Origin of the sequence: Corynebacterium testudinoris (assembly GCF_001021045.1) — a bacterium.
Classification (GTDB): domain Bacteria; phylum Actinomycetota; class Actinomycetes; order Mycobacteriales; family Mycobacteriaceae; genus Corynebacterium; species Corynebacterium testudinoris.
The window spans coordinates 1,603,686-1,661,356 of the sequence record NZ_CP011545.1 but is presented as its reverse complement, the minus strand read 5'-3'; the positions used below and the strand labels follow the sequence as shown (position 1 = coordinate 1,661,356).

49 protein-coding genes and 1 pseudogene (2 of these 50 cut by a window edge) are annotated in these 57,671 nt (G+C 62.7%); 29 read left to right on the top strand and 21 right to left on the bottom strand.

Annotated elements, in window-relative coordinates; genetic code table 11:
- Together CTEST_RS07965 and CTEST_RS13085 are read left to right on the top strand one after the other, a co-directional pair.
- Positions 1-217: the final stretch of a 4'-phosphopantetheinyl transferase family protein gene (locus tag CTEST_RS07965; RefSeq protein ID WP_047253293.1), read on the top strand. The gene continues 449 nt to the left of window position 1, outside the view; 217 of the gene's 666 nt are visible here — the last part of the coding sequence; its start codon lies beyond the left edge, outside the window; it ends in the stop codon at positions 215-217.
- A gap of 338 nt (positions 218-555) precedes the next feature.
- Positions 556-1,476: a hypothetical protein gene (locus CTEST_RS13085; RefSeq protein ID WP_052844331.1), complete on the top strand. Its 921-nt coding sequence runs from the start codon at positions 556-558 to the stop codon at positions 1,474-1,476.
- Here the strand turns inward: CTEST_RS13085 and truB are convergent.
- On the bottom strand, positions 1,469-2,362 hold the full coding sequence (gene truB / locus CTEST_RS07955) for a tRNA pseudouridine(55) synthase TruB (protein WP_047253292.1): 894 nt from the start codon (positions 2,360-2,362) through the stop codon (positions 1,469-1,471). The genes CTEST_RS13085 and truB overlap by 8 nt on opposite strands.
- A 29-nt stretch (positions 2,363-2,391) precedes the next feature.
- Here truB and CTEST_RS07950 point away from each other — a divergent pair, with 29 nt between their 5' ends.
- The 4 genes from CTEST_RS07950 to CTEST_RS07935 are packed head-to-tail and all read left to right on the top strand — an operon-like array spanning position 2,392 to position 5,383.
- On the top strand, positions 2,392-3,357 hold the full coding sequence (locus CTEST_RS07950) for a bifunctional riboflavin kinase/FAD synthetase (RefSeq protein WP_047253291.1): 966 nt from the start codon (positions 2,392-2,394) through the stop codon (positions 3,355-3,357).
- A gap of 12 nt (positions 3,358-3,369) precedes the next feature.
- Positions 3,370-4,311 carry a nucleoside hydrolase gene (locus tag CTEST_RS07945; protein WP_047253290.1) on the top strand — a complete coding sequence of 314 codons (942 nt, stop codon included), beginning with the start codon at positions 3,370-3,372 and terminating at the stop codon, positions 4,309-4,311.
- Positions 4,311-5,021 carry a hypothetical protein gene (locus CTEST_RS07940; RefSeq protein ID WP_047253289.1) on the top strand — a complete coding sequence of 237 codons (711 nt, stop codon included), beginning with the start codon at positions 4,311-4,313 and terminating at the stop codon, positions 5,019-5,021. Before CTEST_RS07945 ends, CTEST_RS07940 begins: the two co-directional genes overlap by 1 nt.
- Entirely contained in the window at positions 5,003-5,383 is a 381-nt protein-coding gene (locus CTEST_RS07935) for a hypothetical protein (RefSeq protein WP_144413250.1), read from the top strand. The genes CTEST_RS07940 and CTEST_RS07935 overlap by 19 nt, the downstream gene beginning before the upstream one ends.
- A gap of 96 nt (positions 5,384-5,479) precedes the next feature.
- On the opposite strand, the pseudogene CTEST_RS07930 reads toward CTEST_RS07935, so the two are convergent.
- The 3 genes and pseudogenes from CTEST_RS07930 to CTEST_RS07920 all read right to left on the bottom strand — a co-directional run.
- A pseudogene (locus CTEST_RS07930) lies at positions 5,480-5,745 on the bottom strand (ISL3 family transposase); the annotation flags it as partial.
- Positions 5,746-6,027: 282 nt separating this feature from the next.
- Positions 6,028-8,370 (bottom strand): 3'-5' exonuclease, encoded by a 2,343-nt coding sequence (locus CTEST_RS07925; protein WP_047253287.1) that lies wholly within the window; start codon positions 8,368-8,370, stop codon positions 6,028-6,030.
- Positions 8,371-8,376: 6 nt separating this feature from the next.
- Positions 8,377-14,700 carry a DEAD/DEAH box helicase gene (locus CTEST_RS07920; protein ID WP_047253286.1) on the bottom strand — a complete coding sequence of 2,108 codons (6,324 nt, stop codon included), beginning with the start codon at positions 14,698-14,700 and terminating at the stop codon, positions 8,377-8,379.
- A gap of 206 nt (positions 14,701-14,906) precedes the next feature.
- On the opposite strand from CTEST_RS07920, the gene CTEST_RS07915 reads away from it, so the two are divergent.
- Positions 14,907-15,590, top strand: coding sequence for a hypothetical protein (locus tag CTEST_RS07915; protein ID WP_144413249.1), 684 nt, complete (start codon positions 14,907-14,909; stop codon positions 15,588-15,590).
- On the opposite strand, the gene CTEST_RS07910 is transcribed toward CTEST_RS07915, so the two are convergent.
- Entirely contained in the window at positions 15,587-20,191 is a 4,605-nt protein-coding gene (locus tag CTEST_RS07910) for a DNA methyltransferase (RefSeq protein ID WP_047253285.1), read from the bottom strand. The genes CTEST_RS07915 and CTEST_RS07910 overlap by 4 nt on opposite strands.
- Before the next feature lie 6 nt (positions 20,192-20,197).
- Positions 20,198-23,134, bottom strand: coding sequence for a DEAD/DEAH box helicase (locus tag CTEST_RS07905; protein WP_047253284.1), 2,937 nt, complete (start codon positions 23,132-23,134; stop codon positions 20,198-20,200).
- Between the two features lie 211 nt (positions 23,135-23,345).
- Between CTEST_RS07905 and rpsO the strand changes: the two genes are divergently transcribed.
- A complete protein-coding gene (gene rpsO / locus CTEST_RS07900) occupies positions 23,346-23,615 on the top strand; it encodes a 30S ribosomal protein S15 (RefSeq protein WP_047253283.1) in 270 nt (89 codons plus the stop codon).
- 65 nt (positions 23,616-23,680) lie between these two features.
- On the opposite strand, the gene CTEST_RS07895 is transcribed toward rpsO, so the two are convergent.
- Entirely contained in the window at positions 23,681-24,205 is a 525-nt protein-coding gene (locus CTEST_RS07895) for a CPBP family intramembrane glutamic endopeptidase (RefSeq protein WP_047253282.1), read from the bottom strand.
- 91 nt (positions 24,206-24,296) lie between these two features.
- On the opposite strand from CTEST_RS07895, the gene CTEST_RS07890 reads away from it, so the two are divergent.
- The gene (locus tag CTEST_RS07890) at positions 24,297-26,543 is read left to right on the top strand and encodes a polyribonucleotide nucleotidyltransferase (RefSeq protein ID WP_047253281.1); all 2,247 of its coding nucleotides are present in this window, start codon (positions 24,297-24,299) and stop codon (positions 26,541-26,543) included.
- Positions 26,544-26,618: 75 nt separating this feature from the next.
- On the opposite strand, the gene CTEST_RS13080 is transcribed toward CTEST_RS07890, so the two are convergent.
- Together CTEST_RS13080 and CTEST_RS07880 are read right to left on the bottom strand one after the other, a co-directional pair.
- Complete coding sequence (locus tag CTEST_RS13080) at positions 26,619-27,236, bottom strand: AMIN-like domain-containing (lipo)protein (RefSeq protein ID WP_052844327.1); 618 nt, start codon at positions 27,234-27,236, stop codon at positions 26,619-26,621.
- A 23-nt stretch (positions 27,237-27,259) separates the two neighbouring features.
- Positions 27,260-27,652, bottom strand: a complete 393-nt coding sequence (locus tag CTEST_RS07880) for a VOC family protein (RefSeq protein ID WP_047253280.1) — start codon at positions 27,650-27,652, stop codon at positions 27,260-27,262.
- Between the two features lie 70 nt (positions 27,653-27,722).
- On the opposite strand from CTEST_RS07880, the gene dapB reads away from it, so the two are divergent.
- The 7 genes from dapB (at position 27,723) to CTEST_RS07845 (ending at position 37,208) form a co-directional block, all read left to right on the top strand.
- Positions 27,723-28,469: a 4-hydroxy-tetrahydrodipicolinate reductase gene (gene dapB / locus CTEST_RS07875; RefSeq protein ID WP_047253279.1), complete on the top strand. Its 747-nt coding sequence runs from the start codon at positions 27,723-27,725 to the stop codon at positions 28,467-28,469.
- A 3-nt stretch (positions 28,470-28,472) separates the two neighbouring features.
- Complete coding sequence (gene thyX / locus CTEST_RS07870; protein ID WP_047253278.1) at positions 28,473-29,231, top strand: FAD-dependent thymidylate synthase; 759 nt, start codon at positions 28,473-28,475, stop codon at positions 29,229-29,231.
- A gap of 78 nt (positions 29,232-29,309) precedes the next feature.
- Positions 29,310-30,218: a 4-hydroxy-tetrahydrodipicolinate synthase gene (gene dapA / locus CTEST_RS07865; RefSeq protein ID WP_047253277.1), complete on the top strand. Its 909-nt coding sequence runs from the start codon at positions 29,310-29,312 to the stop codon at positions 30,216-30,218.
- Between the two features lie 2 nt (positions 30,219-30,220).
- Positions 30,221-32,347, top strand: coding sequence for a ribonuclease J (locus CTEST_RS07860; protein WP_047253276.1), 2,127 nt, complete (start codon positions 30,221-30,223; stop codon positions 32,345-32,347).
- 45 nt (positions 32,348-32,392) lie between these two features.
- Entirely contained in the window at positions 32,393-33,019 is a 627-nt protein-coding gene (locus CTEST_RS07855) for a TIGR03085 family metal-binding protein (protein ID WP_236686060.1), read from the top strand.
- Between the two features lie 86 nt (positions 33,020-33,105).
- On the top strand, positions 33,106-35,901 hold the full coding sequence (locus CTEST_RS07850; protein ID WP_047253274.1) for an FtsK/SpoIIIE family DNA translocase: 2,796 nt from the start codon (positions 33,106-33,108) through the stop codon (positions 35,899-35,901).
- 203 nt (positions 35,902-36,104) lie between these two features.
- Entirely contained in the window at positions 36,105-37,208 is a 1,104-nt protein-coding gene (locus CTEST_RS07845) for a TerC family protein (RefSeq protein ID WP_047253273.1), read from the top strand.
- Here CTEST_RS07845 and CTEST_RS07840 read toward each other — a convergent pair.
- Positions 37,205-37,495: a YciI family protein gene (locus CTEST_RS07840; RefSeq protein WP_047254311.1), complete on the bottom strand. Its 291-nt coding sequence runs from the start codon at positions 37,493-37,495 to the stop codon at positions 37,205-37,207. The two genes, CTEST_RS07845 and CTEST_RS07840, sit on opposite strands and share 4 nt — an antisense overlap.
- Positions 37,496-37,585: 90 nt before the next feature.
- On the opposite strand from CTEST_RS07840, the gene pgsA reads away from it, so the two are divergent.
- From pgsA to CTEST_RS07820, 4 genes are all read left to right on the top strand, one after another.
- Entirely contained in the window at positions 37,586-38,164 is a 579-nt protein-coding gene (pgsA, locus tag CTEST_RS07835; RefSeq protein WP_083985502.1) for a CDP-diacylglycerol--glycerol-3-phosphate 3-phosphatidyltransferase, read from the top strand.
- Positions 38,161-38,643 (top strand): CinA family protein, encoded by a 483-nt coding sequence (locus CTEST_RS07830; RefSeq protein WP_047253271.1) that lies wholly within the window; start codon positions 38,161-38,163, stop codon positions 38,641-38,643. Before pgsA ends, CTEST_RS07830 begins: the two co-directional genes overlap by 4 nt.
- Before the next feature lie 8 nt (positions 38,644-38,651).
- Positions 38,652-38,972, top strand: a complete 321-nt coding sequence (locus tag CTEST_RS07825) for a helix-turn-helix domain-containing protein (protein WP_047253270.1) — start codon at positions 38,652-38,654, stop codon at positions 38,970-38,972.
- A 120-nt stretch (positions 38,973-39,092) separates the two neighbouring features.
- The gene (locus tag CTEST_RS07820) at positions 39,093-39,923 is read left to right on the top strand and encodes a PspA/IM30 family protein (RefSeq protein WP_047253269.1); all 831 of its coding nucleotides are present in this window, start codon (positions 39,093-39,095) and stop codon (positions 39,921-39,923) included.
- Positions 39,924-40,306: 383 nt separating this feature from the next.
- On the opposite strand, the gene CTEST_RS07815 is transcribed toward CTEST_RS07820, so the two are convergent.
- The 3 genes from CTEST_RS07815 to CTEST_RS07805 are packed head-to-tail and all read right to left on the bottom strand — an operon-like array spanning position 40,307 to position 42,209.
- A complete protein-coding gene (locus CTEST_RS07815; protein ID WP_047253268.1) occupies positions 40,307-40,918 on the bottom strand; it encodes an energy-coupling factor transporter transmembrane component T family protein in 612 nt (203 codons plus the stop codon).
- Entirely contained in the window at positions 40,915-41,613 is a 699-nt protein-coding gene (locus CTEST_RS07810; RefSeq protein WP_047253267.1) for an energy-coupling factor ABC transporter ATP-binding protein, read from the bottom strand. The genes CTEST_RS07815 and CTEST_RS07810 overlap by 4 nt, the downstream gene beginning before the upstream one ends.
- A complete protein-coding gene (locus CTEST_RS07805; RefSeq protein ID WP_236686059.1) occupies positions 41,613-42,209 on the bottom strand; it encodes a biotin transporter BioY in 597 nt (198 codons plus the stop codon). The genes CTEST_RS07810 and CTEST_RS07805 overlap by 1 nt, the downstream gene beginning before the upstream one ends.
- Positions 42,210-42,306: 97 nt before the next feature.
- Between CTEST_RS07805 and CTEST_RS07800 the strand changes: the two genes are divergently transcribed.
- The 3 genes from CTEST_RS07800 to recX all read left to right on the top strand — a co-directional run bounded on the left by CTEST_RS07800 (position 42,307) and on the right by recX (position 44,493).
- On the top strand, positions 42,307-42,522 hold the full coding sequence (locus CTEST_RS07800) for a DUF3046 domain-containing protein (RefSeq protein ID WP_047253265.1): 216 nt from the start codon (positions 42,307-42,309) through the stop codon (positions 42,520-42,522).
- 236 nt (positions 42,523-42,758) lie between these two features.
- Positions 42,759-43,886 (top strand): recombinase RecA, encoded by a 1,128-nt coding sequence (recA, locus tag CTEST_RS07795; protein ID WP_047254310.1) that lies wholly within the window; start codon positions 42,759-42,761, stop codon positions 43,884-43,886.
- A gap of 19 nt (positions 43,887-43,905) precedes the next feature.
- Positions 43,906-44,493 carry a recombination regulator RecX gene (recX, locus tag CTEST_RS07790; RefSeq protein WP_047253264.1) on the top strand — a complete coding sequence of 196 codons (588 nt, stop codon included), beginning with the start codon at positions 43,906-43,908 and terminating at the stop codon, positions 44,491-44,493.
- Positions 44,494-44,568: 75 nt separating this feature from the next.
- Here recX and CTEST_RS07785 read toward each other — a convergent pair whose 3' ends face one another.
- The 4 genes from CTEST_RS07785 to gluA are packed head-to-tail and all read right to left on the bottom strand — an operon-like array spanning position 44,569 to position 47,884.
- Positions 44,569-45,507 carry an amino acid ABC transporter permease gene (locus CTEST_RS07785; protein WP_047253263.1) on the bottom strand — a complete coding sequence of 313 codons (939 nt, stop codon included), beginning with the start codon at positions 45,505-45,507 and terminating at the stop codon, positions 44,569-44,571.
- A complete protein-coding gene (locus CTEST_RS07780) occupies positions 45,507-46,193 on the bottom strand; it encodes an amino acid ABC transporter permease (RefSeq protein WP_047253262.1) in 687 nt (228 codons plus the stop codon). Before CTEST_RS07780 ends, CTEST_RS07785 begins: the two co-directional genes overlap by 1 nt.
- 49 nt (positions 46,194-46,242) lie before the next feature.
- Positions 46,243-47,124, bottom strand: coding sequence for a glutamate ABC transporter substrate-binding protein (locus CTEST_RS07775; RefSeq protein WP_047253261.1), 882 nt, complete (start codon positions 47,122-47,124; stop codon positions 46,243-46,245).
- Positions 47,125-47,155: 31 nt separating this feature from the next.
- Positions 47,156-47,884 carry a glutamate ABC transporter ATP-binding protein GluA gene (gene gluA, locus CTEST_RS07770; protein WP_144413316.1) on the bottom strand — a complete coding sequence of 243 codons (729 nt, stop codon included), beginning with the start codon at positions 47,882-47,884 and terminating at the stop codon, positions 47,156-47,158.
- Positions 47,885-48,185: 301 nt separating this feature from the next.
- Between gluA and miaB the strand changes: the two genes are divergently transcribed.
- A complete protein-coding gene (miaB, locus tag CTEST_RS07765; protein WP_144413248.1) occupies positions 48,186-49,673 on the top strand; it encodes a tRNA (N6-isopentenyl adenosine(37)-C2)-methylthiotransferase MiaB in 1,488 nt (495 codons plus the stop codon).
- Positions 49,674-49,684: 11 nt separating this feature from the next.
- Complete coding sequence (locus CTEST_RS07760; RefSeq protein ID WP_047253258.1) at positions 49,685-50,368, top strand: Rv2732c family membrane protein; 684 nt, start codon at positions 49,685-49,687, stop codon at positions 50,366-50,368.
- On the opposite strand, the gene CTEST_RS07755 is transcribed toward CTEST_RS07760, so the two are convergent.
- Together CTEST_RS07755 and CTEST_RS07750 are read right to left on the bottom strand one after the other, a co-directional pair.
- Entirely contained in the window at positions 50,365-51,423 is a 1,059-nt protein-coding gene (locus CTEST_RS07755) for a GNAT family N-acetyltransferase (protein ID WP_144413247.1), read from the bottom strand. The two genes, CTEST_RS07760 and CTEST_RS07755, sit on opposite strands and share 4 nt — an antisense overlap.
- Entirely contained in the window at positions 51,423-52,781 is a 1,359-nt protein-coding gene (locus CTEST_RS07750) for a DUF349 domain-containing protein (protein ID WP_047253256.1), read from the bottom strand. Before CTEST_RS07750 ends, CTEST_RS07755 begins: the two co-directional genes overlap by 1 nt.
- 126 nt (positions 52,782-52,907) lie before the next feature.
- Between CTEST_RS07750 and CTEST_RS07745 the strand changes: the two genes are divergently transcribed.
- From CTEST_RS07745 to dapF, 3 genes are read left to right on the top strand one after another with little or no spacing between them, the layout of a single operon-like run.
- The gene (locus CTEST_RS07745; protein WP_047254309.1) at positions 52,908-53,510 is read left to right on the top strand and encodes a class III extradiol ring-cleavage dioxygenase family protein; all 603 of its coding nucleotides are present in this window, start codon (positions 52,908-52,910) and stop codon (positions 53,508-53,510) included.
- Positions 53,464-54,408 carry a tRNA (adenosine(37)-N6)-dimethylallyltransferase MiaA gene (gene miaA, locus CTEST_RS07740; RefSeq protein WP_047253255.1) on the top strand — a complete coding sequence of 315 codons (945 nt, stop codon included), beginning with the start codon at positions 53,464-53,466 and terminating at the stop codon, positions 54,406-54,408. The genes CTEST_RS07745 and miaA overlap by 47 nt, the downstream gene beginning before the upstream one ends.
- Before the next feature lie 5 nt (positions 54,409-54,413).
- Positions 54,414-55,199: a diaminopimelate epimerase gene (dapF, locus tag CTEST_RS07735; RefSeq protein ID WP_047254308.1), complete on the top strand. Its 786-nt coding sequence runs from the start codon at positions 54,414-54,416 to the stop codon at positions 55,197-55,199.
- Here the strand turns inward: dapF and CTEST_RS07730 are convergent.
- Both CTEST_RS07730 and CTEST_RS07725 read right to left on the bottom strand, forming a co-directional pair.
- A complete protein-coding gene (locus CTEST_RS07730) occupies positions 55,196-55,657 on the bottom strand; it encodes a hypothetical protein (RefSeq protein ID WP_236686058.1) in 462 nt (153 codons plus the stop codon). The genes dapF and CTEST_RS07730 overlap by 4 nt on opposite strands.
- An 87-nt stretch (positions 55,658-55,744) precedes the next feature.
- On the bottom strand, positions 55,745-56,476 hold the full coding sequence (locus CTEST_RS07725) for a hypothetical protein (RefSeq protein WP_047253253.1): 732 nt from the start codon (positions 56,474-56,476) through the stop codon (positions 55,745-55,747).
- 87 nt (positions 56,477-56,563) lie between these two features.
- Here CTEST_RS07725 and hflX point away from each other — a divergent pair, with 87 nt between their 5' ends.
- Positions 56,564-57,671 carry the 5' portion of a GTPase HflX gene (gene hflX / locus CTEST_RS07720; RefSeq protein ID WP_047253252.1) on the top strand. 437 nt of this gene lie beyond the right edge of the window, so the window shows 1,108 of its 1,545 coding nt (coding positions 1-1,108); the start codon lies at positions 56,564-56,566; the stop codon falls past the right edge of the window.

Below are 57,671 nucleotides of genomic sequence, written 5' to 3'. Positions count from 1 at the left end.
GCTACTCTTCTGCGCCAAAGAAGCGACCTACAAAGCGTGGTTCCCCATGACCCACCGCTGGCTCGGCTTCGAGCAAGCCGAAATCGACCTGCGCGACGACGGCACCTTCATCTCCTACCTGCTCGTTCGTCCCACTCCGGTCCCCTTTATCGAAGGCCGCTGGGTCATCCGCGACGGATACGTAATCGCGACGACTGCGGTGATCGCGGGGCCCTGAGTTGGGAAAGTGCGATTTGAGTACCCTCATTAGTCGAGTGGGGGACGAGGGGTACTCGATTAATGAGGGAAGTGGAATTGCACTTTTGGGTGAGCCTGGTCTGTGCTCGGAGTTGAGGCGTCCGCCTGGCTCCTGAGTTCGGAAAGTGCGATTTGAGTTCCCTCATTAATCGAGTGGAGGACGAGGGCTACTCGGTTAATGATGGAAGTGGAATTGGTCAAGTCGAATTGCACTTTCCGGAACACTTCTGTGGATAGCCTTCACTGACATCATGGTCTCTCCACAGCCCAAGCCCTAGCACTCTGCCACGCCTGCCCTCGGTGACAGATACTTCGGGTATGCGGGATTGGCGCCAAGAGATCGAGTTCATCAAGCTGCGGAGCGCGCGGGCGGGGACACCAAAGTTCACGAGGGAGCTGGCGCAGGGGAAGATGATCGCCTTGTGTCCGGAAATCGCGGTCCACAGGGAGGCATTCGAGGGTTTTACCTGGTGGGATAGGGAAGCGATCAGGGCATTCGCGGTGGGCTTAGGGGCGAGAAAAGCCGTGGTAGTAGGCAAGTCGGCGGCGAGACTTCATGGATTGCCGGTGCTCGGCAGGAATGCTCCAGTGGAGTTGTGTTTGCCGGGCACTCCGAGGGCTCCCCAGCGGGCTCAGTGGCCGAGGGGAGTGGTGTATCGCTATACGCAACTGTGGGATGAGCACATCGTCGAGGAGGCGGGGGTCAGGGTCACACGCCTAATCCGGACGGCTGCTGACCTGGCGCGATTCGAGGGCATCGCGGATGGGATTCTGGCTTTTGACGCGATCTTGCGGATGGATCAGATGACCAAGCCCGCGGCAAGGCAGTACCTGGATGGCTTGGGACGGATGAAGTTTGGCGCGCGGGCGATCCGGGCCCTGGAGTTGGCGGATGCAAAGGCGGAGAGTCCGGCGGAGTCGTGGGCTCGGGCGCAGATCCTGTTGGCCAGTCTTCCGGAGGTCACGAGCGTCGAGGTGCAGCCGCAATTGCTGGGAGGGCGTTACCGGGGCGACTTGTTGGTGAATGGGCGACTCGTGGTGGAAACCGATGGGGAGCAGAAGTACGACGGGGTGACAACGGGGGTCGAGCCGCGGGAGCAGATGAGAAAGGATCGGGAGCGGGATCGCGCGTTGACTAATGCTGGTATCCCGCGCCTCCATGTGACCTGGGCAGACTTGGCCAGCCGGGAGGGGGAGCACAGCCGCTTTATCGGGATGCTGCGCCGGGCTCTCACATAGTGCTGGGTCGGGCGACGAACACGGTGGCCAGGCGTTTGCCCTTCTCCCTGATGAGCGCGACGGAGCGGCCATCGGGGGCGACGGCCGCGTGGGTGCCGTCGAGCCCGCGCGGTTCGAGCCATTTGCCCATGGCGAGGGCGGCGGCTTCCTCGTCGGTGACGTGGAGCACCGGGTAGGAGCGGGCGAGGGCCTCGTCGAGGCTGAGTGATAGGCGGGGAGTGGCTTCCAGCTCGTCGAGCGTTAGCGCGTCTGCCAGCAGGAACGGGCCGACGGCGGTGCGTCGGAGGGCGGTGAGGTGCCCGCCGACACCGAGCGATTCCCCGAGATCGCGGGCGAGCGAACGGATGTAGGTACCCGAGGAACAATCGACGGTGACGTCGATGTCGAGGTAGTGATCGGGGCGTCGATAAGCAAGGGCCTCGAAGCGGCTGACGGTGACGGGGCGGGCTGGGATCTCGATGTCCTCGCCGGCCCGGACGCGCTCATGCGCGCGTTTGCCATCAATTTTGATGGCACTCACGGAAGCTGGGCGTTGCATGATGTCGCCGGTCAGCGCCGCCATGCCGGCGAGCGCGTCGTCATTGCTTATCGACGCCGCCCCCACCTCACTCAGCACCTCACCCTCCGCGTCGTCGGTGGTCGTCGCCGCGCCCAGACGAATGGTGGCGTCATAGGACTTCGTTGTGGCCACGAGGTGGGCGAGGAACTTGGTGCCTCGTTCGATGCCGACGACCAGCACGCCGGTGGCCATGGGATCAAGCGTCCCGGCGTGGCCGACCCGGCGAGTGGAGAAGATCCGGCGGAGGCGGGCAACGACATCATGGGAGGTCATCCCGGCCGGCTTGTCCACCACAACGAGCCCCGAGCTGGCTAGTGCATCAGTCATACGGGAAGTGTATGCCGTAGTCTGAAGCGGTGATTGTTTGGCACGGAATAGGCAATGTCCCCGCGTCCCTTGAGGCGTCCGTCGTTACCATTGGTGTTTTTGATGGGGTGCACCGCGGGCATCAGCAACTCATCGAGCGCGCATCCCGGCTGGCCAAGGAACGCGGCGTCCCCGCCGTCATGGTCACCTTTGACCCGCACCCATTGTCGGTGTTTCTGCCTGAGCGTGCTCCGATGATGCTCACGACCCTGGAGCAGCGCCTGGCCCTGGCGGGGGAGATGGGCATTGATGCGGCGCTGGTCGTCGATTTCACTCGCGAGCTTGCGGGCCTGAACCCGGAGGAATATTTTACGGAGCTGCTCCACAAGACTCTTGGTGCTACGGCGCTGGTGGTGGGGGAGAACTTCACCTTCGGCAAGGATGCCGCCGGTACCGCCGACACCGCCCGCGAGATGGGTAAGGAACTGGGCATCGACGTCGAAATCGTTGAACTGCTCCAAGAAGACGGCCAGCGCATCTGCTCGTCCTCGATCCGCGACTACCTCCAAGCCGGCGACGTCGAACACGCCGCATGGGCGCTGGGCCACCCGTACACCATCACCGGACCCGTGGTCCGCGGCGCCGGTCGAGGTGGCAAGGAACTAGGTTTCCCCACCGCTAACCAGTACTTTCTTGATGACGTCGCCCTTCCCGCCGATGGCGTCTACGCCGGGTGGTTCACCGTCAAAGGCCCCCGCGCCATCGACGGCGACATGGAACCCGGAGTGGCCTATCCCGCGGCGATCTCCGTGGGCACCAACCCCACCTTCGGCGACGAGCGCCGCAGCGTCGAATCCTTCATCCTCGACCGCGATGCTGACCTCTACGGATACGAAGCCGACGTCGCTTTCATCGGGCACATCCGCAGCATGGAAAAGTTCAATTCTGTCGACGAACTGCTCACGGCCATTAATAATGATGTGAACAAGGTCCGCGAAATCCTCGACATCACCTAGGAGTCCGACACCATGGCACGCAAAGTAATCCTCGACCTCGATACCGGTATCGATGACGCGCTCGCCCTGGTTTACGCGCTCGCTTCGCCCGAGCTGGAGCTGATCGGTGTCACCGGTACGTATGGCAACGTGCTCGTGGAGACTGGGGTGCGCAACGCCCTGGCAATTCTGGAACTCTTCGGACGTGGGGACGTGCCGGTGTTCGCTGGCCCGCAGAAACCCGGGTTCGAGGTGTTAGAGATCTCCTCGTTCATCCACGGTTCCAACGGCGTCGGCGAAGCTGTGCTTCCCGATCCTCGTGGGCGAGTTCAGGAGGATGGGGCGGTGGAATTCCTGCTGCGCTCGGTGCGTGAGCATGGCGATGACCTCGTGATCGTGCCGACGGGCCCTTCCACCTCGGTTGCGGCGGCCGTCGAGGCTGACCCCTTCTTCGCCGAAAACGCGCACATCGTCATGATGGGTGGCGCCCTCACCGTCCCGGGCAACATCAAGCACTGGGCCGAGGTGAATATCCACCAGGATCCCGAAGCCTCTGACCTGTTATTCCGCCGCTGCCGCGACGTCACGATGATCGGGCTCGACGTCACGCTCCAGACCCTGCTTACGTACCAGGAAACGGCCGTTTGGCGGGAGCTGGGTACCGCCCGGGGCACCTTCCTCGCCGACGCCGCCGACTACTACATCCGCTCCTACGAGAAATTTGACCCTGACCTCGGGGGCTGCGGGCTCCATGACCCGTTGGCGGTGGCGGTGGCCGCGGATCCGACGCTGGTGGACACCGTCGACATCAACATGATGGTGGACACCGACGGCCCCACTCGCGGGCGCAGCATCGGCGACCACACCCGGCTCAATGATCCGGTGAAGACCTCCCGCGTCGCCATCGGCGTGGACGTGGAACGCTTCCTCGGAGAATTCATGTCCCGGTTGACTTCCTTGGCTGGGGAGCGCTAATGGAATTCAAGAATGGCGTCGCGGCGTTTGACCCCGTGACCCTGCGCATCGCCGCCGAACAGCTGCCCGTGGTGAACCTGCCGGAGGTGGTGGACGGCGAGCTGCCTCACCTCCTCGCCGGGTTAGCCGTCGTAGAGGTCACGCCCTTCGCGGTGACCTGCACCATTGATACCGGACTCATGAACTGGGATGCCACGCGGGAGTCCTTCAATGGGTATCGCGGAGGCAGCTACGAGGGTGTTCTCGTTCAAGATGCGATGGTCGCTGAGGTAGGGGAGGTGAGCCTCGCCCGGGCGCCCATGCTTTTGGGGGATAACCAGGTCTGGGCCTGGTTCGCCGAGCTGCCCATCGAAACCCAGGAGGAGCTCGATGCCTGGGCCATCGTCGCGGGCGTGCGCGGATGGATGCGGAGATTTCCTTCAAAGGCCCGAGTCTCACCCATTCAGGTACCGGCGCAGAAGGTGAACTACGAAGCCTTTGTCAAGGGACTCGATCGCTCAACTCGACAGAAGATCACCCTCGACCTGGATGAACGGGGAGCCCGAGTCGAAGCCGAGACCATCATCATCCGCAGTGCGATGCACGCTCCACAACAGCCCGTGGTGCTGGGGGAGAATGGTCCGGTGCTCGTGTGGTTCAGCGAAGAAAACTCGCCTATGCCCTTTGCGATTGTGTACACGGAGGCGGATGCGTGGCTGACAAAGGCATGAGCATCCGCGATGTCCTCTCCGTCGAGCAGGTAAACAATGAGGCAGACTATGAGGATTTCCTGGCGGGTAGAGCGATAGAGGAAGCCAACGGCGTCGAGGTCATCTTCCAGGGACCACGGCGGGTGGGTGGCATCATCCGTAATCCCAAGCCCTTCACCGCCTCCTTGGAATGGGACGGAAAAGCGACGTCGGTAGCTCCCAGTTGCTCCTGCCCGGACGTGGCGGGCCTGTTTAAGCTCTGGTGCGAACACTCGGTGGCGCTGGCCGTACACTTCCTCGACGATGACGACGTGAAAGCGGCCATTGACGAAGACGAGCCGCCACGGCCCAAGCTCACGCTCCTTCGCTTCGATGATGATTAATTTGGCCGCTAGCCACCCGGGCCGGACGGGCCGGTAACGGACCCCGAGGCTCATTATGACTGCGGTTCACAGCAGTTGCTCCGCTCGGATAATCGGACACGATTCTTTCGTGAAGGTGAAGCGGGGAACGCGGATGTGCTGGCGGGTCGGGAACCCGACGACCGGTAGATCCACCAGTCGTCGGATGGCGTGATCGCGTAGCTTTCCGGGTTGTTGGAACCCCGAGTAGTAATTGTCCACGGTCACGGGTGAGGCGTCGATGATGGTGATGTTGTCGGCGTCGGCGGCACCGGTGATCGTCAGACTGATCTCAGCGGTACGGCGCAATAAGTATCGTCTGCAAGGTTGCCACTAGGCTGCATAGTAGGGTCTTGGTTCGGTCAGACGGAAATTTCGCAACTCTCATCTTGCGCCAGCCAGGGCCCCTACATGTTGCGCCACCCCGATCCCCGTCCCACGGGACTTGACCGTCATCTACGCACTCTAAATCGTGAAGAGCCAGAAAACTCGACGCTTCCGTTTGCGATTGTGTACACGGAGACAGATGCATGGTTGCGGAGCGGGTGTGCGTTGGGGACAGGGCGCGTAGGGGATCGTTTTCCGGCGATGCGGGAAGAGCGCGAGCGGGCCAGTCGTGCACGCACCTACGCCGGAAGCAGCTGTGACGGTTCTCCGTTGGTGGTCACCATTAATGCGTCGCGGGCACGGGAGGCCGCCACGTAGAGTAATGCCCGTTCCCGCTGAAGCACGTCTGCTGCCTCGGCGTCCGCCAGGCCGTTGAGTTGGTACTTCTGCGGCATGGACGACTCAGAGACGCCCATGAGAACCACATGGGTAAACTCCAGGCCCTTCGAGTTATGCATGGTCATCACCGAGACGGTCGCTGCTGCTGCGGCGGTGGCCTGCCGCGTCTCCACCGCCTCAATTCCTTCGTCGCGTAGTTGAGCCACTATCTGTTTGACGGGGAAGTTTGTGCGAGTGAGTACACCGACGTGGGCCCCCGGGGACTCCTGCAGCCATGTGTTGATCTGTCCGACCACCAGTGCTGTCTCCTCTCCGGCGTTCTCCGCAGTGGCGATGATCGGTGCGGGTCCTCGGCGGGAGGAGCGGTAGCCGAGAGTGGTATCCACTTCGTCCTCCGAGTCGCGCCACTGCTCGCCGGAGAGGATTGCCAGTGCGAAGTCCAGGTTCTGATGGGTGGTGCGGTAGTTGAGGGTGAGCTTTCGGGATGCCCGGCCGCGAGTGGAGATCCCGTAGCGGCTGAGCACCAGACGCTGGCCGTAGATTCGTTGGTGGGAATCCTCGGCGAGGAAGATGTCGTTGGGCCCTTCGGGGACGCAGGCACGGAGGAAACGCCAGTGTCCCACGTGGAAGTCCTGGGCCTCATCGATGACGATGTGGTCGAAGAGGTGGTTGCCACCGCGCGCCTCGACGACGGCGGCCGCCAATAGGGCCAACGTTGGCCAGGTGACACGACCGTCGGAAGCGCATTTGCGGACGAAGATCTCGATGATCTTCCACACGTCCTTGCGTTCCCGTCGGTTGAGCGTGGTGCCGCGACCGAGGCGGGGGACCCGGAGGTAGCTGGCCTCCCCGTCAACACCCCCGCCGAGAACCACCGTCGAATACTCCTGGGAAAGGAACTCTGGGTTGGACTTCTCCGGGGCCAGGGTGACGTTGGCAAGGGTGATCGCATCCTCCCACTTCGATTTTTCCCCGCGGTCATCGAGGGGTTTCGGGCTGAAGGGGGTGGTGATACGTAGGATCTGTTCGATGGAGTGATTGATCTCCTGTGGTTGGGCGTTCTGGAGGACGCGGTAGACCAGGGCGTCGACGCCGGAGATCCACAGCCCATTCGCACCGTGGGTGCTGGCCTCAGGGAAACGCGGGTTGAGCAGGTTCATCTGAGATTTCAGGGAGTCAGACAGCGCCCGGGTGAAGGTGGTCAGCAGCACCCGGGGTGGGTGGTCTTTGACGTCAGGCGTGGCTCCCCGGGAGGTCACGAGCGCGTTGGCTCGGTGCACTGCGACGACAGTCTTGCCGGTGCCGGCGCCGCCGAACACTCTGCCTGAGCCGGAGAAGTTGGCGTTGATGATCGCCTGCTGGCTGGGGTGGACGAAGATCCGCCAGGCATTGAAGTCGCCGGTCTCGATGATCGAGCGCAGAGCCTCTTCGCCCGCGCCATAGGCCCATTCCATCCTCGCCGCGGGCAGCTGCAGGCCGGCGAGCAGTTCGTCATCGGTGGATTCGGCACTGACGCCATCCCCAACCACTGTGGTGCTCAACTCGTGGTCCTTTTCTAGCCCCAGTTCCTCGCGCACCTCGTCGATGGTGAAACCGGACACCAGCGCCAGGACGGCATCGAGCTCCCAGGCGGGACTGTCCACCAGGAGAGACTCCAGATCGTGCTCGCTGTCCGCTGCGAACACCACGCCTGCGGCAATGGGAGAGATGCCGAGCTCATTTTCCATGTCCTCGCGTGTGATACCGGCCGCTGCCAGGGTGGTTCGCGGGGCAGGTGCGTCACGGCCGACGACCGACACCGCTGCCGCACTAGCAGCCTCTGCCTCCGCCTGTTGTTGGGCCAGCCTCTCGGCGGCGAGGCGTCGGGCACGGGAGTCGATCTCGGCGTCGATCTCTGCCGGGGACAGTTCTGCGTTGGCGGTGCCGATCTCCATTTGCGTGACGCCGGTGACCGGGTTGTTCGTCATCTTGACGGTGGCGGCGAGCTGGTAGGCGTCGTCATGATTGAGCACGTCGAGCAGCAGGAAGTGCTGTTCGGTGCCGGAGTGTATCTCGATCATCACAGCCCGGTACTGCTTGTTCACCAGACCGGTACGCACCCGCGAGTCGCGGCTGTTGTTGACGTGTTCGACGTGTAACGACGGGTTGGCGGGATTGTCCTGGAGCTTCTGGATGAACTCCATGATCGGCTTCGACAGTCCGTCACGGACAGTGAAGCTCTTGTGCAGGGTGAGAATGGCCATTGGGTCCTAAACCCCTTCCTTTATCGCGTCGAACGAGTCGGGCAGTGTGGTCTCGGTTACCTGCTCAAGATCCACAGCCGTCCATTTGTGCTTGCGTAGTTGGTCACCGTCACCCGGGTAGACAACGACCATGTTGATGTCTGTCCAGCTCACAATGGTCATCTCTGAAGAGATTTCGGCCCCGACCTCGTCTGGCAGGCGGACGTGATTGCGAGCCAACGCCCTCAGTGCGGCCTGGACCTCAGATTCGCCTTCGAACTCTGCGATGATGTCGTTCCAGCCGGTACTTATCGACGTCTCCTCCGCAGCGTTGCCCACTGCCTCACCAGTGCCGTGGTCGGCCTGTAGTGACGAGGGAGGTTGACTGTCCATTGGGGCGACAGGTACTGGGCTAGCAAGTTCTGGGGCGGCTTCGATGGTGCTGGTGCGGATGTCGGCGCGGGTGGGTTCGAGGAAGAACAAGTTGCTCATGGACAGGAACAGGTTCCAAGCCCTTTTGTCCACCGCTCCCACCCGGCTGCGCAGCATCAGCGTGAACTTCCCCTCACTGTTGGATACGTCGATGTCTCCGGCGAATGTGGCCCGGTTTCCGGGCTTATAGACCACCGAGTGTAAGAACGCAGCCGTGCCGAACCGGCGCCACTGTTCGGGATCGGGGGAGGAAAGGATGGCCAACAACTGGGACAAGGGATCGCGGAGTAGGAGCTCCTGCAATGACTTCTCCAGGTTCAGCCGTGCTGCCAGCTCGCCTTGTAGGCCGGTGTTGAACCACACTGGGGGTACTGGAAGAGCGTGGTGGGGAGCGTCGCGGTGGTCCTGCAGATCCGTCCACGACATGGACCAGGGGAGGATGTTCTCCCGGTACAGCCTGGTGCGCTTGTCCATATCACCGTGGACACGTTCGTGGGTGGCGGAGATGTGGTACGACGCGCCGTCGAGGTAGACGGCGATGTCTCGGATATCAGGATCGTCGGTGGAGAAGTAAAAATCCGGACGGGTGTATCCGAAGTCGACCTGTTCGCGCATCCGCCACTGGTGGCGGCTCTGGGGGAAGGTGAACACCCACTCGTTGCGTCCGTTGCGTACCTGCTTGGTCAGGGGGACGTTTCGTGCCTGCAATGAGTCCCGCAGCAGATGGAGGAACAGGGTCTCCAGCTGACTGCGTTCATTGTTCGCCGGCTGTGCGTGGGTGATCCGGCCCTCCCACTCCACCGCCAGGGGATCCGCCCCGTCCTCCGGGTGGAGGTTGTCGCCGAGAATCTTGGCCAGCGCGGCTTCCGCAGCAGCCCGGGAGGTCGATTCCTCTGCGCCGGGTTGGGCATAGGGCAGCAGGCAGGACGGGCAACAGGCCCGGTCATCGCCCACGCATATGCAGTGGCGCACCCGCAGGTACGCCTTTTCCAGCAGATTGCGGACCTTGTCGGCCCGGGCAAACTGCGAGAGGTATCCGGTCCCACCGGGGACTTGGTCGTGCAGGAGCAGGGCGTCGGAAGAATCTTCTCCTGTACCGAGCCTGACGGTGGCCACGTCCAGGTGGGATGGGTCTCCCCCGAAGACCTCTTTGAATCCGAGACGGATGGCGGCGATGATGCTGGGCACGGTCACGGTATCGGCGACGGTGAGCAGCTGGGGGAGGAACAGTCGGACTCCCTGGGTGCTCAAGGACCGGCCGAGGGCGAAGGTAATGGTCTCCTCCTCGTCGGCGTTGCGCAGCCGGCACCATGGCCGGTGGTCACGCCAGTGGTTGCTTCCGGCCTCCGAGTCCACGTGTCCGCAGTGACTGCAAACCCGAAACAGTGGGGCCTCGGTTTCCCGGGAGGCGAACATGCGCTTGTCGCCAGTTCCCTTGCCCAGGTTGAGCCACCGCATCTGAACCCGCGGCAGATACTGGACACCGAAACCGGAGCCGGTGAGGTACCAAGATCCACCGTCCCCGCCCTCGGGGACCACGGCACTGAGGGCGGTCTGGAACCGGACGGAGGACCGTTCGTCGCGGTGGTCATTGATGGCAGAGCGAGTCTTTTCTACCTCGGCGAAGACCTTCTTCATGGGGACCACGTCGATGAGCTGGCTGAGGTCGGCGAACGTGGCGTCGCCACACTCCGGGCAGGCACCGGGGTTGACCTTTGGTGAATCGCCTGCCACGGACTCGGTGCGGGAGTAGGAACAAGAGGGGCACAGGCGCCACTTCTCTACGTTGGAGCCGTCGGCACCCAGCTCGACGCTGTCGATGGTGGCGGCAATGCCCTGGGCGTAGAACGTCGCACCGGGAGCCAGCTCATAGAGCGCGGAGGAGATGCCGCGGGCGTAGTCGACGCGGTAGGTATCGAACTCGAAAGTGCTGGAGTTCATTTGAGACACCGACAACTCCAAAGCGACCGAGTCGTCGAGCAGCGTGAAGTTGGGCAGCAGCCCGTAGCGCTCCAGCGCGGAGATCCAGTATTCACCCTTCACTGATTCGGACAGCTGCTTTCTGATGAAGCGAAGCGCTGCCGACGTGGTCCGAGCCTGCGCGATGGTGTCCTCGTCCGCGCCGGGTGCGTCCTTGCGCGCACTCAGTTCCAGATCACGTTGCTCCAGGACCGATTCCTTGGCCAACAGCTCCTTTTCCAGTGCGTTCCACCGCTGTTGGGCGTTCACCAGTTCACCGGCGAGGCTGGTCGGACCTTGGCCGGTGGCCCACTGGCGCAGTTCATCGAGGACCTGCTGGTCGGTGAAGCCCTGCAGGGTGTCACAGAACTGAGTGACGGTGTCCTCCACGCTGTCGCGTAAACGCTCCAGGAGGACGTTGGTGACCGTCCGACGGGACGGGGAGTCGAGGAAGACGTCAGCAGCGTTCTTCGGTGCCTGCATGTGCTCGGTAAGCAGGAGCCCGTCGAGGAGGAAGGCGGTGAACTGGCGGTGGAGGATTTCCTGGGCGGAGAGGAATGCTGCCGGTGCGGCAACCGCCCCGGCGATGACGCTCAGGGGCTTTTCCAGGGCGGGAAGTGCCATCCCTCTGCCCCGGATCAGGGCGATCACTAGGGAATTGCCGGTGAGACGGCCGGCGCGTCCGACCCGTTGGACGTAACTTGCCACGGTCTTCGGCAGGGAGGCCAGCATCACCGTGGACAGGTCCCCGATGTCGATGCCCATCTCCAGCGTGGGGGTGGCCACCAGCACGTTGGGGGCGTCCGGCTCCTCGGAAGAGGCCTTGAACTGGTTTTCCACCCGCAGTCTGTCCGCCTTGTCCAACAGGCTGGTGTGTTCGTGGGCGACCACCGTGCGGGTGTTCGCCACCGAGTAGAGGCTCCGGTAGTAGTTGTCTTCAATGCCCACCACGGCATAGGAGCCGAGACACCCGAGGTTGAGGCACGGGGTGGACTCCAAACAGGTTCGCACGTGTTCCGGTACCCCGAGCCGCGAGCGGCACACCTGGCACTCCAACGTCTCGGGCTGGTCCTCCGCCGTGACCAGGATGCTCTCTGGCCGCAGGTGGAAGATGGTGGCAGAGGTGGATGTGTCCACAGTACCGAGGACATCGCGCCGGGCCAGTTCTTTCATCAGGGCGGTGACGGCGGTGGCTGCGTCGTGGGTGGTGGTGCCGAGCACTTTGGCTGTCCACCTAGCGTAGACGCCGCGGGGGCTGGCGGTGGGCATGGCGTAGTCGATGGTGTCGTCGGCGCGGCGTAGGACGGAACCGGCGCGGGGAAACGATGGGGCGGCTCCCTTGGGGAAGGTAGGCAGGCCTTTCGTTTGGGAAGCGCGTTTGTTGAGGTGGTAGGCGTTGCAGTCGTCCCGAAGGTAGGAGCCAAACCAAGGGTGCGAAATTCCGCCCCGGATGCGGATGGTCTCCACCACTCCGCGGGCCCAGGGCAACAGCTCAAGGTCGCCGAGCGGAAGCGCGACGCCTGCAAGGGCGGCTTCGGCTGCGGCCCGCAGGACCGCGTCGTCGACGTCCACGCCGGAGGTCAGGGACCCTGTGGAGACCAGAGATCGGGCCAGATCGGCCCGGTCGCCGAACTCCAGTGCTACGTCCAGTGCGAGCCGCTTCTCGACGTTGCCCGCGGCCCTCCTCCGCTGCGCCGGATCAGCACCGGGTGACCAGTAGGGCGAATAGTCCGAGTTTTTCGTAAGCTCGGGTGTGAGGAGCTCGTAGCGTGCACGGGCGTCACCCTCGGCGGCAGTGATGAGCCGAGTGGGCAGGGCGGCCAGGGTGGTGGTGGAGTTGCCGACAGCCTGGCGGATGAGGGTACGAAGAGCGAAGGTGCGGGCCCGGGACTGCACGAATCCGGCTCGATGGGCAGCGTCTTGCACAGAGTCGGTGAACACCAGAGTCTTTTTCTCCGTATCGGACAGGCCGTCCAATCCGAAAAGGTTGGACAAAGCCACCGACAGCAACGTGGCCACGGAGGACCCGAGGTAGCGGATAGCGTCCGGGGCACTGCAGGACGGGCAGGTTTCGGAACGGGCCAGGTCTTCTGCCGCGTCCTCTGCGTAGGTGAGCACGGGGACCACCACACCTGTTTCCAGGGATTCCTCGGTGGGTGCGGTCGGGCTGAGTGCGGGCAGACCCATGTCGAGCCACATGACCCGGCTGTCGCCGTCGGTGGTGTGGTCGATGCCGTCGCCACTGGCGCGCAATTCGAAGCTGGCGTCAAGCAGCGGGCGTTGCCGTTTCGGCGCGGTGAGGGATCCTCGGCGGATGGTCTGCAGGTTGGTCTCTGGGGTCTCCCCGCCGGGGTCGAACGAGGTCATCCAGCCGGAGCGGCCACAGTGCCGGCAGTAGCAGGCGGGCAACCAGGCCTGTGAATCGTCGGTGGAGTCTCGCGGTCCGTTGTCGGACCATCGGAACACCTGCTCGATGGCGGTGGAGGATACGACCCGGTCGATGCGGGAAAGTTCACGTATCCACAGGTGGGTTTCCACACCGGGGAGCTTCTTGCCCTCCCACTCTCCGTGGATGTCAGCGAATCGGTTGCGCAGGTGGGTCATTTCGGTAAGCGCATGGGTGAGGAACTCGGCCGCGCCGTGGTGGGGGAGACGTCGGATTTCCTGGTTGTCGAGGTGCTGGACCAGGGAGGTGGAGTCTCCTGGGCGCATATCGCTTAAAGCTATGGCCTGGGTGGCGTGGGTGAGGATGAACTCGGTGAGCGGGTGGACGGCGTAGGCGGTCACAGCCTCGTCGATCTCCTCACGGCACCGGTAGACCTCGCGGCAGAACACTTCGTGGACGTGGTCCTCGTAGCTTCCTGGTTGGCCCTCCATCGCGGCGATGGCTGCGTTGGTTGCCTGTACATCCGTGGCGGTCGGCATGGTGGATGCCGGTTGTTCCGGGTGGCCGAGCAGCTGCGAGATGGAGTTCTGCCACTGTGTGATGGTCTGTTTCGTCTCGGTGATGACCGCGGAGGCGTCGAGTTGTTCGCCGAAAATGGTGTGGGCGAACTCAAGCATGTCGGTAGCCTGGCCCTCGTTGCCCAATGTGGCTGAGGTGGACACAGGAGTGACCACTCCGAGCGGGCGGTCCGCCGCGCCGGGAAACTGCTCAAGGAATCCCTCCGGTTGGTTGCGGCGCAGCATGAGCCCGAGTCGGCGCAGGAGGAGCGCCACGTCGGTTCCCTGCGCGCCGTCGTAGGTGTGGAACTCATCGAGCACGAGGTACTGCAGGCTGGTGGCAGACGCTGCCCACATGTCGCGGTCTGCTTCGCGGATGAGCATCTGGTCGAGCATTTTGTAGTTGGTGAGCAGGATGTCCGGCGGGTTCGACCGCATGTGGTCCCGATCAGTGATGAGGCTGTCTCCGGTGACACTGCGGCTGCTCTTGTCGGCCTGTTCGCCGGTGTAGATACCGGCGGTGACACCCCCCAAGGCGGGGTTGTCACTGATGAGGCGGGCCAGGCGGCTGGCCTGGTCGTTGGCCAGGGCGTTCATGGGGTAAAGCAAAAGCGCTTTGATTCCCGGGCCAGGGCGGCGGCGGCAGTGGTCGAGGATGGGGTAAAGAAAGGACTCGGTCTTGCCCGAACCGGTGCCGGTGACCACCAAGGTTGGGTCCGGCCGCCTAGGTGTGCCATTGCTTATCGACGTCAACCGTTCAAACGCCTCTGCCTGGTGGAGGTAGGGCTCGAACCAGTCTGGCAACCACTCAAAGGGCTTTCCCTGTGTGGTCGCTGGCGCATACGGCAGGCGGGTGCGGATGTAGGGTCCGTGGAACATGCCGGATTCCGGGTCGGTGAGGAACTCGGCCAGCCGCCCGGCGGTGATGTCGTCGGCGAGCGAGAAGCTGGTGGTGAGGTACTCCGTGAGTCCCCGCTGGATATGTTCGGCAGCGTGGACAGGGAGGAGGTTGGACATAGCTCACCGCTTCGGTAGGACAGGCTGGGCATCAGGAAGTGCCCCTAGTCTATCGGTGCAGGATGTGGGAGTGAGTGAGCCTCGGCCGCGGCGCGATACCCGTGCGAGTGGTTTTTAATAGTGATTATGACATTCAATACGGGCACTGGAATACCCCTGACGGTCCAGTTCCCGTCGTTTCCCAATACCGAATCGCCTGGCGAACGATGGCTGCAACTACTGGCTACAGAACAATATATCCAGCAATTGTCCCTCGAAATACTGCGCACGTGGATTTGGTGATGTCAGGAGGCAAGCCGGAAAACTTGAAAGACGTGGCCTTAGCAGGCGCCCTTCTCAGTTCCATAATTGTAGATTTCGTCGCCCGATCCACAGTCGGGAAGCACCTGCGTGGAGCATTCATCGAAGGGCTTCCTGGATACCCAATTGAATCTAGTGAGTTCGCAATCAGGAGATTTGCCGAGCTTAACTGCCTGACGTCTGCCTTTTCTGAGATGTGGGAAGAACTAACTGGCGACTCCTGGTCCGCACGAACGCCTATCAGAATCAGCCGAGATCGACAAATTGCACAAATAGAAATTGACGCGGCAATTGCTGCGGCCTTAGGAATCACCGCCGATTCACTGTGCATGATTTATCGGACCCAGTTCCCCGTTATGCGGCGCTATGACATGGAAGATCGATACGATGCCAACGGCAGAAGGGTGCCGAAGGAGATTCTCACACAGTGGAGAAAGCTTGGTGAGCCCGAGTCGATGGAGACGGACGAGCTTAAGTGGGCACATCCCCAATCCACTCGTGAATACACGTTCGCGCTCCCGTTCAGCATGCTTGACCGAGAGGCAGAGATTAGGGCTACGTACCTCCGATTAGAGAAGCTGAAGGATTAACCCGTCAATGTTTTGAATGCGGCCCTGAACTCGATTTCGCGGTCGAGGGCTTTGAACGGATATTCGTAAAGGTAGTGAGCGCCCGATTGTGGATGCTTCCAAGTACGCTCATCTGTGCGCAAGCTTTGGGCATTCATCGATCCCAGTTCCGCCTTTGTAATATGCTTCGGAACCAGACGGCCGTTCGCGTCATAGAGGTTCTGCACATCGTACCGCCGCATGACGGGGAACTGGGTCCGGTAAATCATGCACAGTTCCTCCACATCTACCCCAAGAGCAAGCGCAACTGAAACATCTATTTTAAGTTGTACCATCACACGTTCCAGGGCTACCCTGACAGGAGCTGAAGGAGTCCATTCTTTCCCCGTAACTTGTTGCCATAATAATGAATATGCCCTTGTCATACCATTAAGCCTGAGGAAATCTTCGGCAATGCGCTGCCCAAGTCCGGAATTGTTGGCAAAAGGTAGGCCTCTGACAATGTCGTTGAAAATGTGCCCGGTACCAGCCGATCGCACGAAGTAGTCCGAAAGCAAGCTACTTAAAAACCCTCCAGCGGCACACAACGCCACAAAAGACGACGGGTGACTGCACGAGTTAACAGCATGAATGTGGCGAGCGCCGGGCGGGATGAGCGCCGGATGCAGGGTGCGGAACCCCGTTGTAGCCGCGAATTCTCGCCAAGCCACCCGATACTGCGAGGCTATTGGAACAGGCCCGTTTGGCGTGTCCCAACACCCATACTGACTGTCATAATCACTATTATCGGCGCGATTTGGGAAATAGGCGGTCGCAGGTATGAAGTCGTCAGGCATCGCTTCCAGATCAACGTCAACCCAGTCCTTATTACTCTTCAATGAAGGGTTGGGCTGCTTGATCATCGGGGTCGAGACACCGAGGTGCGGGCCCTGGAGGATGACATCGTTCCAAGATTGAGGGTGTTGCCAGCTGGTATCGAAGTAGCCCTTCTTCTTGTCGATTGACTCATCCCAGCCACGCGAGAACTGCAGTCCGAGGGACCTCATTCGGGGAGCTTTCGCGAGCTTTTCCAGGACGGCAGCGGCCTCGCTGTTGACGGTATAGACCATGCGAGTCTCCAGGAGCGGGGTACTGGGATCCTCGAGGATCGATCGCCAGACAGCGAGTTCGTGCTCATTTACCTCGATGATGCGGTCGCGGTGAGGTCGTAAGTCCCAATTAAAATTGTCATCCTTCAAACCTGGCAATGGTCCAAGACCGTCGTGATCAAGCGAGTCCAACGCGGTCTGGGGATGATACAGGCTGGATGCATTCAGAAAGATCGGCGATGTCCGAGCATTGCCGTAGATGTGCACGCCATAGGAAACAAGATTGTGGACATCGAATAAACTCAGTTCATTAATGAACTGCCAGTGCCTGCGCAAACGCCGATAGGCACCACTTCGCAGAGACGCCGCCTTCTTCTCAGTGAAATGAGACTCAGGGTGGATCAATGAGACCACGCCGGCATCCGATGCATTGGCCCACGTGCGTTCCATGAAACCGCGGTACAGATCAGGTTGCTGGCCGCGTAGATGCGGATACGTGGACACGTCACCGAGGACTGCAGCGATGGCGACAGTCTCACCGATTCCCTTGGTGAGGGTCGCCTTGGCTTCCGGTACCTCGGCAAGGAGTGTTCGCCGCTCGCGCTTCTGGGCCTGGGTCGGTTTATTCGCCAAGTTGAACCACGGGTCATGCTCTGACAGCAGAGCGTCCACGTCCGTCCTCGGTCGCACCCACGGAGGGTTACCCACCTGCAGATCAAATCCACCCTGGGACATCACCGCTGCGAAGTCGAGATCCCAGTGGAAGAATGCCTGCTCCTTGGCCACCTGCCGCGCGACACTCAGCCAGGGGTGCAGTTCCGCCAGGCGTTCTGGGGCCTTCGCACCTGACAGCTCGATGTCTAAATTCTCTACGGCATCGAGCTCATCCCACACCAAATCAAAGCCCAGGGTGTATTGGTTCGCGGAGCGTGGCTTGCCAATGGCCGGGATACCCAGGATGTCGTGCATCGTGGCAATCCACTCGTTCATGTCAGGAAGGTTCGTAGCCTCACCGTCGACGACATGCACCTCTGACAGTGGCCAGAACCACATTGCATTCCAAGTGTCCATCGCTAAGCGGAGCCGCTGGTATGCGCCGGCCTTGTTCGCAAACAGTTCTTTTTCGATCTGCTCACGGGTGGTGTTCCTCGCAGCTGCCGGGGAATCGGTGCGCCACAGCGAGATCTCCCGGCGTGCTTGGTCTTCGGCAATCCGCAGGCGCACCAGGGCTAACTGCCACAGGCGCTCCACCTGGCGGGAAATAGCCTGCAAGTCTTTCAACTGCGATGCACTAAGGCCCTTCTGCATGGACGTGCGCCATTTCTTCAGCGCCTTCTGTTCCTCGCCAGCGATGTCCTTGAGGTCTTTCGCATCGGCGGCGGCACCCCAGGCCTTGGAGGGAACCAGGAAGTGGTGGATCCGGGAACTTAGCGCCACATCGGGTTCACCCGCCGCGATGGACTGGGCCACTGACTTGACACCGTGGTGCTGCGGAATCTCCGACAAATATGCCTTCGTTTTCAGGTCCTTCGCGGCGTACGTCGCCCTCCGCGCACCCACCAGGGAATTGCCGTGGCGCAGGTGAAGGCCGAACCAGGGGGCTTTGAGGTCAGCCGTCATCGTGTCCAGCCAAAGGGAAATCTCGGCCAGCTCGACCGCCGTCTGGTTGAGGTCCACGCCGTACACCTGGTGCAGGGCAATATGTGCCTTGACCTTCTGCAGCTCGACGGTGCGAGCCTCCGCCGGAACCTGCTCGCCCGTCTCCTTCTCGCGGAGCGTGAGGTACAGCTCGGCAAGCTGTCGGACAGCTTCCACAGTGAACGCGCCGGAGCCCATCGCCGGTTCACAGATGCTCAACGTGAGGATGTCCGCGGAGGTGGCGATCCGCCCCTCCTCACGAAGCACGTCCACGGCCTGACCGACGGTGAACTCCGTCAGCACCTGTGGGGTGTAGAAGGACGCGGAACGCTCCCGGTCACGGGAGGACTGCCGGAACACGAACGATCCGGCTAGGTGCTTCCGATTGACCCGTTCGGTGCCGCCGTCCACGGCAGGACGTTCCTCCTGCACGAAAGAATCCCCCGGAAGATCACGGGTGCGCGACTCCGGGACCACCCACGAACCCTTGGACGCATCCCCTTTCGGGGCGACTTCCAGGAGATCTTCCTGTGCGATGAACCCGGTGTACGACATCAGGCTCTCGTACACCTGCCCCAGCTCCGTGACACCCAAGGTGGCGTAGGAGATGAAACCTCGCTCTTGACCACGGCGCTTGCGCGTAAGCAGGAGGTGTTCGAGGACTCGATGCAGGGCGTGGTTGGACAACCCGGTTGCGTCGATAAGCGACGTCGCCTGGGACCGGAACAGATCCGCGGACAGATTGCGGAAGTGCAACCCTTCCTCGCCTGCGCCGGGGTCAAAGCCCGGATGGGCGGGATCCAGCGGATCGTGGCCCTGATCCACCAACCGGAACAACAGGGCCAGACTCTCGTAGAGGTGCGTGCCGCGGCGGGCCCGTTCAGTCACCGGCTCGGTGAGAATCTGATCCCGCAGCCGCGACAGGCCGTACCCCTCGTCATACTCCTGAGTACCCGTGGGGAGGATGTTGAGCTCCGGGGAAGCCTCCGCGAACAGCAGGAACAGGATGCGGTAGAGATAACGCAGGGATTGCTTGGCCAGCTCATTGCCGTCGATGCTGTCGATGGGCAGACCTTGGTCGCGGTGCCGGTCTAATACGTCATTGCCGATGATCTCAATCGAGGCCTTGACCGACCCGCGGAGTTCTGCGGACACCTTTACCGCATGCTGCTGGGACTGCTCGATCGTTGTCGCCCACCAGGTGGTCCCGTCCGCGGCGCGCTCTGTGTTCTCCCTGGACAGGGAGACGGCCACCCGTTGCATCTCCCCCTTGGACTTGAGGTCATTGCGCTCGATGGCCAACCCTAGATCGATCGCCAGGAACCGGCCCAAAGGCCATGTCTCTCGTTCCGCCAGGATCACCCACGGAGCTGCCAGCATCAGCACCATCGCGGGAGGGTTCTCTGCAAGGAACAGTTCGCTGACCAGCTTCGCTGCCGGTAACGGGTGCGGCTTGTCACCCAGCAGAATCTCGCCCCGGGCAGGGGTGGAGGAGACGTCCTCCGGCCCGGCGATGGGATCTGCCGCGATCACCGTCACGCTCCCAGTCGGGGAAGCACTCGCCCGGAAGGTGAGGGTGTCTGATCCGCGGTGGGTGGTCACCGTCGAGGCAGCGGGGTAGCCGAGGGACTGGGCAAGAAGACGATGAACCTCATCGATCTGTTCTGGCCCGGTGGGGCTGTGCGGATCCAGCGTCGACAGCGCCAGCTGCAGCGCCTGATGCTGGGACGTGAATCGGGTGTACGGGGACGCTCCTGACTCCTTCTCCAGGGCCTTCCATTCTTTGATGCGGTCTGCCACTCGCTTGCCGAAGGACTCACCCTTGGTCTCGTCGGTGGTGAGGAAATGGTCACTGATCCACTCCTCGACGTTGATGATGGAATCAAAAGCTGCCATGGCGGCCTAACCTTCCTGCGCGGATGCGGGGACGATGACCAATAATGGCCGGATGAGGGTGCGTTCGGGGGTGAGCGACTGCAACAAGGCCCGTTCTTGATCGATCAGCGGCACAGTCCGCGAGACCACCCGCGACGAAGCGGGGGTATGGGCGGCAGTGGCAGACCAGGCAGAGTACCGGTCCATCCACTGCTCGGTACGCTCCACGGCCCGATCATGGGCCGACTGGCGGATGAGGTCCATGTGGCTGGTCGCCTCGGTGGCGGCGGCCCCGAATAGGTCGTCGAGCCCTGCGGGAAGAGTCCATGCCCCGGTGCTGATCGCCCTGGCGCCGAAATCAATGCCCTCCAACCAGGACACGAGATCGGGGATTGTCTCCACCGTGGTACGGGGGATGCCCTCGGGTGGGGTCGGCCCGAACGGGCCTTCCGTCGCCGTGAGAAAAGCGCGCGTGACCACCTGGCCGCGGGAATTCGTCAGCGTGCCGATGAGCAGGACCGTGGGCGCGTCCACCCTGCCGGTTACTGCCGGGACCTCGCGTCTGGCCATCGAGGACAAGGCCCGGTCAGATGCCCAGTCCGACACGGGATGCAGCGGGCCCAGGAAATGGGCCTTCGGCCAGGACTTCTGGGAGTCTCCTTCTCGGGCGGCCTTGAGTTGCTCCTTTCCCCGGTCCACGGTGGTGGCAAGCAGAAACGTGTCTTTGACCTTGCGGTACGACACGTAGTCCTGGGGAAGGTAATCCAGCCGGCGGCACAGATCGTCTGGGGGAGTCAGCTCCGCGACGTGGTTAGGGTGCTCGATGAAACCGACGCCATTGCGGGTAATCGACGCCGAGGGAACATCATGGAAGGCCTCGTTGAGTGCATCGCGCAGATAGTCGATCTCCCGGGAATACGTGCTGTCACGGTGCGGGGCCTGCTCGGTGTCGAGCGGAGAGGAAGCGGTGGATGCGGGGGTGAGATCGTCCACTGCGTCTACCGGCCCCATGCCCCACATCGCCAGCATGGCATCGACGTCCAGGCTGGTGGAGAGCGGATCGTCGCCGGTGGTTGCCTGACGTGCGTGCGCACCACTGAGGACCTCAGCCGGGGTGGCCACCGCCTGATCGAAATCTCGCAGACCCTGCAGCACCTCCCTGATGACATCCTCCTCACCGTTGACGCTGTGCTTGCCCATCAACGACGACGCATCGCCGAGCATCTCGTGGGCCTCGTGCTCCCGCTCCATGAGACGGGTGAGCACGTGCAGCTCGCCAACCGCGTTCTCATCCGCAGGATCGAGCAGAAGAGTGGTGATCTGCGGATGTTCCGTCTGCCCGTAACGGTCAATCCGGCCGTTACGCTGCTGGATCCGGATCAACGACCACGGGATGTCGTAATGGACCAGGTGATGGCACTGCGAATGTAGGTTCACACCCTCGGACGCGACATCGCCGGTGACGAGGATCCGCAGTGGGGTGTCCTCCCGCTTGAATTCGTCGATGAGCGCCATCTGCTCGGTGTCAGACAGCCCGCCGTGCATCACTTTCACCGCCCCCTTCGGCATGGACATGTGCCGGGAGAGGTTGTCCTGCAACCAGTGCAAGGTGGCCACCCGCTCTGAGAAAATGACCGCCCGGGTCGGGGACTTCTTGGAAATGCCTATCGACGCAAGGTAGTTGACAAGCGCGGCGTACTTCGCCGAATTCTCCGGGGTGATGCGCGCCGCCAGGTCGGTCAGGTGCTCCAGGGCGGTGCGCTCCGGCGACGGGCCGTCGGCAATGCGGGACAGCCGACCCCGCACGGTCTCGGCGAGGGCGGCAGGCGAGGATAGGTAGGCCTTGACCAGAGTCCACGGGAAGAGTCGGTCTCCTGATGGGGCGTGAGACCCTGGGTTGGTCCACGTGTGATGGAGCTCCCGGGCGACCGCATTCTCCTCGGGGGACGCATCCACCGGGATGTTCAGCGGCTCCTGGCGGGTGGCCCACTTGGCTCCCACCACCTGAGCCACTTCCGGGGAGTGGCGGTGTCGGCGGATAATCAGGCGCTGGGCGGCGTCCGGGTCGATGGAACCATCGGGAAGCACGGACAGGGGATCCAGCAGACGCAGAATCTCCTTAAAAGAGTTCGGGTCACCGTTGTGTGGGGTGGCCGAGGCCAAGATCAAGGACTCGGTCGTCGGTGCGAGTGTCCGCGCCAGCTCATTGTTCTGGGTGCCCACATTGGTGGCGTTGTGGATCTCATCGATGACCACCGCATCCCACGTGACCTTCTCCAGCTGGGCCCGGTACTTCGGGGACTTCAGCGTGTCCAAGGACACAATGACCCGAGGGAAATATGTGAATGGATTTCGGGAAGCCGGCAGACTCTGACGAACCTGCTGGATGCCCGTGGAATCCAGGCGCACCAGCGGGATGGCGAACCGAGTCCACAGTTCCTGCTGAAACTGCTCCATCACGCTCTTGGGAGTGACCACGAGGATGCGTTCCCCGCGACCGCGACGGATGAGCTCCGCGAGGATCATGCCGATCTCCAGAGTCTTGCCCAGACCGACGGCATCGGCCAGGAGAACCCTGGGCCGGGATTTGTCATCGGAGAGCGCCCGGCGCACCGCCGTTAACTGGTAATCCAAAGGGTCCGCAAGCATCCGGGTCGCCACCGACAGTTCGCGCTGATACAGGGGCAGGGGAGTCTGCCGGAGGGTCGACTCGATCCACAGGCGGGAATGCCGGAAGCCCGGGGAATGATCAGGAACCACGGTCACCTGTGTCGGATCGAACACCGTCACCCGATCTAAAGCGGTATAGAAGGTGGCGGTGGTGTCCCGGACGTATTCCGACAAACCCCGAACCCGGAGTTTGAAGCCGTCCTTGGCACGGCTGACGTGGGTGACCAGCCACTCCTCGTCCCGGACCTCGACGGTCACGCCGGGAGATAGCTGATCGGTGTTCAAGGTGAGCATGGCACTGAGATTACCGTGGCTGTCCCACGTGGAAGCCACAGCCGGGCCAGAGACTGCTGGGCGATGCCCGGAGGCGATGAGGGATTTGGCCCCGGGCCGGGCTGGCCGGTAACATACCCCGAGGCTCATCATGACTGCGGTTCACAGCAGTCGCGCCGCCCGGATAACCGGGACATTTCATGTGGACTGAAACAACGAGAAGAGAATCATCATGGCACTGACTTCTGCACAGAAGAGCGAAATCCTCAAGGAGTACGGCCTCCACGAGACCGACACCGGTTCCCCCGAGGCACAGGTGGCAATGCTCACCAAGCGTATCAACGACCTGACCGAGCACCTGAAGTTCCACAAGCACGATCACCACTCCCGTCGTGGTCTGCTGCTGCTCGTCGGCCGTCGCCGTGGCCTGCTGAAGTACCTGGCAGCCAACAACATCGACCGCTACCGTGACCTGATCGCCCGTCTGGGCCTGCGTCGCTAAGAGCGTCCACAACTTTTACTGCGAGCCCGTTCCGCCGTTTACGGCGGGGCGGGCTTCAGTGATTCTCACGCCGCGATGAGTAAGCCGGTGCCCACGTTGGTGATGACGTGGGCGAGTGCGGCCGGCCACAAGGAGCCAGACCTTTCCCGCAACACGCCAAGTAGGACGCCCATGAGGAACTGTGCGGGCAAGAGCGGCCACAAGCGGGCGTCGATAAGCAAAAGGGCGAGGTGAGGGAGGAGGAAGAAGACCGCCTGCCCCCACAATGCGAACCTCGGACCGCGCCAGCGGGCGAGGGCCCCTTGGAGGAGGCCGCGGAAGAATATTTCCTCACCGATGGCGGCTGCGGCGACCGAGAGGGCGCTGGCGACGCCGATGATGCGGGTGGAGGAGTGGGCGACGGCGGCGTCGGGAAGCAACGACACGATGCCCGCGCCAATGAGGAGCGAGAGCGCTCCAACTCCTGCGGCAACGGCCCACCACCGGGGTGCTGGAACGACCATTCCGCACAGCTGGCGCGCCTCGGCAGACAAGCGCCGCACCGCCAGCCAGACGATGGTGGGCAACGCCCACAACACCAACATTGACATGCCTGCTAGTGTAGATACTCGTTGCATTTGACAGCTTAAACCGGCGGCACCGACGATCGCCGAGCACTACCCCAAGAGGAGAAAAGCACATATGGCAAACGTTGAAATCAACGTTGACGAGGAATTCGGCGTGACCGAGGCGGTCGCGACCATTGATAACGGGGACTTCGGTACCCGCACCATCCGCTTCGAAACTGGCCAGCTCGCGCGCCAGGCCGGCGGATCCGTCACCACCTACCTGGATGATGACAACATGCTGCTGGCCACCACCACAGCATCCAACCAGCCCCGCGAGGGCTTTGACTTCTTCCCGCTCACCGTGGATGTTGAGGAGCGGATGTACGCCGCCGGTCGCATCCCCGGTTCCTTCTTCCGCCGCGAAGGTCGCCCGTCGACCGACGCGATCCTGGCATGTCGTCTCATCGACCGCCCGCTGCGCCCGACCTTTGTGAAGGGTCTGCGCAACGAGGTACAGGTCGTTATTACCGTCATGTCTCAGGTGCCGGAGGATTACTACGACGTCGTCGCCATCAACGGCGCTTCCGCTGCCACCCAGCTCTCAGGCCTGCCGGTATCCGGCCCCGTCGGCGGCGTGCGCATGGCGCTGATCGCCGATGATAAGCACCCGCAGGGCCAGTGGGTCGCCTTCCCGAACCAGGAGCAGCGCGAGCGTTGCGTGTTCGAGATGGTCGTCGCTGGCCGCATGGTGACCCGCAAGAAGGGCAACAAGAAGTTCAACGACGTCGCGATCATGATGGTTGAAGCCGGCGCTGGTAACAACGTCTTCGAACTGGTCAAGAACGGTGCTCCGGCGCCGACCGAATCCACCGTGTCCGAAGGCCTCGAGGCTGCTAAGCCGTTCATCGAGATCCTGTGCAAGGCCCAAGCTGGCCTGGCCAAGGAAACCGCCAAGGCCACCCGCGAGTTCCCCCTCTTCCCGCCGTACACCGATGACGTGTACGCCCTGGTGGAGAAGAAGGCCTCCCGCAAGCTCGGTCAGATCATGACCATCAAGGCCAAGCACGAGCGCGAAGACGCCGCCAACGACTACATGGTCGAGGTGGAAGAACAGCTCATCAGCAACTTCGGCGATGACCCGAACGCGGTCAAGGAAATCCGCGCCGCATTCAACGCCGTGATGAAGAACATCGTCCGCACGAAGATCCTCACCGAGGGCTTCCGCATCGACGGCCGCGGCGTCGCCGCCATCCGTGACCTCGGCATCGAGGTTGAACTCATCCCGCGCGCCCACGGCTCCTCGCTGTTCGAGCGCGGCGAGACCCAGATCCTCGGCGTAACCACCTTGGACATGCTCAAGATGGAGCAGCAGATCGATTCGCTGTCCCCGGAGAAGGCCAAGCGCTACATCCATCACTACAACTTCCCGCCGTACTCCACCGGCGAGACCGGCCGCGTCGGATCCCCGAAGCGCCGCGAAATCGGCCACGGTGCCCTCGCTGAGCGCGCCCTCCTGCCGGTGATCCCGTCGCGCGAGGACTTCCCCTACACCATCCGCCAGGTCTCTGAGGCGCTCGGTTCCAACGGTTCTACCTCCATGGGCTCCGTCTGTGCCTCGACGTTGTCGATGTACAACGCCGGTGTGCCGCTCCTGGCTCCCGTCGCTGGCATCGCCATGGGCCTTGTCTCCGGCGAGGTCGACGGCGACACCAAGTACGTCGCGTTGACCGACATCCTCGGCGCCGAGGACGCGTTCGGCGACATGGACTTCAAGGTCGCTGGCACCTCCGAGTTCATCACCGCCCTGCAGCTGGACACCAAGCTCGACGGCATCCCGTCGCAGGTGCTGTCCGACGCCCTCGAGCAGGCCAAGGATGCGCGTACCGCGATCCTGGAGACGATGGCTGAGGTCATCGACGGCCCCGACGAGATGTCGCCGCTGGCCCCGAAGATCACCTCCGTCAAGGTCCCCGTGTCCAAGATCGGTGAGCTCATCGGCCCGAAGGGCAAGACCATCAACGCCATCACCGAAGAGACCGGCGCTGATGTCTCCATCGAGGACGACGGCACCGTCTACATCTCCGCCACCACCGGCGAAGCTGCCGATGCCGCCATTGAGCGCGTCAACTCCATCGCTAACCCGCAGCTGCCCAAGGTCGGCGAGCGTTTCCTTGGCACCGTGGTCAAGACCGTTCCGTTCGGTGCGTTCGTTTCCCTGACCCCGGGCCGTGACGGTCTGGTTCACATCTCGAAGCTGGGTGGCGACACCCGCGTGGAGAAGGTCGAAGACGTGGTCAACGTCGGCGACAAGCTCCAGGTCGAGATCGTTGACATCGACAACCGCGGCAAGATCTCCCTCGCTCCGGTCGAGGACAACTAGGTTCCTCACCGACATGGGTCAAGGCCCGCGAGTCCCCTGGGGCTCGCGGGCCTTGTTTTTCGTTGGGTGCCCGCGCTACTGCTGGTCTTCTTTGAGAAACTCCACGATGACTTGGTTAGATTCCCGGTCATACGTGATGTGGTACTTCGTATCCTCATCGAGCCCGATGATGAATTGGGATTGTGCTTCCACGACGCCGACGAAGTCGACGCTCCGGACGACGCTGCCACCGGGGTAGACCCCATGAGCCAGCATTTCTGCGTCGCGCTCCGTACCGGTGGGGTAGGGGGTGCCGATGATCAAAACCTGAAGTGCCCAATTGCCCTGGTATTCGAGTGGATTGCCGGTCGCCTGCTCGGTCGGCTCTGCCGTGGAGTAGGTGAACCAGCCGGGGACGCCTTGTCCGGAGAGTTGGAAGATGAGCGCCTCGTAGTCGGCGTGATCTTCCAGGCTGACTCCGGTGACCATCAGTTCGGAGTTGGGGGAGGGATCGCGCCACCGGTCAGCGCGGTTGGTTTGGCCCACGGGAATGGGACCTAGTTCCGTAGTGATGGCCGGGAGGGACTCGACGCTTGGTTGTTCCATCGCCACAGGCGGCATACCGGTGTCACCGGTGTTGTCACTACACGCGGCCAGGACTAGCGAAAGCGCGGCGACGGTGGCCAGGGACGTGAGGCGCTTAGGTAACATCATGCTTCTAGCCTAGAGGCTCCTGGCTAGTGCTCCTGGATCAGCTGGATGTAGTGGCCGCAGGTGTCATCGAACCCCGCGATGGTTTCGGTGCCCACCTCGGTCGGCTCCATGGTGAATTCTACGCCTAGAGACGTCAGACGCTGATACTCTGCGCGAACATTTTTTACCGCGAATTGGGTGAAGGGGATGCCGTCGGCGTAGATGGCCTCGGTGAAGGTCTTGGCGGCGGGGTGCCCCATGGGTTCCAAAAGAAGTTCGGGGCCGTCGGGTTGCGTGGGGGAGACGAGGGTGAGCCACCGTGCAGAGCTGTCGCCGACGGGGACGTCGTGAAGCACATGGAAACCGAGGACGTCTCGGTAAAAGCTGAGGGCGGCGGACTGGTCGTCGACGTAGATGCTGGTGATGTTGATGCGCATGTCACCAGAGTATCGGCGCGCGCCTAGACTAGGGGGCTGGCAGATATTCCTTAAAGCTCAGGAGGCAGGCATGACGGTCAAGGTCGGAGTACTGGGGGCGCACGGGCGAGTGGGCTCGGCGGTGTGTGATGGGGTGAATGCGGCGGAGGATTTGGAGCTCGTCGCCACTGTTGATCAGGGCGATGACCTGCAGGTGTTGGTGGACAATGGCGCGGAGGTGGTCGTGGATTTCACCACTCCTGGTGCGGTGATGGGCAACCTTGAGTTTTGCATTTCTCACGGCATCAATGCGGTGGTGGGCACGACGGGTTTTGACGCGGACCGTCTGGAGCAGGTCCGGGCGTGGTGTGCGCAGGAGGGGGCAGGCAACGTCCTCATCGCCCCGAATTTCGCTATCTCAGCCGTGCTGGCGATGAACTTTGCCGCGCAGGCCGCGCGCTTCTTCGATTCCGCTGAGGTCGTTGAGTACCACCATCCCAACAAGCTTGATGCCCCTTCCGGCACGGCTATTCATACGGCGCAGGGGATTGCCGCTGCGCGTAAGGACGCGGGGTTGGGGCCTATTCCTGATGCGACGGATCAGCCGCTGGAGGGTGCCCGCGGCGCGGACGTGGACGGAGTGCGGGTGCACGGCGTCCGGATGACCGGCATGGTCGCCCACGAGGACATCATCTTCGGTGCCCAGGGACAGACGCTGACCATCCGCCAGGATTCCTATGACCGGACGTCCTTTGTTCCCGGGGTGCTGGTCGGCGTGCGGGAGGTTGCCTCCCATGCGGGTTTGACCGTTGGACTCGATTCCTACCTGGGGCTCTAAGCCGTGGCTAAGCCAGTTGAGCTGGATGTCCAGCTGATCGCCGCCACTGAGTTTTTCCAACCAGCGGGCGTAGAGTGGTCCGCCGATGCGGAAGCAACAGACACCGAGGCGCTCGTCGAGTTCGCCGGGCGGGCGTGTTATGAGTCCTTTGCTAAACCCAATCCCCGCACTGCCGCCAATGACGCGTATCTGCGCCACATCATGGAGGTAGGCCATTGGGCGTTGCTGGAGCACGCGACGGCGACTCTATACATCCGGGGTCTGTCCCGTTCTGCCTCCCATGAGCTCGTTCGTCATCGGCACTTCAGTTTCTCGCAGCTTTCGCAGCGATTCGTCCACACCGACGAGGCCGAGGTGGTCCTTCCTCCGCTGGTCGCGGAGGACCCGCAATTGCGGCAGTTGGTGCTCAACGCCGTCGATGAGTCACGGTTTGTCTATCAAGAGCTTCTCGACGCCCTCGAGGAGAAGTTGGACGGAGAGCCCAACGCTCTCCTGCGCAAAAAGCAAGCCCGGCAGGCCGCCCGGGCGGTGCTGCCGAATGCCACGGAATCACGCATCGTCGTCACAGGCAACTTCCGGACGTGGCGCCACTTCATTGGCGCGCGCGCTACCGAGCATGCCGACGTCGAGATCCGGGCGCTGGCGGTCGCCTGCCTCAAGGTCCTGCGAAGTCAATCTCCGGTGCTGTTTTCCGATTTCCAGATTTCCACGCTGGCGGATGGCTCCGAGATGGCTGTTAGCCCCTACGCTACCGATCTCTAGCACATTCCGCCCCAAATCTGTCTGGGCCCGCGGAGTCGATGCGCCAGATCGCAGCCCAAGCGGGTATCCTTGTCATCCATGAGTACAGCTTTGACAGCGAAGACCGGAGCCGAGATCTTCGGAACCGTCAGCGTCGCGATGGTCACCCCCTTTGACCAGGACGGCGCTTTAGATATCGATGCTGGTCGACGCCTTGCCGCGCACCTGGTCGACAATGGGCTGGATGCGCTGGTTCTTGCGGGAACCACCGGGGAGTCCCCGACGACGACAGTCGCCGAAAAGCTGAACCTACTCAAAGCAGTGAAGGAAGAGGTGGGCGACCGAGCGAAGCTCATCGCCGGGGCCGGTACCAATAACACCGCCGCCTCCATCGAGCTGGCGCGGGCTTCCGCCGAGGCGGGCGCTGACGCGCTCCTCGTGGTCACCCCGTACTACTCAAAGCCCAGCCAAGAGGGCCTCTACCAGCACTTCAAGGCTGTCGCCGAAGCCACCGATCTACCGGTGTGCCTCTACGACATTCCTCCCCGCTCATCCATCCCGATCGAGCCGGACACGCTTCGCCGTCTGGCGGAGCTCCCCACTATCCGTGGAGTCAAAGACGCCAAGGGGAATCTGGCCGAATCTGCTGTGCTCATCCAAGAGACGGGGCTGGCGTACTACTCCGGAGATGACCCGCTGAATATTCCATGGCTGTCTATCGGCGCCACCGGTTTCGTTTCCGTGGTGGGACACGCCTGCCCCGCGGCTCTGCGTGAGCTACACACAAGTTTCGAGGAAGGCGACCTCGCCCGTGCGCGGGAAATCAACGCCACTGTTATGGCCCCGCTGGTTGCTGCTCAGGCTCGCCTGGGTGCTGCCAGTATGGCAAAAGCTGCCCTGCGTCTGCAGGGCTTTGAGGTGGGGGATCCCCGTCTTCCGGTCGTCGGTCTCGACGATAAGGAGGTCGAGGAACTTCGCCGCGACATGAAGAAGGCTGGAGTCCTTTAAATATGACTGAATCCCGTAATCGTTCCCGGAAGGTCACCCGCAAGGCGGGCCCGCCGGAGGCCACGAGCGGACAACAGAACGACAATTCCGCTGCATCACCGGTCTTTCAGGCACCGACCTCGGAAACGAAGGGCAGCACCGCTGCCGCTACCGAATCCGCAGGAAACGCAGGAAACTCGGCAGCGACGGACAACGGTGACACCAATCGGGGTGGCAATCGTTCCCGCAGCGCGAACAAGCGCAATGGCCGCGGCGGGCGTTCCCGCGGCGCCAACAATGGCAACGGTGGCAATGGTGGCAATGGCAGCCAAGCCAACCAGGGCGGAGGCAACCAGGGTGGACGCGGGCGTCGCAACGTCGTCAAGTCCATGCAGGGTCCGGACCTGACCAAGCGCCTCCCGGAGCCGCCGAAGGCTCCGAAGAATGGCCTGCGTATCTACGCTCTCGGTGGTATCTCCGAGATCGGCCGCAACATGACCGTTTTCGAGTACAACAACCGACTCCTCATCGTCGACTGTGGTGTGCTCTTCCCGTCTTCCGGCGAGCCCGGCGTGGACTTGATCCTGCCGGACTTCGGTCCGATTGAAAAGCACCTCGACCGCGTCGACGCGCTCGTGATCACTCACGGCCACGAGGACCACATTGGGGCTATCCCGTGGCTGCTCAAGCTGCGCCCGGATATCCCGATTCTCGCGTCCCGCTTCACGGCTGCGCTCATTGCCGCTAAGTGCAAGGAACACCGTCAGCGTCCGAAGCTGATTGAGGTCAACGAGCAGTCCAACGAGAACCGCGGACCGTTCAACATCCGTTTATGGGCCGTCAACCACTCCATCCCGGATTGCCTCGGTCTGGCCATCAAGACCGGCGCTGGCCTGGTTATTCACACCGGTGACATCAAGCTCGACCAGACCCCGACGGATGGCCGCCCGACCGACCTGCCGGCTCTGTCCCGCTTCGGCGACGAGGGCGTGGACCTCATGCTCTGCGACTCGACGAACGCCACCACCCCGGGTGTGTCGGGCTCCGAGGCCGAAGTTGCGCCCACGATCAAGCGCTTGGTCGGCGAAGCTAAGCAGCGCGTTATTCTCGCTTCCTTCGCTTCCAACGTCTACCGTGTCCAGGCTGCTGTCGACGCCGCCGTTGCTGCTGGCCGTAAGGTCGCCTTCAATGGTCGTTCGATGATCCGCAACATGGAGATCGCCGAGAAGATGGGCTACCTCAAGGCCCCGCGCGGCACGATCGTCTCCATGGACGACGCCGCGAAGATGGCGCCGCACAAGGTCATGCTCATCACCACTGGTACCCAGGGCGAGCCGATGGCGGCGCTGTCGCGCATGGCCCGCCGTGAGCACCGCCAGATCACGGTCCGTGATGGCGACCTCATTATCCTGTCCTCGTCGCTGGTGCCGGGCAACGAGGAAGCCGTTTTCGGTGTCCTCAACATGCTCGCCCAGATCGGCGCGACTGTGGTCACCGGCAAGGATGCCAAGGTGCACACCTCCGGCCACGGCTACTCCGGTGAGTTGTTGTTCCTCTACAACGCTGCCCGCCCGAAGAACGCCATGCCGGTGCACGGCGAGTGGCGCCACCTGCGTGCCAACAAGGAACTGGCCATCTCCACTGGTGTCGACCGCGACAATGTGGTCCTCGCTCAGAACGGCGTGGTCGTCGATTTGGTCGATGGCCGGGCTCGCGTGGTCGGCCAGATGTCGGTGGGTAACCTCTACGTCGATGGCACCACCATGGGTGAGGTCGACGAGGACGTGTTGGCTGATCGCACGAGCCTCGGCTCCGGTGGCCTCATCAACATCACCGCCGTCATTGATAACCGCACAGGTCGTCTCATGGAGTCGCCGCAGGTGGAGACCAAGGGCTTCTCCGAGGATGATCGCGGTATCACCCCGGAGGTCAAGGAATTGGTGGAAAACACCATGAACGATCTGGCCGCTGAGGGTGAAAACGACCCGTACCGCATGGTTCAGCAGCTGCGCCGCAAGGTCTCCCGCTTCGTGGAGCAGAAGTGGCGTCGTGCCCCGATGATCCTGCCGACGGTCGTGCCGATGTCCTCCGACATCGACGATCACATTGACGACGACGAGGTCCACGCCTCCGCACGTCCGTCCCTGTAGTCAGACACCATCCACGTCATGCACCCCAGCACTATGCTGGGGTGCATGACTTTTTCTGCCACCGAACGCCGCAATCTTGCCGATTTGTTCCTCGAGCTCGGGCCTGATGCACCGACGTTGTGTGAGGGGTGGACCACGAAGGATCTGGCCACCCACTTGCTCATCCGCGAACACCGCCCGCTGGCCGCAGCCGGCATGTTCGTTCCCCTGCTCAAAGGGCAGCTGGAGAAAACCACCGAGGCCGTCGAACAGCGGCCCTATGAGGACATCGTGGGGGAGTGGGCTGCGGGGCCTGGTCGCCTGAGCCCCGCGCGTTACGCGGATCGCCTGATGAACACCACCGAGCACTTCATCCATCATGAGGACGTCCGCCGCGGAGGTAGCACCTATGAAAAGCGTGACTTCAGTGAGGCCGTCAACGACGAGCTGTATGGCTCGCTGAATATGATGGCTCCTCGATTGCTCAAGAACTCGGAGGTTCCCGTTGTGTTGTCTCCGATCGGTCGGGAGCGGATCGTCTGCGCCGACAAGCGTGGGGTGGCCGACAACGGAGAAGGCGTGGTCAGGGTCAGTGGTGACGTGGGGGAGCTGCTGTTGTGGGTATTCGGGCGAGACGCGGCGGATGTCGTCGTGGAAGGAAATGTCGGCGACGTCCGCAAGTCAGGCGTCTAGGCTTGACGAATATTCGGACGGGAAGAGTCACAGTTTCCGGTGTGGCTGATGTGAATAGTGTGGCGTGACCAACTAGAGTGGGGGCCATGTCTGTTCGAAGCTCGGCCTCCCGTTCCACCAAGCGCTCACCTTCCGGGCGCTCGGCCGATCGCGCTCGCCCCTCGGGTACCACCGCGCGATCACGGCACAACGCGCAACCAGCCACCTCCGCTTTCCGCGCCGCCGAGACCTCTGAAGAAAGGACCGGCAGCGCGGTTCGGGCTGTGGGCAATGGGCTCGGTGCTATCTTTGGGGCAACGGCCCGCGGGGTGGGTAGCCTCACGCGCGGGGCGGCTCGCTCGCGTCGCAACGACGATCTCTACGACGACGACGCCCCCACCGCTATCCAGGAGGAACTGAGCCCCGAGCCAGAGGGCAAGCGGGAACCCCGAGACCGCGATGGGTTAGCGCTCATTCTCATTGGTTTGGCCGCAGTTCTCGGCGCTTCGGTGTGGTTGGACATCGCCGGCCCGGTGGGCGCGGCCATTTCCACGGCTGCTCACTTGGCCATCGGGGCCGGGGCACTCATCCTCCCCGTGGCATTGGTCGGGCTGGCCATCTTCCTCATGCTGGACCTGCGCCACCTACCCGTCGCTGGGTCACGCATCGCCCTCGGCACGGGACTGATCGCGGTGTCGATGCTGGGCCTGGTTCACCTGTTGGCCGGAAATCCTGCCGAATGGTCGGATCGACTGCTCGCCGGTGGGGCACTCGGAGCCTGGACCGGTGGCCTGTTGGCGGCCGGGTTCAGCGACTACGTGGCTATCCCGCTTCTCGTGCTCGTCATTATCTATGGCGCGCTCAAAGTCACCGGCATCACGACCCGGCAGGCTGTTGACTACGTGCGCGAAATGTTCGGCGCTCGCGGACGCGGCACTGATGACTATGACGATGAGTACGACGATGACCTCTACGGGCATGCCGCCGATGACATTGAGGACCTCGCAGAGGGACGGGAGCGGGCACCGCGACAGCCGCGGGCGTCGATAAGCACAAAGCCGAAGACCCCGATGGAGGCCTACCCGGTCGAGGAACCGGAACATGAGGGCGAGTTTGAGCTGGACACGCAGCACACGCTGTTCAACACTCCGGTGGCCACCCCCGATGCGGTGGAGACCTCCCGAGAAGCGATCCGGCAGGCGATTGTCGCGCGCTCGGGCATCGACGCGACTGCCATTCCGGCGAGCACCCCGAAGTCTGAGCTAGAAAAGGACCTTCCCATCCCGGCGGCACGCGAGCCGGAGAGCGAATCGGATTACCAGCTGCCGAGCACTGACCTGCTGGTCGCTGGTGAACCGCCGAAGACGCGCACGGAGACCAATGACCGCATCATCGAAGCGATCACGGATGTCTTCACCGAGTTCAAGATCGATGCCACCGTCACCGGATTCTCGCGCGGACCGACAGTAACCCGCTACGAGGTCGAGCTTGGCCCGGGCGTCAAGGTCTCTAAGATCACCAACCTGCAATCGAATCTGGCTTACGCCGTGGCGACGGACAACGTGCGCCTGCTCACCCCAATTCCGGGCAAGTCGGCCGTTGGCATTGAGGTCCCCAACCTCGACCGCGAAATGGTGCGCCTGGCGGACGTGCTCAATGCGCCGGCCACACGGGGCAACCATGACTCCATGCTCATCGGACTGGGCAAGGACATCGAAGGCGAATTCGTCTCGCACAGCCTCCAGAAGATGCCCCACCTGTTGGTGGCCGGCTCGACTGGCTCCGGTAAGTCCGCCTTCGTCAACTCGATGCTGGTATCGCTGCTCACCCGCGCGACACCGGACGAAGTGCGCCTTATTCTCGTCGACCCGAAGATGGTCGAGCTGACCCCCTATGAGGGAATCCCGCACCTGATCACGCCGATTATCACCCAACCGAAGAAGGCATCGGCGGCGCTGCAGTGGCTGGTTGAGGAAATGGAACAGCGCTACATGGACATGAAGTCCGCGCGCGTCCGCCACATCAAGGACTACAACCGCAAGGTCAAGTCCGGCGAGGTCCAGGCCCCCCTCGGCTCCCAGCGCGAATACCGGCCTTATCCGTTCATTGTGTGTGTCGTCGACGAGCTCGCCGACCTCATGATGACCGCGCCGAAGGAGGTGGAAGATTCCATCGTCCGCATCACGCAGAAGGCGCGTGCGGCAGGTATCCACCTCGTGCTGGCGACGCAGCGGCCCTCCGTGGACGTGGTCACCGGACTCATCAAGACCAACGTTCCCTCGCGCCTCGCGTTTGCTACCTCCTCGCTCACTGACTCTCGCGTCATTCTTGACCAAGCCGGTGCAGAGAAGCTCATCGGCATGGGCGACGCCCTCTTCATCCCGCAGGGGGCGGGCAAGCCGCAGCGCCTGCAGGGTGCCTTTGTCACCGACGAGGAAGTCCAGGCCGTGGTTGAGGCCGCCAAGAACCAGGCGATGCCGAACTACACCGAGGGCGTCACCGAAGACAAGACCTCCGATGCGAAGAAGGAGATCGACGAGGACATTGGCAAGGACATGGATGACCTCCTCGAGGCCGTCGAACTCGTGGTCACCTCCCAGCTCGGCTCCACGTCCATGCTCCAGCGCAAGCTGCGCATCGGCTTCGCCAAAGCCGGCCGGCTCATGGACCTCATGGAAACCCGCGGCGTCGTGGGACCCTCCGAAGGCTCCAAAGCACGCGACGTATTGGTCAAGCCAGAAGAGCTCGACACCATCATCTGGATGATCAAGGGCGCCGATCCCGCCGAAGCGCCAAAGGAAGAAGGCTGGGAAGCCGAGGGGGCCAGTGGATCCGCCGGCGAGACAGCGGGGGACAGCGACACCCGTGTCATTCCGGCGAATCCGCCGGGCGGAGCGTTCTAACCCGGCCTTCAACGACTGGGAAAGACGCCACTTGACTAACTGTGTATAGTGGCTCTACGTCATGGAGGGGAGTACCCCGCAAGCGACACAGATCGTCAACACGGATCCTTCAGGGTTCCCGGTCGTGTCGGCCTTCGTTCCACCGCAGGGTGGGGGAGACCTCCGGTCAGCATTTTTCATACTTCGACCGGAGGACCAATACTTTGACTGTTCCCTTGTGGATCTGGGTGGCCACCATTGTGCTCATCGCCGGATTCTTCATCTTCGATTTCTACTCCCACGTCAAAACTCCGCACGAGCCGACTCTCAAGGAATCGGCCGTGTGGTCAGCGTTCTACGTGGGCCTGGCGTTGCTCTTTGGCGTCTTCGTCTACTTCATGTGGGACCACCAACATGGAGTGGAGTACTTCACCGGCTACGTGACGGAGAAGGCGCTCAGCGTCGATAACCTCTTCGTCTTCGCGCTCATCATGGGCGCCTTCAAGATCCCGCGCAAATACCAGCAGAAGGTGCTGCTCATCGGCATCGCCCTGGCGCTGCTCTTCCGGCTTGCCTTCATCCTGCTGGGCGCCGCGGTCATTGCGGCCTGGTCGGACGTGTTCTACCTGTTCGCCATCTTCCTGCTGTGGACGGCCATCAAGCTCATCTGGGACGAGGCAAACGACACCCCGGAGACCGACCCCAACGACATGCGCGTGATCAAGCTCCTGCGCAAGGTTGTCCCCGTCACCCCGGGCTACCACGGCGACTCGTTGATCACCCGCTTCAAGGGCAAGCGCGCCCTGACGCCGCTGTTCGTCGCCCTCGTGGCCATCGGCATGGTGGACATCATGTTCGCCTTCGACTCCATCCCTGCGATCTACGGCATCACCACCGAGGCCTACTTGGTCTTCACTACCAACGCCTTCTCCCTCATGGGTCTGCGCCAGATGTACTTCCTGCTCGACGGACTGCTCGATCGCCTGGTGTACCTGCCCTACGGGCTGGGTCTCATCCTCGCGTTCATCGGTGTCAAGCTCATGCTCCACGCGCTGCACGAGAACAACCTGCCGTTTGTCAATGGCGGCGAGAACGTCCTGGTCCCGGAGATTCCGACGGAGCTATCGTTACTGGTCATCATCGGCATATTGGTGGTCACAGTCCTGTTGTCGCTGTGGCGAAACCACTATGACAAGTCCCAGGGCGCCATCGATACTCGAGTTCGTGCACCCGAGTGGGACCACGAGCTCACTGACGAAGAGATGAACGGCTCGGAGGTTCCGGCGGCCGAGGCTTCCGCCCCGGCCGATCCTCCGGAACGCACTTAAGAAAAGACGTTGATGACCGGATTCCACTCCCGGACGGTGCGGCCCGCGAGGCAGTGCTGCTGGGTGAAGGGATCCTGATCCATCAACTCCTCGGCATCGGAGATGGTCGCGGGCTCGGGCAGGCGAATGATGATCAACGCGCCGCCGAGCCCGTCGGTGTAGGGGCCGGATCCGACGAGTTGGCCCTTGTCGCGGAGCTCGCCCAAAAACTGCCGATGCTCCGGACGGACCCGCACGATGTCTTCCGAATCAGCGGCATAGAGGTAGTGGATTGCAAAATGGTTCATGACAAACGATTCTAGCCCGCCAAGCACTCCCAGCTGATCCTCATCTGGCTCAACGCTGCCGCGGGCCGCAGGAAAGGTAGGGTGTGTGAGGTGAGTGGAGCAACGACACCTTCGACAACGGCCGGCAAGCCCAGCAACTTCAACCTGCCGAACGTTTTGACCAGCCTGCGCATTTTGTTCATCCCGGTGTTCGCGTGGCTCGTCCTCAAGGGTGACAATCAGCACACCTCCTGGATGTGGTGGTCATTCGCGGTGTTCGCGCTGCTGATGTACACCGACAAACTCGACGGGGATATCGCGCGCAGCCGCGGTCTCATCACCGACTTTGGCAAAATCGCCGATCCCATCGCCGACAAAGCGCTCATGACCACCGCGCTCGTGTGCCTCAACATCACCGGCGCGTTGCCGATCTGGGTGACCATTCTCATTGTTATCCGCGAGTTCGGCATCACCTTCTGGCGCCTGTACATGCTCCGCCGCGGCCTCGTCGTCCCCGCCAGCAAGGGCGGCAAAATCAAAACCGTCCTGCAAACGCTCGCCGTCGCGCTGTACCTCATTCCATTCCCCAGCTGGATGGACATCCCCGTCTTCATCGTCATGCTCGCCGCCGTGGTGGTCACCGTGGTCACCGGAGTGCAATACCTCCTGGATTCTCGGCAAAAGCAATGATTCAGGAGCTTATCAGCGCCCTCCGTATCCGGCGTCAGACGATCTCCTTCTGTGAGTCCCTCACTGCCGGCCTCGCGGCCGCCACCGTGGCCGACGTACCCGGCGCCTCCGCGGTCCTGCGTGGTGGCCTGGTCACCTACGCCACCGACCTCAAGCACACGCTGGCCCACGTCCCCCAACAGCTTCTCGACGCCCACGGGCCCGTCTCCGCCCCCACCGCAGCCGCCATGGCAACAGGCTGCCGCAGCGTCTGCGGCTCCGACTGGGCCGTATCACTCACCGGTGTCGCTGGCCCGGAGGGCCAGGACGGACACCCCGTGGGAGAGGTATGGCTGGGCTTTGCTGGGCCCGGGGGCGTCGATACGCAGGTGCTGCACCTGAGCGGATCTCGCCGCGAGATCCGGGAGGCAGCCGTCGCTCAAGCGCTGGCCGGAGTGCTCGAGCGAGTGCGGGAACAAAATAATCTAAGCAAGCGTTAAAGGGAGTAATGGTTACCACCGCTGTCCTTGAATCCCCGATCACCACGTCCCGCCGCGCCCCCGAGCTGCTGCTACGTGAGGCACTCGGTGGTGCCCTCCGCGCCTTCCGCGCCGACCAGGGCATCACACTTCGAGAGCTAGCCGAACAAGCACGCGTCTCGCCTGGCTACCTATCCGAACTCGAACGTGGGCGCAAAGAAGTCTCCTCTGAACTGCTCGCCTCCGTCTGCTACGCGCTAGGTACCTCGGTCGCTGACGTCCTCATTGAGGCCGCCGGCTCGATGGCCCTGCAATCAGTGGCAGAAGAGCTCGCAACAGAGCGAATTTAGCTTCCCCACAACCCACCCCTCCAGCTACACAGCAGCGAGGCTCCTCCGCTACCATGGTGGCGATGAGGACGATGCGTTCCTCGCTTCTATTGACATTATTTAGGAAGGCTCACATCCGACATGGCTAACCCCTTCGTCAAGGCATGGAAGTACCTCATGGCGCTGTTCGACTCGAAAATCGAGGAGAACGCGGACCCGAAGGTGCAAATTCAGCAGGCCATCGAGGACGCCCAGCGTCAGCACCAGGAGCTGTCCCAGCAGGCAGCCGCCGTCATCGGCAATCAGCGCCAGCTGGAAATGCAGCTCAACCGCCGCCTGGGTGAGATTGAAAAGCTGCAGGCTAATACTCGTCAAGCACTCCAGCTGGCCGACAAGGCCCGCAACGAAGGCGATGACAAGAAGGCGGTCGAGTACGAAAACGCCGCTGAAGCCTTCGCCGCACAGCTCGTCACCGCCGAGCAGTCCGTCGAAGACACCAAGCAACTCCACGACCAGTCCCTGCAGCAAGCCGACCAGGCCAAGCAAGCCGTCGAACGCAACGCCATGGCCCTCCAGCAAAAGGTCTCCGAGCGCACCAAGCTCCTCTCCCAGCTGGAGCAGGCCAAGATGCAGGAGAAGGTCTCCGAATCCCTGCAGTCCATGAACGCCATCACCAACGGCTCCACTCCGAACCTCGACCAGGTCCGCGAGAAGATCGAGCGCCGCTACGCCAACGCCCTCGGCCAGGCCGAGCTCGCGCAGAACTCCGTCGAAGGCCGCATGGCTGAGGTACAGCAAGCCGGCATTCAGATGGCCGGGCACTCCCGCCTTGAGCAGATCCGCGCCGAAATGCAGGGCGGCAACCAGCTCTCCTCCGGTGCCGATAAAGCTCTCGAAGGCGGAGCTCAGCCTTCCGCTAACGTCTCCAACGACGCCGTGGCACAGCGCATGAAGGAACTCCGCGGCGAATAGCATCCGCTGCTTTACATCTGAACGACCCCGCACCCTGGCTGGTGCGGGGTCGTTGTCGTGTGCGTGATCCCGACATTCGCCGTGTGCGCTGGGGTGCGAGCTGGTGTTTCGTGGGCGGGGTGGTGCTTGATTGGCGTTCCGGTCGCGATCAGGGCGTCGGGATCAGTCGTCCTCGCGACGCGAGCTGGGTGCGCTGGGAGGCGACCCAGCGTTTTGTGAGCTGGCTGGAGCTTAATTGGCGTTCCGGTCGAGATCAGCCCGTCGCGATCACCCGTCCTCGCGACGCGAAACCTGCCCCTCGAGGTGCGCCGTGAGCAGCGGAACCCGAAATGACGAATTATCGCCGTTCCGGTCGCGATCAGGGCGTCGCGATCAGGCGGGGATTAGTCAGCGACACCGCGCGCAATGAGGGCTTCAGCCAGTAAGCGTGCGCGACGGATCGAGCGCACCATGACGGGCGTGCCAAAAGCTGCAATGGAAAAGCCAGCCCCGCGAGCCTTTCGCGCGGCGAGCACCTCTGTGACGGTCGCCAGCTGGAGCGGGATGAGCCGGATTGTCAGCGAGATGGCCAGGGAGATGGTCTCTACGGGCAGTCCGAAGCGCGCGAAGGGCGCGAGCCCGTTCTCGATGGCGGCCATGAGTTCGGCGATTGTGGTGGTGAGGGTAAGAAGGGCCGCGGCGGCAACGGAGGAGAGAAGAACAACGACGGTGACGGCGGCGAATTCCCAGCCGCGCTGCCACCATTGGAATGCGCCCAGCACCAGCAATACTGGCAGGACCGGAGCGGTTTGTTGCACGGCCAGGCGCGCGGGAATGCGGGCGAGGACGTAGAAGAGGCTGACTACGGCGAGGCAGGCGACGGCAAGTGGCCAGGTCTTGACCGCGATCGTCGTGGCGAGGATGTAGCTAAGCAGTGCCACGAACTTCCATCCGGCCGGGGTGCGGTGGACGAGGGTGTCGCCGGGAACGTAGACACCGAGGGGGATGTTTCTCACGCTGGGTGCTCCGCCATGAGCCGCCGATAGAAGGCGGTGACCTCGTCAGGAGCTCCGTCGGCTACGACCTGTCCGCGGTCGAGGCAGATGACCCGGTCGAAGTCGTCGAGGATCTCCAGATCGTGGGTGACCACGATGAGTTGCTGTGACAGCCGGGAGAATTCTCGGGCGATGCGAGAGCGGTTGCGCAGGTCGAGAAGGGTAGTGGGTTCGTCTGCGATGATGAGGTCGGGTTCAATCACCAGCACCGCCGCTAGCGCGAGCAGTTGCTTTTGGCCACCCGAAAGCGTGTGGGGTGAGGCATCGGCGAGGTGGGTGAGACCGAAGCGATCGAGGGCGGCGTCGACACGCTTGTTGCGCTCTTCCCGTGACAGTTTGAGGCGGCGGAGGGAAAAGGCGACGTCGTCACGCACTTGGGGCATGATGATTTGGTTTTCGGCATCGGAGAACACAAAGCCGACATGTCGGCGGATGTCGCGGCCATGCTTGGCGACGTCCCGGTCATCAACCAGCACCTGCCCTTCCGTCGGCTCGCCGAGGCCATTGATCAGCCGGGCGAGGGTCGACTTGCCCGAGCCGTTGGCACCAATGATGCCAATGCGGCTTTCTTCCAGCTGCAGGTCAATGTGGCGGAGAACGGGTTCGACGTCCCCGTCGAAGTGCACGGAGACGTCATGGAAGATGATGCTGGGCATTACTTTTTGCGGGAGAGAAGATCCGGGAAAGCAGCGTGAATACCCAGGGCGATGATAACCATGACAGCCATCTTGCCAGCATCGGGGACGAGGAAGGGGACCTGGGCCAGGGCGGCTTCGCCGATGCTGAGGCCCGCACGCCACACGAGCCCAAGGGCGCCGAAGAAGTACTGCAGGAACAGGCCAATCACCCCAGCAAGGATGAAGTAGACGGCCTGCACGCCGCGCTTGCGAGCCGGTGCACGGTAGGCGATCCATCCGGCCACGGCCGCGGAGATGAGATAGCCGACTAGGTAGCCGACCGTCGGCCCGGCGAGGGCAGCGAGAGTGGTCCGGCCACCGGCGAGGACGGGCAAACCGATGAGGCCAAGGCCGAGGAAGAGTGCGACGGCCAGGAACCCACGGCGGCCACCAAGGACAAGTCCTGCCAGGATGACGGCGGCGTTTTGCAGGACGATCGGCACGCCGGCCGTGCCGACCGGGATGGCGACAAATGCCAGAACGACGAGCAGGGCGGCGAATACTGTAATGTAGGCGAGGTCTTGCACGCCGGAGCGCGAGGAGCGGGCCGGGCGAGAAGTGTCGGTGGATGTCATGGGTGAAGACCTTATCATTGAACAGTGTTTAACGACCATATGGGGTCTTTTGCGTGCCGCTTGGTGGGGCAGTGGAGGAATAAGTACTATCGGGGCCATGCGATTGACGGAGTTTCACCAATTGGTTGAGGACGAGTTTGGAAGCGTCCAGGGCAAATGGATTGTTCACTCCCACGTTCTCGCGGTCTATGGCAAAACTCCCGAGCAGCTCATCGAGGAGGGGGAGGACCTCCGCGCCGTGTGGCGTCAACTGTGTGAGGAGTTCGATGTCCCCGAGGAGCGTCGACTGGGGATAGATCGCCCCGGTTTCTAGGGATTTTTTCCCGCGCGGCGTGTTGCCCATTGAGTTCGAACAATTGTGCGTGTATGTTCGAAGTCGATGATCCGGGATGTCCGGGGATGGGACTAGCGTGTCCTCAAAGAACAAAGCTCAATGTGTGAGCTGCGGGAGCCGATTGTGTGAATTGAGAGTCTAACAAGAGTGTGGACCTCATTGAGCACGATGATCAGCTTGCGAACTCACCCAAACAATCAGAAGGAATGACCACCATGGCACCGAAGAAGAAAAATTCTGCTGCGGCCCCGGGCGCCGATCGCCAGAAGGCACTCGATTCCGCGTTGGCGATGATCGAGAAGGACTTTGGTAAGGGCGCTGTTATGCGCCTCGGTGATGAAAACCGCCCGCCGATCTCGGTGATCTCTTCGGGCAACACGGCTATCGATGTCGCTCTTGGTATCGGCGGTTTCCCGCGTGGCCGCATCGTCGAGGTCTATGGTCCGGAATCCTCCGGTAAGACCACCGTCGCGCTTCACGCTATTGCTCAGGCGCAAAAGGCCGGCGGCATCGCGGCTTTCATCGATGCTGAGCACGCGCTCGATCCGGATTACGCCAAGAAGCTCGGCGTGGACACGGACGCCCTGTTGGTGTCCCAGCCGGATACCGGCGAGCAGGCCCTGGAGATCGCGGACATGCTGGTCCGCTCCGGCGCCATCGACATCATCGTGATTGACTCGGTCGCCGCGTTGACCCCCAAGGCTGAGATCGAGGGTGATATGGGTGATAGCCACGTCGGCCTGCAGGCCCGCCTGATGAGCCAGGCGCTGCGCAAGATGACCGGCGCCCTGCACACCTCCAACACCACCGCCATTTTCATCAACCAGCTGCGTGAAAAGATCGGCGTGATGTTCGGCTCCCCGGAAACCACCACCGGTGGTAAGGCCCTCAAATTCTACTCCTCCGTGCGGTGTGATGTCCGGCGAATCCAGACCTTGAAGGACGGGCAGGATGCCATCGGCAACCGCACCCGACTCAAGGTGGTGAAGAACAAGGTGTCGCCGCCCTTCAAGATCGCTGAGTTCGACATTATGTATGGCGAGGGCATTTCCCGCGAGTCCTCCATCATCGATCTGGGTGTGGAAAACGGCATTGTGAAGAAGTCTGGTTCCTGGTTCACCTATGAGGGCGACCAGCTGGGCCAGGGCAAGGAGAAGGCCCGCCTGCTGCTCAAGGAGACCCCGGAATTGGCGGATGAAATCGAGCGCAAGATCTTTTCCAAGCTGGGAATCGGGCCCGATGCTGCCAATGGTGAAGGCACCGACCTCAGCGATGATCCGGTAGACATGGTCCCCAACGTCGATTTCGACGATGACGAGGATGCCACCGCAGCCGGAGAGTAAATAGGGGGAGGGGCTGCACATGAGGCAGGCTGACAAGCTCGAGCAGCTCCGCACTGCTCTGGAGGAGTACGCGGCCGGACATGGGCCGTCGCTGTTTGATTATGAGGCGGAGGAAGCCAAGGCCGCCGTGCGAAAGCGGGCGCTGGGGCTGCTCGACCAGCGGGCGCGTTCTCGCCATGAGCTCACTCAGCGGCTGCTACAGGCGGAGTTTCCCGCCGACGTCGTAGACAGTGTGGTGGACGATTTGGCAGAGGTCGGCCTCATCAACGACCAATTATTCGCATTCGAGTGGGTCCGGCAGCGCCATGCCCGCCGTGGGAAATCAACTCGCGTCCTCGAGCAGGAGCTCAGCGACAAAGGCGTCGACCCCGCCACTCGGACCGAAGCGCTCGCCCAGATCGACTCTGAGGATGAAGCCGCCATGGCACGAACGCTCGCGGCGAAGAAAGCCCGCAGCGTGAAACACGCTCCAGCGGACAGGGCGGAGCGTGACAAAACGCTGCGGCGGATCGTCGGCGTCCTAGCGCGGCGAGGATTCCCTCAGGGGATGAGCCTCAACATCGCGCGAGAGGCCCTTGAACACCGGATCGCCGAGCTGGAGGATTGACAAAGCCCGCTTCCCCGGTGAGGGGGAAGCGGGCTTGTGCGGGGGCGTCGATAAGCGCCGATAGGCTCTGTTGACCTACTGACCCGGGTTCTTGATCTCGACGTAGTCGGGATCGTGCCAGTCGACGTTGACGTTGTCCTTGGTGGCCAGACCCTGGTCGGGGAGCTCGGGAACCTTGGCCACGATGTTGCGACGAGCTCGGCCCGCACGGAGCTGGCGCTCGATGCGTTGGGCGAGGGCAGTCAGAGCCCAGTTGATGAGGATCATGATGATCGCCACGACGACGAGGGAAGCGAGGAAGTTCTGGTTCGCGGACGCCGACTGAATGCCGGAGCGAACGACCTCGACGTAGCCGATCTGGTAGCCCAGAGCGGAATCCTTCAGCGCGATGACCATCTGCGCGATCAGTGCCGGCAGCATGGCCGCGACGGCCTGCGGGAGCAGGATAAACCACATGGTCTGGCGGTGAGACATGCCGAGCGTGCGTGCTGCTTCAGTCTGGCCCTTGGGCAGGGAATTGATGCCGGAACGCAGGATCTCCGCGATGACGGAGCCGTTGTACATGGTCAGGCCGAAGACGACGGCTGCGAAGGCCAGCTGACGGGGTGCTACCAGGTTGTAGATGGCAAAGAGCTGGTAGGCGAAGATCATGAGCAGCAGCACCGGAATGGCGCGGAAAAACTCGACGATGACGGCACAGATCCACCGCAGCCACGTTTGCTCGGACAGGCGACCCAGGCCGAGAAGAACACCGAGGATGAGTGCGAGCAGGATGGAGGCAAAGGCGGCCTTCAACGTGCCCCACAGGCCAGGAAGGAGGTATGTCTTCCACGTCAGGGAGTCGAGGAACGGGCTCCATTTGGCGGCGGTGAGCTGACCGTTGGCCTGCAGAGTCCACAGGACCCACGCGAGGATTGCGATGGTGATGGCGGCGGTAGCAGCGGTGATGATCCGGTTGAGTTGCCGGCCGCGGGGGCCGGGGGCGTCGTACAGGACTGTTGCGCGTACAGACATTACTTCCTCACCGTCATTCGGGTGGAGAGTCGACCAATGGCCAGACCAGTGGGCAGTGTGAGGATGATGAATCCGAGTGCGAAGATGCCGAACACGACGAAGAGCATGTTGGCGTGCACCTCAATGGTGGACTTCATCAGCAGCGAGGCTTCGGCGACGCCGATGGCGGAGGCGATGGTCGTGTTCTTCGTCAACGCAATCAGTGTGTTGCCCAGCGGCACAATCGCGGCGCGGAAAGCTTGGGGGAAGATGATCTCTTTGAAAATCTGGGGGAACGTCAACCCGATGGATCGCGCGGCCTCCGCCTGACCAAAGTGCACCGTGTTGATGCCGGAGCGCAGGGACTCGGCGACGAAAGCTGAGGTGTAGATGATGAAGCCCAGCACCGCGAGACGGAAGTTGTTATCAACCAGGAAGGTGGAGGAGTCTCGGCTGGCCATCGCGAAGCCGAGGTTCTGGTACAGACCGAAGGAGCAGAACAAGATGATGAGCGTCAACGGGGTGTTGCGCACGATGTTGATGTAGAAGGACGCCATCCCGCGCAGCATTGCGACGGGGGAGACCCTCATGGCTGTGAGGATGGTGCCGAGGATCATTGATCCAATGGCGGAATACACGGTCAGCTGGATGGTGATCCAAAATGCTGGCCACAGCCGTGGGCCAAGATCAGCCCAGAGTTCGGTCATGAGGGTCTCCTCGGTGTCGACGCCCAGTTAGGGGCGTCACAGGGTGTGGTTAAGAGTTGAGGAAGGAAAGGTCGCCCGGGGTGCCGGGGGAGACCGCGTCCATTCCGCCGAGGTTCTTGTCCACGAGCTTGTCAAACTCGCCGGAGGAGTGCATCTCCTTGAGCGCTTCGTTGATGGCGGTGGTGCCCTCGGTGTCGTCCTTGGCCAAGCCGATGCCGTAGTACTCGTTGGTGAACGGCTGGCCGTCCTTCTCCATCTCGATGACCTTGAACTGGCCCGGAGCCTGAGCGGAGTAGCCCAGGAGGATGGTGGCGTCGGTGGTCATCGCGTCGATGTTGCCCTGGCGCAGTGCCTCAACACAGGATGAGTAGGTGTCGTACTCCTGGAGCTGAACACCGGGGAGGGCGTCCTTGACCTTCTGGGCCGGGGTGGAGCCGGTGACGGAGCAGAGGATCTTGCCGTCGAGGCTCTCGAGGTCGGTGATCTCGGTCTCGCCGTCGCGGACGAGCAGTGCCTGGTGGGTGACCAAGTAGGGGCCACCGAAGTTGACGGACTCGGAGCGACCCTTGTTGATGGAGTAGGTCGCGGCGATGAGGTCAACCTCACCGTTTTGGATGAGGGTTTCGCGCTGGGCGGAGGGGGTCTCGCGCCAGGTGACGTTGGGCTTCTCCCAGCCGTTCTTCTCGGCGATGTGGTCGACGACGTACTGGGAGACATCGACATCGAGGCCGGACATGGTGCCGTCCGGGTTACGAAGCCCCAGGCCAGGCTGATCGTACTTGGTGCCGATGGTGACTTCGCCGGCTTCGATGGCGCCGAGCATGCCATCACCGCCGCCGGAGGAGGAGCCCGAGCCACAGGCAGCGAGGGCGACGCCGGCGATAACGGTAGTGGAGACAAGAGCAGCGGTGCGGAAAATGGAGCGCTTCATGGTGGTAGTCCTTTGCTGTTATATGAGGTGATTAGTGAGAGAGGATCTTGCCCAGGAAGTCCTTGGCGCGATCGGTCTTCGGGTGGGAGAAGAAATCATCGGGGGTGGAGTCCTCGACGATGGCTCCGTCGGCCATGAACAGAACTCGATCGGCGGCCCGGCGGGCGAAGCCCATTTCGTGGGTGACCACGACCATGGTCATGCCATCTTTTGCCAAGCCCGCCATGACATCGAGGACCTCATTGACCATTTCGGGGTCGAGGGCGGACGTTGGTTCGTCGAACAGCATGATCTTGGGGTTCATCGCCAGCGCGCGGGCGATGGCCACGCGCTGCTGCTGTCCACCGGACAGCTGCGCCGGGTACTTATCCGACTGGTTGGCGATGCCGACCCGCTCCAGCAATTGCATGGCCCGCTCGGAGGCGGCGGCCTTCTTCATCTTCCGGACCTTCATGGGACCCAAGGTGACGTTGTCCTTGATGGTCAGGTGCGGGAAGAGGTTGAATTGCTGGAACACCATGCCAACGTCAGCGCGCAGCTTGGCCAGGTCTTTGCCCTCTTCAGGGAGGAGGACGCCGTCGATCTCGATGGTGCCCTGTTCGATGGGCTCGAGGCGGTTAATCGTGCGGCAGAGCGTGGACTTTCCAGAGCCGGACGGGCCGAGCACGACGACGACCTGGCCGCTGGGGATCTCCAGGTTGATGTCCTTGAGCGCCTGGAAATCGTCGAAGTACTTCTGCACGTCGCTCATCCGGATCATGGGGGTGTTGCCTGATCCTTCAGCCGTGACAGGTGTGTTCTGGGTCATATGAGAACTATAGGCCGATCGCGTAGCAAAATGAGCATTTTCCGCTAACGATTTTGCAACGTGGCAAATTTAGCTAAAGCCGCAATCTTCGCCCCATGGCTGATCCGATCAATCGAAGATCCGGGGGACCGGGCAACTCTCCAGTTGAGGGGGAATCTGTTCGGGAGTCGGGAGCAATTGGTAGCCGCCTGCCTGGGTACTAGAATGGCACCCCGTGGCGCAGCAGAACCTTTCAGTCCTTGATAATCACCCCGTGAGTGAACCCCGCACCTACGAGGTTCGTACCTTTGGGTGCCAGATGAACGTGCACGATTCCGAGCGGCTTTCCGGCCTCTTGGAGGAGGCGGGTTACGTCGCGGCGGAAGGTGAGGAGCCGGACCTCGTCGTTTTCAACACCTGTGCGGTCCGCGAGAATGCTGATGAGCGCCTTTATGGCACGTTGGGTCAGTTGCGTGCGACGAAGAAGGAACACCCCGGCATGCAAATTGCGGTGGGTGGCTGTCTCGCGCAGAAGGACCGCGACACGGTGATCACCAAGGCCCCGTGGGTCGATGTCGTCTTTGGTACGCACAACATCGGGTCCCTGCCTACCCTGTTGGAGCGCTCCCGGCACAACGACGCCGCCGAGGTGGAAATCGTCGAGGCCCTGGAGGCGTTTCCGTCGATCCTTCCGGCCAAGCGCGAGTCGGCTTATGCCGGGTGGGTGTCGGTGTCGGTGGGCTGTAATAACACGTGCACGTTCTGCATTGTGCCAAGTCTGCGAGGAAAGGAAGTTGACCGCCGTCCTGGCGATATCCTCGCCGAAGTACAGGCGCTGGTGGACCAAGGTGTTACCGAGGTGACGTTGCTCGGTCAGAACGTTAATGCCTACGGCGTGAACTTCGCCGATCCGGAGATTGAGCGTGATCGCAGCGCCTTTTCCAAGCTCTTGCGCGCCTGCGGCTCCATCGACGGTCTCGAGCGGTTGCGCTTTACTTCCCCGCATCCGGCTGAGTTCACCACTGACGTCATTGATGCCATGGCGGAAACGCCCAACATTTGTCCGCAGTTGCACATGCCGCTGCAGTCGGGTTCGGACAAGGTGTTGAAGGAGATGCGGCGTTCCTACCGCTCCAAGAAGTTCCTCGCGATCTTGGATGAGGTGCGTGCGAAGATTCCGCATGCCTCCATCACCACTGACATCATTGTTGGTTTCCCCGGTGAGACGGAGGAGGATTTTCAGGCCACCCTCGACGTTGTTGAGCAGGCTCGTTTCACCTCTGCTTATACCTTCCAGTACTCCCCGCGCCCCGGCACGCCTGCCGCGACCTACGCCGAGCAGGTGCCCAAGGAGGTTGTGCAGGAGCGCTTCGAGCGCCTCGTCGCCCTCCAGGAGCGGGTGTCGGCGGAGGGCAACCGCCAGCTCATCGGCACCGAGGTGGAGTTGCTGGTCCAAGAGGGGGGCCGCAAGAGCAACAAGACTCACCGGATGACGGGCCGGGCTCGCGACGGACGCCTCGTTCACTTCGTTCCTTCAGGAGCGCTCGATGGTGACATCCGCCCCGGCGACATGATCACGACCACCATCACGGGTTCCACCCCGTACTACTTGCTTGCCGACGCCGCTGTGCTCACCCACCGTCGCACCCTCGCGGGGGACATGTCGGCCTCCGGCCGAGTGCCCACCACCGCGCCGATCGGCGTCGGCTTGGGCCTCCCGCGCATCGGTGCCCCGGCCCCGGTGGAAAACCCGGCGGGCTAAGGTGGTTGACCATGAGTGAGAACACCCCCAGTAGCGAAGAAATCCGCGCTTCCGCCGCCACCGTGCGGGAGTTGGCGGCCGAGGAGAAGAAGGCCGCTCGGCGGATGCACCTGGGTAATCAGCAATACGCTCTGCTCGTTGCGCTGCTACTCTATGTTGTCGCCCTGCTCCTTCCGCAGGCGGGTGATGTTCGTGGCTATGAGGTCCTTATTCGCTCTTCGGCGGCAGCCGAGTCGGGGATCAAAATCACCGAGTACATCTACTCCACGTTGCTGTTTTTGGGGTTGGGCGTGTTCACCACGTTGACGCTGATTACTCGCCGGTCTGTTTTCGGTCTCATCGCCTGGATGTTTTGCACCGTCGGTTTCCCCTATTCCGTTCTGGCCATCTGGCTTCGGCAAACTCGAAGCAGCTCTGGGGACGGCGTGGACCTGTCCATCGGCATGTGGGTGTCCATCGTGGCCGTTGGACTCGCCTTCGTCGTTTATTGCCTGGTGGCGCTGCGTCGCGATGACCGCCAGCAGGATCTCGCTCAATCCCGCGCCTCCCAAACCGTCCTCGACGAGGTGGGGTATGCCCAGCGTTCAGCGATGGTGACCCACCAGCAGGACGCGGGTGACGCGAATCCTCTCCTTGAGGATGATCGCCGCCGTCGCGCCGCCGAGCGGCATCGCCGGAATAATCCCGAGGCTTAGAGGCGCCGCTCCCATCCGGAGCTGCCGCTGATAATGGTCCAGCGCAACAATTCATTGACCGCGATCATGGCGGCGTTGTCCACCGCGCAGGACGTGTAGACCCGCCGTGCTGCAGGAAACGTATTCGGTATTGCGTTGAGCAGTGTCCGCTTGAGATCCGCTGCCACGCCCCGACCGCGGGCCCGCGGGACGACGACGGTGAGGTCCTGTTCCAAAACGGAATCCTCGGAACCCGCGTGGTGGAGCACTTCCGTCAGACCGACGACGCCCTCCCCGTCGTGGGCGACAACCACCAAGGACCGACGCTGGGTGTCGATGAGGCGTGAGCGGGCGTCGAGAAGCCGTTGAGGGGTCCACTCGATGTCGGTGGCTTGGAGGCTGCCGTGGGGGATATCGGCGGCGGCAAGCTGCCGGAGCGTGATCACGTCATCGACCAAGGCGGCGGGGAAGTCCAGATCGGTCACCTCAGTAAACCGCAGCTCCGACTCCACCACCTCGGGCGTGACCTCGACATAGCCTTGAGCTTCGGCGAGCCCGAGCGAGTACCCGTCAGCTCGCAGTACCTCGGTGAACGGACCCGACCCGGGCTCCTCCGCAGGGGAGTGCAGCAGCCAGGTTTGAAGAACGCAACGGTGATGGCGCGCCGCGAAGCGAGTCGCCTCCGCCAACAATTCCTCCAGCACCGACGTCGCCTCGGGGGATAATTCCTCCCCGGGTAGGGGCTGGTGGGACGCGTCGAGGATGACCTCCACGTCGAGGACATCGCGGTCTTCGGTCAGCGGCAAGCCGAGGAGAAGGTAGCCGGACACCTCCCACTCCTCCTCCAGATCGTTGACTACCTGCAGGGGAGTGACCGGGGCCTCGACAAGCGCCAGTGCCACGGAATCGTAGACGGCCGATCCGCGCAGACGATGAGCCACCCTCTCCACTGACATTGAGGAGGCAGTGTCACCGGTGGTCTCTTGGGCCGCGAGGTTGGACATGAAGACGAGCTCGCGAAGGCCAGCGGCCGGTTCCATCCCTGGAACCGGCCGCGATAACTGAACGAAGGGCACTACTGGCTTTCCACGGCCTTCTGAGCAGTGTCAGCCCACTCCTGCCACTGGGCCGCCTGTTCGCGCAGCTTGGCGGCCTGAGAGGCCTTGCCGGCGGATTCAGCGGCCTCAGCCTGAGCGGTGAAGTCGGCGACCTTGGCGCGGAACTGATCCACCCGGGCCTGGGCTTCGGGGTCGGTGCGCTTCCACTTGGAATCCTCGGCCTGAGAAACGCGCTTTTCAATCGCGGCGATCTTGTCCTCATACTCCGCGACCTTGCCGCGCGGCACGAAGCCGATCTCATCCCACTTGTCCTGCAGCTCGCGCAGCTTGGTGCGAGCAGCCCCGAGGCCCTTGGCCGGATCAATCTGCCCGTCATACTCCGCGATGAGGGCATCCTTGGCGGCAGCGTTGGCGTCAAACTCTTTGTCACGCTCGGCGGTCTCCGCATTGCGAGCGTTGAAGAAGTGATCCTGCGCGCCCCGGAACGCATCCCACAGCTTGTCGTCCACCTCGCGGGGAGCGCGGCCAGCGGCCTTCCACTCCTTCATAAGATCGCGGAAGGCCCGGGCGGTGTCATTCCACTCAGTCGAGTTCTTTAACGCCTCGGCGCGTTCGACGAGGGCCTCCTTCGTGCGGCGAGCGGCGGCACGACCCCGATCGAGGTCGGCGAAGTGGGAGCCGCGGCGCCGGTTAAACGCGTCACGGGCGCGGGAGTAGCGCTTCCACAGAGCATCATCGGTCGAACGATCGATGCCGCGGATGGTCTTCCACTCTTCGAGGATGTCGCGCAGGCGATCGCCGGAAGCCTTCCACTCCGTGGAGTTCTCTGCCAGGTCCTCGGCCTCGGCGGCGAGTTTCTCCTTGTGCTCGATCGCCTTCTCGCGGCGACGCGCCTTCTCTGCTTTGGCCTGTTCACCGGCGGCCGCAGAGTGTTCCATGATGGTTTCCAGGCGCTTCTCCAAGCCCGCGAGGTCACCGATGACGGACGCCGTGGGCAGGGTGTCTCGCAACTGCGCGGCCTTTGCCTTGATGGAGGCCGCATCGTCCGGGTGAGCGTTGAGGCGGGATTCGAGCAGTTCCACTTCAGTGGCCAGGTCGTCGAAGCGGTGCCCGTAGTGCTCCAGGCCCTCGGCCGGGGTGCCGGCCTGCCAGGAACCGATCTCCCGCTCGCCCTCTGCGGTTCTGACAAACACGGTGCCGTCCTCCGCAACGCGACCCCACTTGGCGGGGTCATTCTTCGGCGGGACGGGCAGCGGGGCCGTCTGGCCAGCCGGACGCGGCGAGGGAGTCGGACGATTGCCCATGTGCGCTCCCGGGCGAGGTCCCGGCTTGGGCATGTTGCCGGGAGTGGGGGAAGGCGTAGGGGGAGTAGTCATGTTCGTTGTCTCTCTTCGTCGTTGTGCCGAGCGTCACGGCTGCCGGGGCACCCCACCAATCGGGTGCCCTATGTGCTGCACCTAACATACCGCGCGTGCCACAGGCGTGTCAGTAATATGTCCCTGATGACCCCGAACCTCCTTGTCATGCCTGCCAGTCCCGCCCTGGTGGCGGAGTTGTCCCCGCGCGATGCCGTCGGGGCCGCGCAGCTTGCCACGATCAGGGAGCTTGTTAGCGCTGTCCCGGCTGACCGGCCGATCGTCCTCGTCGGTAGCCACGACCCGCGGTGGGAAACGGGCTGCGTAGGTTCATTCCGGGCCTGGGGTGCCCCGCAGGTCACCGTGGGTAAAGGGCGTTTTCTGCCGGAGTTGGTCCAACGTTATGCGCTTGCCGAGAATGCTGCCCGGGTCGTCGCCGTGCGCGATACCCTCGGCCAGCCCGACCCGGAGGTGCTCACTATCGTCGCGGTGGATGGCAGCGCGGGGTTAACTCCGCGGGCGCCGTTGGCGCTGTTGGATGAGGCGCCGAAGGCGCACGAATGGTGCCGGGCGGTGCTCGGCGGTGAGGATGTCGCAGGGGTGATGGACGGGGCGTCGTTAAGCACGGCCGGGGTGATCGAGCCGGATCTGTGGCTGGAGTTGGCGGCGTTGTCTCCGCGGCACGCGCAGGTGCATTCTGCCGATGTCAGCCTTGGTGTGGGCCGTTTCGTGGCCGGATGGGAGCTGTAGCATGCAGCCGATAGCCGTGGTCGGGCCGACCGCGTCGGGCAAATCTGCGTTGGGAATCGCGCTGGCCGAGGCCCTGGGTGGGGAAATCGTCAACGTCGATTCGATGCAGCTGTACCGCGGCATGGACATCGGCACGGCCAAACTGAGCGTGGACGAACGCGCTGGCATTCCGCACCACCAACTCGATGTCTGGGAGGTCACGGAGACAGCGTCGGTAGCGCGCTACCAGGCTGATGCCGTGGCGGAAGTGGAAGCCATCATGGCCCGTGGACATGTGCCCATCCTCGTGGGCGGCTCCATGCTCTACGTCCAATCGCTCATCGATGACTGGCAATTTCCCCCCACCGACCCCGCAGTCCGAGCCCAGTGGGAACAGCGACTGGCTGAGATCGGTATCGACGCCCTGCACGCCGAGCTGGACCGGCAGGATCCCGCGGCGGCGGCCACCATCGAGGACAAAGACCCCCGCCGCACCGTCCGCGCCCTCGAAGTCATCGAGCTGACAGGGCAGCCTTTTCAGGCATCCCAGCCACCGAAGAACGCCCCACCCCGGTGGGGGACCCGCATCCTCGGGCTGCGTACCCATCCAGAATGGCTCAACCCACGCATTGACCTGCGCACGCGCTTGATGTTTGAGCAAGGCCTGGTAGCGGAGGTAGAAGGCTTGGTTGGGCAGGGCCTGGTGGCTGATTCGACGGCCGGCCGCGCCATCGGCTACGCCCAGGTGCTGGCCGCCATGGCAGGCGAACTGACCTGGGAGGACGCAGTCGAGCGGACTATTACTGGGACACGCCGCTATGTGCGCCGCCAGCGCTCCTGGTTCCACCGCGATCCGCGCGTGCACTGGCTCGACGCGGCTGACGATCCCGCCTCGCACGCACTAGAATTGCTGGGGTGAACCGCATCGACTTTGCCAAAGGCCACGGAACTGAGAACGATTTCATCATCCTGCCTGGCCCCACCGACCCCACCCCGGAGCAGATTGCGACATTGTGTGATCGCCGTGCCAGCCTCGGCGCAGACGGGGTGTTGCGCGTGGACAACCGTGACGGCGGCTGGTTCATGGATTACCGCAACGCCGACGGTTCCATCGCCGAGATGTGTGGCAACGGCGTCCGCGTCTTTGCGCACTGGCTGCGCTCCCGTGGGCTCGTCGACACCGATGAGTTCGTTGTGCACACCCGCGCTGGACAACGACGCGTCGTCGTGGAGTCGTGGGATGACACGGACGCAGTGGTCAGCGTCGATATGGGTCCCGCCGAGGCGACAGGTGTGTCCACGGCTCGCATCGGTGACATCCACGTCGCCGGATTGGGCGTAGACATGGGCAACCCGCACCTGGCGTGCGTCGTACCGGGCTTGGAAGCTGCGGCGTTGGATGAGTGGAAACTCCACGCGCCGGAGTTTGATCCCGATTTCTTCCCCTCCGGCGTCAACGTGGAAATCGTCACTCCGTTGGTCGACGGCCGGGTGCACATGCGCGTCTACGAACGAGGAGTCGGCGAAACACGCTCCTGCGGTACCGGTACCGTGGCGGCGGCTCGCGCCGCCTTGGCTGATGCCGGGCTTGTCGACGGTCGCGTGACCGTCACCGTCCCCGGCGGCGAGGTGGTTGTCGAGATAGCAGGGGAGTCCTCGACGTTGACCGGCCCGTCCCGCATCGTGGCGACGGGGCAGGTCGAGATCTAGTAGTTGGGCCCTAGCCGCTTGGCGGCATGCCGTGCTTCGAGCCACGCGTTTTTGATCTCGAGGGCACGCTCGTCGGTGACGTTGAGCAGGTTCTCCAGCTGCCCCACCTCGAGGTCCCGGTTGGCCAGCCGGGCCTCCAACCTTGATAGGTAGCGCCGCGCGGTCGAGCTTTGGTGGTGGAAGCTCTCAATCGCCGGGTCGTCACAATAATGATCAGCCAAGGCCGGCCGATGCAGGGTGCGGTCCGCGAGCGCATCGGCGTCCGGGGAGGTAGAAAAATGCTCGTATTCAGCGATGACATCGCGGATGTCATCGGCGGACAGCGCGATGGAGGTACGCAGCGAATCCGTCTCCGTGGAGTTCGGCCGCTTCCATAACAACAACGCCGCGATGGCGAGAATGGGCAGCAGGAGCAGCAAGCCCTGCAGGCGGAGCCAAGCGAAGACGAAAAGGGCCACGACGATTATGACGACCAAGGGCCACCGGAACCGACTCGGTTCCGGTTGGATGGGTAGTCGATCACTCATGTTTCGGCCACCAGCCGCTTAGTGTCCGCCGCAGCCGCAGCTTCCACCACATCCGCCGCAACCACCGCCGGCGGAGAGGGGGGACAACACTGAGGCGGTGAGTACCGCGGAACCAGAAATGATGCTGTCGCGAGCAGGAAGCTCGGCGGCGTCATGGAGGCAGACGTCGAAGGGGAACACGCCATCCACGGTGAGGTGGATGAAACGCTGGCCGGTGAGCTGGTTGTTGCGGTACTCCGCGTCCATGACCCGGGCGGTAAAGGTGGCGGATGCGTCAGGCACAGCCGCCCCCGACCCAGAGGAGACGAGGTGGGCACCCTCGGAGTTAAACGTCGGGCCCACGTACGCCGGGTCTTCGTCGACGATCGTGGTGTCAAAGGCCAAGGCGGTGACCCCGATCTGCTGCCATTCCTGCGTGGGCTCTTCCGCGAGGAGCGGACCCTGGGACAGGTTGGCGGTGATGGAGGTAATGACGGTCCCAAAAGCGTCAACGATCTCGCAGTAGGCGAGGACATCATTGACCATGCTGATGTGGGCGAAGGTTTGGGTGACGGCGTCGAATCCCGCGAACGTTGCAAACGGTTCCACAGCCAAAATGTTGATCTGTGCCCCGGAGGCGTCCACGTATTGGATCAACTGTCCGCCGCGGACTTCTCCGGTCACTGCCAGCTGATTCGTGGCGATGGCGGCTTCCACCGCATCCTGCCAGCGGTCGAAACCCAGGCCGATGCTCTTCAAGTCGGTGCTCATAATCCGACAGTCTAATAGCATCGCCTCTACCTGTGATTCTTGGCCTCTCACCGGCTGAAGCTCATAACGTGGAACAATTGATAGACAATGACTGAATCAGACAACAACAACCGCACGTCCCACGACTCGCACGAAGATCTCCTGGCCCGTGCCTTCCGTGACAACGCGCCGCAGCCCAGCGCTGACGAGGACCCCGGCACCGATCTTTCCGGGATCATTTCCCCAACTGTCGGCGAGCTCGACTTGGAAGAGCGCAACGCTCTCCGCCGCACCAGCGACACCACCATCCGCTCCGAAGAAATCCAAGACGGCTTCGAGGTTGAATACCGCAAGCTCCGGCTAGAACAGGTCATCCTCGTCGGAGTGTGGACGGAGGGAACCTCCGCGGAGGTCGAAGCCAACATGGCGGAGCTATCCGCCCTCGCCGAGACCGCCGGTGCTGAGGTCCTAGAGACGCTCTACCAGCGCCGCGACAAGCCGGACCCTGGCACCTTCATTGGTTCTGGCAAGGTCAATGAGCTCAAGGAGATCATTGCTGCCACGGGTGCGGACACCGTCGTCTGCGACGGCGAACTCACTCCTGGCCAGCTCGTAGCCTTGGAATCGGCCCTCAACCTCAAGGTCATCGACCGGACCATGCTCATCCTGGATATCTTCGCCCAGCACGCGAAATCGAAGGAAGGCAAGGCGCAGGTCGGCCTCGCCCAAATGGAATACCTCTACACCCGAGTCCGTGGCTGGGGTGGCAACCTCTCCCGCCAGGCGGGTGGACGAGCCGGTTCCAATGGTGGCGTGGGTCTGCGTGGTCCCGGTGAGACGCGCATCGAGGCGGACCGTCGTCGACTGCGCACGGACATGGCGAAGCTGCGCCGTGAGCTCGCCGGAATGAAAACGGCCCGTGAGATCAAGCGCCAGCGCCGGCAGGACTCGACGATCCCGCAGATCGCCATCGCGGGCTACACCAATGCTGGCAAGTCCTCCCTCATTAACGCCATGACTGGTGCCGGGGTGCTCGTTGAGAATGCCCTCTTCGCCACCCTGGACCCGACCACCCGGCGAGCAGAATTGGCCGATGGCCGAGCCGTGGTGTTTACCGATACCGTCGGGTTCGTTCGCCACCTACCAACGCAGCTGGTTGAGGCCTTCAAGTCGACCCTGGAGGAGGTCCTGGCCGCTGACCTCATGCTCCACGTCG

Excerpts from the sequence above, each read along its gene's own strand:
- CTEST_RS07825 (WP_047253270.1), top strand. The coding sequence starts at position 38,652 with ATGGTTACCACCGCTGTCCTTGAATCCCCGATCACCACGTCCCGCCGC.
- CTEST_RS07915 (WP_144413249.1), top strand. The coding sequence starts at position 14,907 with ATGGCTGCAACTACTGGCTACAGAACAATATATCCAGCAATTGTCCCT.
- CTEST_RS13085 (WP_052844331.1), top strand. The coding sequence starts at position 556 with ATGCGGGATTGGCGCCAAGAGATCGAGTTCATCAAGCTGCGGAGCGCG.
- CTEST_RS07850 (WP_047253274.1), top strand. The coding sequence starts at position 33,106 with ATGTCTGTTCGAAGCTCGGCCTCCCGTTCCACCAAGCGCTCACCTTCC.
- CTEST_RS07830 (WP_047253271.1), top strand. The coding sequence starts at position 38,161 with ATGATTCAGGAGCTTATCAGCGCCCTCCGTATCCGGCGTCAGACGATC.
- CTEST_RS07920 (WP_047253286.1), bottom strand. The coding sequence starts at position 14,700 with ATGTCCAACCTCCTCCCTGTCCACGCTGCCGAACATATCCAGCGGGGA.
- CTEST_RS07860 (WP_047253276.1), top strand. The coding sequence starts at position 30,221 with ATGACTGAATCCCGTAATCGTTCCCGGAAGGTCACCCGCAAGGCGGGC.
- CTEST_RS07785 (WP_047253263.1), bottom strand. The coding sequence starts at position 45,507 with ATGTCTGTACGCGCAACAGTCCTGTACGACGCCCCCGGCCCCCGCGGC.
- CTEST_RS07855 (WP_236686060.1), top strand. The coding sequence starts at position 32,393 with ATGACTTTTTCTGCCACCGAACGCCGCAATCTTGCCGATTTGTTCCTC.
- CTEST_RS07905 (WP_047253284.1), bottom strand. The coding sequence starts at position 23,134 with ATGCTCACCTTGAACACCGATCAGCTATCTCCCGGCGTGACCGTCGAG.
- CTEST_RS07810 (WP_047253267.1), bottom strand. The coding sequence starts at position 41,613 with ATGCCCAGCATCATCTTCCATGACGTCTCCGTGCACTTCGACGGGGAC.
- CTEST_RS07780 (WP_047253262.1), bottom strand. The coding sequence starts at position 46,193 with ATGACCGAACTCTGGGCTGATCTTGGCCCACGGCTGTGGCCAGCATTT.
- dapB (WP_047253279.1), top strand. The coding sequence starts at position 27,723 with ATGACGGTCAAGGTCGGAGTACTGGGGGCGCACGGGCGAGTGGGCTCG.
- CTEST_RS07820 (WP_047253269.1), top strand. The coding sequence starts at position 39,093 with ATGGCTAACCCCTTCGTCAAGGCATGGAAGTACCTCATGGCGCTGTTC.
- CTEST_RS07745 (WP_047254309.1), top strand. The coding sequence starts at position 52,908 with ATGACCCCGAACCTCCTTGTCATGCCTGCCAGTCCCGCCCTGGTGGCG.
- recA (WP_047254310.1), top strand. The coding sequence starts at position 42,759 with ATGGCACCGAAGAAGAAAAATTCTGCTGCGGCCCCGGGCGCCGATCGC.
- CTEST_RS07750 (WP_047253256.1), bottom strand. The coding sequence starts at position 52,781 with ATGACTACTCCCCCTACGCCTTCCCCCACTCCCGGCAACATGCCCAAG.
- CTEST_RS07840 (WP_047254311.1), bottom strand. The coding sequence starts at position 37,495 with ATGAACCATTTTGCAATCCACTACCTCTATGCCGCTGATTCGGAAGAC.
- rpsO (WP_047253283.1), top strand. The coding sequence starts at position 23,346 with ATGGCACTGACTTCTGCACAGAAGAGCGAAATCCTCAAGGAGTACGGC.
- CTEST_RS07800 (WP_047253265.1), top strand. The coding sequence starts at position 42,307 with ATGCGATTGACGGAGTTTCACCAATTGGTTGAGGACGAGTTTGGAAGC.
- CTEST_RS07775 (WP_047253261.1), bottom strand. The coding sequence starts at position 47,124 with ATGAAGCGCTCCATTTTCCGCACCGCTGCTCTTGTCTCCACTACCGTT.
- truB (WP_047253292.1), bottom strand. The coding sequence starts at position 2,362 with ATGACTGATGCACTAGCCAGCTCGGGGCTCGTTGTGGTGGACAAGCCG.
- CTEST_RS13080 (WP_052844327.1), bottom strand. The coding sequence starts at position 27,236 with ATGATGTTACCTAAGCGCCTCACGTCCCTGGCCACCGTCGCCGCGCTT.
- CTEST_RS07890 (WP_047253281.1), top strand. The coding sequence starts at position 24,297 with ATGGCAAACGTTGAAATCAACGTTGACGAGGAATTCGGCGTGACCGAG.
- CTEST_RS07725 (WP_047253253.1), bottom strand. The coding sequence starts at position 56,476 with ATGAGCACCGACTTGAAGAGCATCGGCCTGGGTTTCGACCGCTGGCAG.
- CTEST_RS07805 (WP_236686059.1), bottom strand. The coding sequence starts at position 42,209 with ATGACATCCACCGACACTTCTCGCCCGGCCCGCTCCTCGCGCTCCGGC.
- CTEST_RS07945 (WP_047253290.1), top strand. The coding sequence starts at position 3,370 with ATGGCACGCAAAGTAATCCTCGACCTCGATACCGGTATCGATGACGCG.
- miaA (WP_047253255.1), top strand. The coding sequence starts at position 53,464 with ATGTCAGCCTTGGTGTGGGCCGTTTCGTGGCCGGATGGGAGCTGTAGC.
- CTEST_RS07940 (WP_047253289.1), top strand. The coding sequence starts at position 4,311 with ATGGAATTCAAGAATGGCGTCGCGGCGTTTGACCCCGTGACCCTGCGC.
- dapA (WP_047253277.1), top strand. The coding sequence starts at position 29,310 with ATGAGTACAGCTTTGACAGCGAAGACCGGAGCCGAGATCTTCGGAACC.
- CTEST_RS07910 (WP_047253285.1), bottom strand. The coding sequence starts at position 20,191 with ATGGCAGCTTTTGATTCCATCATCAACGTCGAGGAGTGGATCAGTGAC.
- CTEST_RS07880 (WP_047253280.1), bottom strand. The coding sequence starts at position 27,652 with ATGCGCATCAACATCACCAGCATCTACGTCGACGACCAGTCCGCCGCC.
- CTEST_RS07895 (WP_047253282.1), bottom strand. The coding sequence starts at position 24,205 with ATGTCAATGTTGGTGTTGTGGGCGTTGCCCACCATCGTCTGGCTGGCG.
- gluA (WP_144413316.1), bottom strand. The coding sequence starts at position 47,884 with ATGATCCGGATGAGCGACGTGCAGAAGTACTTCGACGATTTCCAGGCG.
- CTEST_RS07925 (WP_047253287.1), bottom strand. The coding sequence starts at position 8,370 with ATGGCCATTCTCACCCTGCACAAGAGCTTCACTGTCCGTGACGGACTG.
- CTEST_RS07760 (WP_047253258.1), top strand. The coding sequence starts at position 49,685 with ATGAGTGAGAACACCCCCAGTAGCGAAGAAATCCGCGCTTCCGCCGCC.
- recX (WP_047253264.1), top strand. The coding sequence starts at position 43,906 with ATGAGGCAGGCTGACAAGCTCGAGCAGCTCCGCACTGCTCTGGAGGAG.